This window comes from Algibacter sp. L1A34 (assembly GCF_009796805.1).
In the GTDB taxonomy this organism is placed as follows: domain Bacteria; phylum Bacteroidota; class Bacteroidia; order Flavobacteriales; family Flavobacteriaceae; genus Algibacter.
Genome location: NZ_CP047029.1, coordinates 692,059 through 749,729, shown reverse-complemented (window position 1 = coordinate 749,729; position 57,671 = coordinate 692,059). Strand labels below are relative to the sequence as shown.

At 33.5% G+C, this 57,671-nt stretch carries 51 protein-coding genes and 1 tRNA gene (2 of these 52 only partly in view); 37 read left to right on the top strand and 15 right to left on the bottom strand.

Annotation, left to right across the window (positions count from 1 at the left end; genetic code table 11):
- On the top strand, positions 1 to 112 hold the 3' end of the coding sequence (locus tag GQR97_RS03290) for a hypothetical protein (protein ID WP_158845279.1). The gene continues 140 nt to the left of window position 1, outside the view; the window shows 112 of its 252 coding nt (coding positions 141-252); its start codon lies beyond the left edge, outside the window; its stop codon occupies positions 110 to 112.
- 55 nt (positions 113 to 167) lie between these two features.
- Here the strand turns inward: GQR97_RS03290 and rluF are convergent, their stop codons facing one another.
- The 3 genes from rluF to GQR97_RS03275 are packed head-to-tail and all read right to left on the bottom strand — an operon-like array spanning position 168 to position 2,145.
- Positions 168 to 923: a 23S rRNA pseudouridine(2604) synthase RluF gene (rluF, locus tag GQR97_RS03285; RefSeq protein ID WP_158845276.1), complete on the bottom strand. Its 756-nt coding sequence runs from the start codon at positions 921 to 923 to the stop codon at positions 168 to 170.
- A gap of 18 nt (positions 924 to 941) precedes the next feature.
- Positions 942 to 1,769, bottom strand: a complete 828-nt coding sequence (locus GQR97_RS03280; protein ID WP_158845273.1) for an alpha/beta fold hydrolase — start codon at positions 1,767 to 1,769, stop codon at positions 942 to 944.
- A 7-nt stretch (positions 1,770 to 1,776) separates the two neighbouring features.
- The gene (locus tag GQR97_RS03275; protein ID WP_158845270.1) at positions 1,777 to 2,145 is read right to left on the bottom strand and encodes a cupin domain-containing protein; all 369 of its coding nucleotides are present in this window, start codon (positions 2,143 to 2,145) and stop codon (positions 1,777 to 1,779) included.
- Between the two features lie 74 nt (positions 2,146 to 2,219).
- Here GQR97_RS03275 and lipB point away from each other — a divergent pair, with 74 nt between their 5' ends.
- Together lipB and dnaG are read left to right on the top strand one after the other, a co-directional pair.
- Positions 2,220 to 2,918, top strand: coding sequence for a lipoyl(octanoyl) transferase LipB (gene lipB / locus GQR97_RS03270; RefSeq protein WP_158845267.1), 699 nt, complete (start codon positions 2,220 to 2,222; stop codon positions 2,916 to 2,918).
- A 55-nt stretch (positions 2,919 to 2,973) separates the two neighbouring features.
- Positions 2,974 to 4,998, top strand: a complete 2,025-nt coding sequence (dnaG, locus tag GQR97_RS03265) for a DNA primase (protein WP_158845264.1) — start codon at positions 2,974 to 2,976, stop codon at positions 4,996 to 4,998.
- Here dnaG and GQR97_RS03260 read toward each other — a convergent pair.
- Both GQR97_RS03260 and nadE read right to left on the bottom strand, forming a co-directional pair.
- Entirely contained in the window at positions 4,993 to 5,625 is a 633-nt protein-coding gene (locus GQR97_RS03260) for a response regulator transcription factor (protein ID WP_158845262.1), read from the bottom strand. The two genes, dnaG and GQR97_RS03260, sit on opposite strands and share 6 nt — an antisense overlap.
- A 99-nt stretch (positions 5,626 to 5,724) precedes the next feature.
- The gene (gene nadE / locus GQR97_RS03255) at positions 5,725 to 6,513 is read right to left on the bottom strand and encodes an NAD(+) synthase (RefSeq protein ID WP_158845259.1); all 789 of its coding nucleotides are present in this window, start codon (positions 6,511 to 6,513) and stop codon (positions 5,725 to 5,727) included.
- 93 nt (positions 6,514 to 6,606) lie between these two features.
- On the opposite strand from nadE, the gene gldB reads away from it, so the two are divergent.
- The 11 genes from gldB (at position 6,607) to GQR97_RS03200 (ending at position 19,819) form a co-directional block, all read left to right on the top strand.
- Positions 6,607 to 7,578: a gliding motility lipoprotein GldB gene (gldB, locus tag GQR97_RS03250; RefSeq protein ID WP_158845257.1), complete on the top strand. Its 972-nt coding sequence runs from the start codon at positions 6,607 to 6,609 to the stop codon at positions 7,576 to 7,578.
- Complete coding sequence (gldC, locus tag GQR97_RS03245; protein WP_158845254.1) at positions 7,571 to 7,903, top strand: gliding motility protein GldC; 333 nt, start codon at positions 7,571 to 7,573, stop codon at positions 7,901 to 7,903. The genes gldB and gldC overlap by 8 nt, the downstream gene beginning before the upstream one ends.
- A 189-nt stretch (positions 7,904 to 8,092) precedes the next feature.
- Positions 8,093 to 8,575, top strand: a complete 483-nt coding sequence (gene cdd / locus GQR97_RS03240; protein WP_158845252.1) for a cytidine deaminase — start codon at positions 8,093 to 8,095, stop codon at positions 8,573 to 8,575.
- 169 nt (positions 8,576 to 8,744) lie between these two features.
- Entirely contained in the window at positions 8,745 to 9,743 is a 999-nt protein-coding gene (gene pdhA / locus GQR97_RS03235) for a pyruvate dehydrogenase (acetyl-transferring) E1 component subunit alpha (RefSeq protein ID WP_158845249.1), read from the top strand.
- 3 nt (positions 9,744 to 9,746) lie between these two features.
- Positions 9,747 to 11,372 carry a pyruvate dehydrogenase complex dihydrolipoamide acetyltransferase gene (locus GQR97_RS03230; RefSeq protein ID WP_158845246.1) on the top strand — a complete coding sequence of 542 codons (1,626 nt, stop codon included), beginning with the start codon at positions 9,747 to 9,749 and terminating at the stop codon, positions 11,370 to 11,372.
- A gap of 85 nt (positions 11,373 to 11,457) precedes the next feature.
- Positions 11,458 to 12,387 carry a M28 family metallopeptidase gene (locus GQR97_RS03225; protein ID WP_158845243.1) on the top strand — a complete coding sequence of 310 codons (930 nt, stop codon included), beginning with the start codon at positions 11,458 to 11,460 and terminating at the stop codon, positions 12,385 to 12,387.
- Entirely contained in the window at positions 12,380 to 13,063 is a 684-nt protein-coding gene (locus tag GQR97_RS03220; protein WP_158845240.1) for an SDR family NAD(P)-dependent oxidoreductase, read from the top strand. The genes GQR97_RS03225 and GQR97_RS03220 overlap by 8 nt, the downstream gene beginning before the upstream one ends.
- Positions 13,064 to 13,589: 526 nt before the next feature.
- Entirely contained in the window at positions 13,590 to 16,220 is a 2,631-nt protein-coding gene (locus GQR97_RS03215) for a gliding motility-associated C-terminal domain-containing protein (protein WP_158845237.1), read from the top strand.
- 4 nt (positions 16,221 to 16,224) lie between these two features.
- Positions 16,225 to 17,136, top strand: a complete 912-nt coding sequence (locus GQR97_RS03210; protein WP_158845234.1) for a type IX secretion system membrane protein PorP/SprF — start codon at positions 16,225 to 16,227, stop codon at positions 17,134 to 17,136.
- A gap of 1 nt (position 17,137) precedes the next feature.
- Positions 17,138 to 19,174, top strand: a complete 2,037-nt coding sequence (locus GQR97_RS03205) for an OmpA family protein (protein WP_158845231.1) — start codon at positions 17,138 to 17,140, stop codon at positions 19,172 to 19,174.
- A gap of 9 nt (positions 19,175 to 19,183) precedes the next feature.
- The gene (locus GQR97_RS03200; RefSeq protein WP_158845228.1) at positions 19,184 to 19,819 is read left to right on the top strand and encodes an HAD family hydrolase; all 636 of its coding nucleotides are present in this window, start codon (positions 19,184 to 19,186) and stop codon (positions 19,817 to 19,819) included.
- A gap of 14 nt (positions 19,820 to 19,833) precedes the next feature.
- On the opposite strand, the gene GQR97_RS03195 is transcribed toward GQR97_RS03200, so the two are convergent.
- A complete protein-coding gene (locus GQR97_RS03195; RefSeq protein WP_158845225.1) occupies positions 19,834 to 21,150 on the bottom strand; it encodes a hydroxymethylglutaryl-CoA reductase, degradative in 1,317 nt (438 codons plus the stop codon).
- 151 nt (positions 21,151 to 21,301) lie between these two features.
- Here GQR97_RS03195 and GQR97_RS03190 point away from each other — a divergent pair, with 151 nt between their 5' ends.
- From GQR97_RS03190 to GQR97_RS03175, 4 genes are all read left to right on the top strand, one after another.
- Positions 21,302 to 23,488, top strand: coding sequence for a S9 family peptidase (locus tag GQR97_RS03190; protein ID WP_158845222.1), 2,187 nt, complete (start codon positions 21,302 to 21,304; stop codon positions 23,486 to 23,488).
- Positions 23,489 to 23,520: 32 nt separating this feature from the next.
- On the top strand, positions 23,521 to 25,077 hold the full coding sequence (locus GQR97_RS03185) for a peptide MFS transporter (RefSeq protein ID WP_158845219.1): 1,557 nt from the start codon (positions 23,521 to 23,523) through the stop codon (positions 25,075 to 25,077).
- A gap of 55 nt (positions 25,078 to 25,132) precedes the next feature.
- A complete protein-coding gene (locus tag GQR97_RS03180) occupies positions 25,133 to 26,917 on the top strand; it encodes a peptide MFS transporter (protein WP_158845216.1) in 1,785 nt (594 codons plus the stop codon).
- A 140-nt stretch (positions 26,918 to 27,057) separates the two neighbouring features.
- Complete coding sequence (locus GQR97_RS03175; protein ID WP_158845213.1) at positions 27,058 to 27,606, top strand: thioredoxin family protein; 549 nt, start codon at positions 27,058 to 27,060, stop codon at positions 27,604 to 27,606.
- Between the two features lie 18 nt (positions 27,607 to 27,624).
- Here GQR97_RS03175 and GQR97_RS03170 read toward each other — a convergent pair whose 3' ends face one another.
- From GQR97_RS03170 to surE, 5 genes are all read right to left on the bottom strand, one after another.
- Positions 27,625 to 29,667, bottom strand: a complete 2,043-nt coding sequence (locus tag GQR97_RS03170; RefSeq protein ID WP_158845210.1) for a ComEC/Rec2 family competence protein — start codon at positions 29,665 to 29,667, stop codon at positions 27,625 to 27,627.
- 24 nt (positions 29,668 to 29,691) lie between these two features.
- Positions 29,692 to 30,264 (bottom strand): C40 family peptidase, encoded by a 573-nt coding sequence (locus tag GQR97_RS03165; protein ID WP_158845207.1) that lies wholly within the window; start codon positions 30,262 to 30,264, stop codon positions 29,692 to 29,694.
- Positions 30,265 to 30,271: 7 nt separating this feature from the next.
- Positions 30,272 to 31,384, bottom strand: coding sequence for a lipid-A-disaccharide synthase (gene lpxB, locus GQR97_RS03160; RefSeq protein ID WP_158845204.1), 1,113 nt, complete (start codon positions 31,382 to 31,384; stop codon positions 30,272 to 30,274).
- A gap of 62 nt (positions 31,385 to 31,446) precedes the next feature.
- Entirely contained in the window at positions 31,447 to 31,728 is a 282-nt protein-coding gene (locus tag GQR97_RS03155; protein ID WP_158845202.1) for a hypothetical protein, read from the bottom strand.
- Complete coding sequence (gene surE, locus GQR97_RS03150) at positions 31,729 to 32,502, bottom strand: 5'/3'-nucleotidase SurE (protein ID WP_158845199.1); 774 nt, start codon at positions 32,500 to 32,502, stop codon at positions 31,729 to 31,731.
- Positions 32,503 to 32,680: 178 nt separating this feature from the next.
- Between surE and GQR97_RS03145 the strand changes: the two genes are divergently transcribed.
- Positions 32,681 to 34,825, top strand: a complete 2,145-nt coding sequence (locus GQR97_RS03145; protein WP_158851566.1) for a carboxy terminal-processing peptidase — start codon at positions 32,681 to 32,683, stop codon at positions 34,823 to 34,825.
- Positions 34,826 to 34,839: 14 nt separating this feature from the next.
- Positions 34,840 to 35,934 carry an ABC transporter permease gene (locus GQR97_RS03140; RefSeq protein ID WP_158845197.1) on the top strand — a complete coding sequence of 365 codons (1,095 nt, stop codon included), beginning with the start codon at positions 34,840 to 34,842 and terminating at the stop codon, positions 35,932 to 35,934.
- Positions 35,935 to 35,972: 38 nt separating this feature from the next.
- Here the strand turns inward: GQR97_RS03140 and GQR97_RS03135 are convergent, their stop codons facing one another.
- A complete protein-coding gene (locus GQR97_RS03135) occupies positions 35,973 to 36,824 on the bottom strand; it encodes a TlpA family protein disulfide reductase (protein WP_158845195.1) in 852 nt (283 codons plus the stop codon).
- Positions 36,825 to 36,857: 33 nt separating this feature from the next.
- On the bottom strand, positions 36,858 to 37,157 hold the full coding sequence (locus tag GQR97_RS03130) for a hypothetical protein (protein ID WP_158845192.1): 300 nt from the start codon (positions 37,155 to 37,157) through the stop codon (positions 36,858 to 36,860).
- A gap of 439 nt (positions 37,158 to 37,596) precedes the next feature.
- Between GQR97_RS03130 and GQR97_RS03125 the strand changes: the two genes are divergently transcribed.
- Positions 37,597 to 38,445 (top strand): hypothetical protein, encoded by an 849-nt coding sequence (locus GQR97_RS03125; protein ID WP_158845190.1) that lies wholly within the window; start codon positions 37,597 to 37,599, stop codon positions 38,443 to 38,445.
- Between the two features lie 311 nt (positions 38,446 to 38,756).
- Here the strand turns inward: GQR97_RS03125 and yihA are convergent, their stop codons facing one another.
- Together yihA and GQR97_RS03115 are read right to left on the bottom strand one after the other, a co-directional pair.
- Complete coding sequence (gene yihA, locus GQR97_RS03120) at positions 38,757 to 39,368, bottom strand: ribosome biogenesis GTP-binding protein YihA/YsxC (RefSeq protein WP_158845187.1); 612 nt, start codon at positions 39,366 to 39,368, stop codon at positions 38,757 to 38,759.
- 46 nt (positions 39,369 to 39,414) lie between these two features.
- Positions 39,415 to 40,179, bottom strand: a complete 765-nt coding sequence (locus GQR97_RS03115) for an alpha/beta fold hydrolase (RefSeq protein WP_158845184.1) — start codon at positions 40,177 to 40,179, stop codon at positions 39,415 to 39,417.
- Between the two features lie 294 nt (positions 40,180 to 40,473).
- On the opposite strand from GQR97_RS03115, the gene mraZ reads away from it, so the two are divergent.
- The 16 genes from mraZ to GQR97_RS03035 all read left to right on the top strand — a co-directional run.
- Positions 40,474 to 40,944 (top strand): division/cell wall cluster transcriptional repressor MraZ, encoded by a 471-nt coding sequence (gene mraZ / locus GQR97_RS03110; protein ID WP_158845182.1) that lies wholly within the window; start codon positions 40,474 to 40,476, stop codon positions 40,942 to 40,944.
- Positions 40,931 to 41,827 carry a 16S rRNA (cytosine(1402)-N(4))-methyltransferase RsmH gene (gene rsmH, locus GQR97_RS03105; RefSeq protein ID WP_158845179.1) on the top strand — a complete coding sequence of 299 codons (897 nt, stop codon included), beginning with the start codon at positions 40,931 to 40,933 and terminating at the stop codon, positions 41,825 to 41,827. The genes mraZ and rsmH overlap by 14 nt, the downstream gene beginning before the upstream one ends.
- A gap of 122 nt (positions 41,828 to 41,949) precedes the next feature.
- Complete coding sequence (locus GQR97_RS03100) at positions 41,950 to 42,270, top strand: FtsL-like putative cell division protein (protein ID WP_042497085.1); 321 nt, start codon at positions 41,950 to 41,952, stop codon at positions 42,268 to 42,270.
- A 60-nt stretch (positions 42,271 to 42,330) separates the two neighbouring features.
- Positions 42,331 to 44,289, top strand: a complete 1,959-nt coding sequence (locus GQR97_RS03095) for a penicillin-binding protein (protein WP_158851564.1) — start codon at positions 42,331 to 42,333, stop codon at positions 44,287 to 44,289.
- Positions 44,286 to 45,749 (top strand): UDP-N-acetylmuramoyl-L-alanyl-D-glutamate--2,6-diaminopimelate ligase, encoded by a 1,464-nt coding sequence (locus GQR97_RS03090; RefSeq protein WP_158845176.1) that lies wholly within the window; start codon positions 44,286 to 44,288, stop codon positions 45,747 to 45,749. Before GQR97_RS03095 ends, GQR97_RS03090 begins: the two co-directional genes overlap by 4 nt.
- A gap of 16 nt (positions 45,750 to 45,765) precedes the next feature.
- Positions 45,766 to 47,007 carry a phospho-N-acetylmuramoyl-pentapeptide-transferase gene (mraY, locus tag GQR97_RS03085; RefSeq protein ID WP_158845173.1) on the top strand — a complete coding sequence of 414 codons (1,242 nt, stop codon included), beginning with the start codon at positions 45,766 to 45,768 and terminating at the stop codon, positions 47,005 to 47,007.
- A gap of 49 nt (positions 47,008 to 47,056) precedes the next feature.
- Entirely contained in the window at positions 47,057 to 48,394 is a 1,338-nt protein-coding gene (murD, locus tag GQR97_RS03080) for a UDP-N-acetylmuramoyl-L-alanine--D-glutamate ligase (protein ID WP_158845170.1), read from the top strand.
- A gap of 59 nt (positions 48,395 to 48,453) precedes the next feature.
- Positions 48,454 to 49,647 (top strand): FtsW/RodA/SpoVE family cell cycle protein, encoded by a 1,194-nt coding sequence (locus GQR97_RS03075; protein WP_158845167.1) that lies wholly within the window; start codon positions 48,454 to 48,456, stop codon positions 49,645 to 49,647.
- A 54-nt stretch (positions 49,648 to 49,701) separates the two neighbouring features.
- Positions 49,702 to 50,796: an undecaprenyldiphospho-muramoylpentapeptide beta-N-acetylglucosaminyltransferase gene (gene murG / locus GQR97_RS03070; protein ID WP_158845164.1), complete on the top strand. Its 1,095-nt coding sequence runs from the start codon at positions 49,702 to 49,704 to the stop codon at positions 50,794 to 50,796.
- A complete protein-coding gene (gene murC, locus GQR97_RS03065; protein ID WP_158845161.1) occupies positions 50,797 to 52,149 on the top strand; it encodes a UDP-N-acetylmuramate--L-alanine ligase in 1,353 nt (450 codons plus the stop codon).
- A gap of 16 nt (positions 52,150 to 52,165) precedes the next feature.
- The gene (locus GQR97_RS03060; protein ID WP_262922301.1) at positions 52,166 to 52,858 is read left to right on the top strand and encodes a cell division protein FtsQ/DivIB; all 693 of its coding nucleotides are present in this window, start codon (positions 52,166 to 52,168) and stop codon (positions 52,856 to 52,858) included.
- Between the two features lie 3 nt (positions 52,859 to 52,861).
- The gene (gene ftsA / locus GQR97_RS03055; protein ID WP_158845156.1) at positions 52,862 to 54,187 is read left to right on the top strand and encodes a cell division protein FtsA; all 1,326 of its coding nucleotides are present in this window, start codon (positions 52,862 to 52,864) and stop codon (positions 54,185 to 54,187) included.
- A gap of 65 nt (positions 54,188 to 54,252) precedes the next feature.
- Positions 54,253 to 56,259 (top strand): cell division protein FtsZ, encoded by a 2,007-nt coding sequence (gene ftsZ, locus GQR97_RS03050; RefSeq protein WP_158845153.1) that lies wholly within the window; start codon positions 54,253 to 54,255, stop codon positions 56,257 to 56,259.
- A 162-nt stretch (positions 56,260 to 56,421) separates the two neighbouring features.
- Positions 56,422 to 56,871 carry a GatB/YqeY domain-containing protein gene (locus GQR97_RS03045; RefSeq protein ID WP_158845150.1) on the top strand — a complete coding sequence of 150 codons (450 nt, stop codon included), beginning with the start codon at positions 56,422 to 56,424 and terminating at the stop codon, positions 56,869 to 56,871.
- A 27-nt stretch (positions 56,872 to 56,898) separates the two neighbouring features.
- Positions 56,899 to 56,972, top strand: a tRNA-Arg gene (locus tag GQR97_RS03040).
- 543 nt (positions 56,973 to 57,515) lie between these two features.
- Positions 57,516 to 57,671, top strand: partial view of an HPP family protein gene (locus GQR97_RS03035; protein ID WP_158845147.1) — the beginning only. The gene runs 264 nt beyond the window's last position; 156 of the gene's 420 nt are visible here — the first part of the coding sequence; its start codon is at positions 57,516 to 57,518; its stop codon lies off the right edge, out of view.

Below are 57,671 nucleotides of genomic sequence, written 5' to 3'. Positions count from 1 at the left end.
TTTTTTTATAGGGATGGTTATTATCGCTCTAGTTTGGGCTGGTGTATGTTTGTTACTTTGGAAAAAGCCAAAGGAAAATAAGAATTTAGAAGCTACGGAAACTGAAAGTTAGAGCATAGAAATAAGAAAAAGTAAAAAAGCCCCAAATTTAAATTTGAGGCTTTTTTTTATGCTTTTCGTTTTTTATTGTCTTCATAAGTTTTTGTGGAATCTTCCAAAAGCTTATTTAAATCAATAAATTCATCCTTGCTTAACTCACGATATTCACCAAGAGGCATATCGAGTTTAATATTCATAATTCGAACACGTTTTAAAGTCTCTACCTCGTAGTTTAGGTAATCGCACATACGACGAATTTGGCGATTTAAACCCTGTGTTAAAATAATTTTGAATGTGTATGTATTAATTTTTTGAATTTCACATTTCTTTGTGGTTTTGTTTAACTCTGCTAAAGGAATTCCACCAGCCATGCGCTCAAGAAACGTTTGCGAGATTGGCTTATCTACAGTTACCAAATATTCTTTTTCGTGATTGTTACTGGCACGCAAAATCTTGTTTACAATATCTCCATCGTCAGTTAATAGAATTAAACCTTCACTAGGTTTATCAAGCCTTCCAATTGGGAAAATACGTTTTGGGTAATTTATAAAATCAATGATGTTGTCTTTTTCCACGGAAGTGTCCGTAGTACAAACAATACCAACAGGTTTATTAAAAGCTAAATAAACAAACGATGTTTTTGTGTTTGTAATTTCTTTGCCATCGACACAAACTACATCATTAGGCGCTATTTTTGTTCCCATTTCAGGGATGCTTCCATTGATTGTTACTCTTCCGGCATCTATTAGTTTGTCGGCTTCTCTACGCGAGCAATATCCAACTTCACTTAAAAATTTATTAATACGTTTTAATTGTACTTCCATGTTGCAAAAATACGTTAATTAAGTGTTTAAAAAGTCTAAAATATGAGTGTAAACTAATTCCGATTTTAATCCATGGCCAAAACCTTTAGTAGAAAGAAACTCAGCATTTGTATAGTTCTGTTTAAATTTTAGTCCATCCTTGTAAGGGATAATCCTATCTTTTTTGTCATGAACGATAAGTCCTTTAGCTTTAAAATTAGTGGTGAATTTAGCGGCGTCGAAATATTCTGGTAAGTGATTAAAACGCGCTAATACATATTTCCCCATAGCTTTGGAAATACGATTATTATACCCCATCATGTCTATATATCTAGAAAAAACACCGGTAAAATCGGCGGGAGCTCCCAAAAGAACAAGTTTTTTTACCTGTGTTAATGGAAAATTGTAATTACCAAAAGCTGTTGCCATGCCGCCTACAGAATGCCCAATGATTGCAGAGGTGTTAAATTTTTTTGCGACAGCATGTATGCATTCTGAATAAATTAAAGCATTAAAAAGTTTTCCGCTAGAGCTTCCGTGTGCTGGTGCATCTAGGGCGATTACGTTATAGTCTTCTGCTTTTAAAAGTTCAATTAAATCCTTCCATCTATATGTATTGCTTTCCCAACCATGTGCTAATAAAACAGTGTCTTTTTTACCAGACCATTGGTATGTTTTAATAGTAATACCGTTACAGATAACTTCGTCTTGCTTGGCTTCTTTTAAGTAGTTTGCTTGTTTCTCGTTTGTTTTTCCTTTTTTAGGAGAAGAAAACAAAGTCATTGATAAATGAGCAGCGTATTTTGGAGACAATATTCCAACGCTATTTATACCGAAACCAACAATTTTAGGGATATATTTTTTCATGATTAATTTAATCTTCTCTGTTTACTAAATCTATTGAAAAGGCAGGGGTGCAAATGGCAATGTATTCGCAAACCTCGGTAAATGGATTAGAGTATTGAACACGGGTATTTCGTTCAATTTTAATAGATTGTCCAGCTTCTAGAATAATAGCTTCGTTGTCGATAATAAATTGTTTTTTACCACTAATAATAAAGGTGAATTCGTCGAATTCTGGAGTTTGAAACGGTTCACTCCAGCCTGCAGGAGCTTTCATATGTGCAATACTAATGTCTTTATTGCCATCGGTAGTATTTCCAAAATGTTCTTTAATCACTTTGCCGTCGGTAGTTGGTACAACAAAGGGGTTGTTTTGAATGGTGTATTTTTTTTTAGACATAATTTTAATTTTGCTTTTGTCTTATGTTATTTTACTTCAATTTATCTCCTTAAAAAATTGTAATTTTGTAGTCTATGAATAAGCAAATTGAACTGCAAGATTTAGGCTATAAAGATTACAAAGAAACTTGGGATTACCAAGAGGCTTTGTTTAAGGAAGTTGTTGATGCAAAAATAAAGAATAGGAGAGAGGAAACCGCTCTAAAAACCAAAAACTATTTTTTGTTTGTTACGCATCCGCATGTATATACTTTGGGTAAAAGTGGTCACATGTCGAATTTACTTTTAAATGAAACACAGCTTGCTGAAAAAGGAGCAACGTTTTATAAAATAAATCGAGGTGGTGATATTACGTATCATGGGCCAGGACAAATTGTGGGTTATCCTATTTTAGATTTAGAAAATTTCTTTACAGACATTCATAAGTATTTACGTTTTTTAGAGGAAGTAATTATTTTAACCTTGGAAGAATATGGTTTAAAAGCAGAAAGGAGCCCAGGAGAAACAGGAGTTTGGCTTGGTGTAGGGACGCCTTTTGCTCGAAAAATTTGCGCTATGGGTGTGCGTGCAAGTCGTTGGGTTACTATGCATGGTTTTGCGCTTAATGTAAATGCTAATTTAGGATATTTTGATAATATTATTCCCTGCGGAATACGTGGCAAAGCAGTAACATCGCTTAATGTAGAATTGGCGCAGAAAACGGTTGATGAAGCAGAGGTTAAAGAAAAGTTGTTAAAACATTTTGCAACGCTTTTTGAAGCCGAATTTTCATAGGTTTTAAGACATTCAGAAAAATATAGTATTTTCAGTTTTAAAAAGAACATTAAATTTGATATCACCAGCATCCATAGATTTAGTCTTTGAAACCGCCCGTGTAGAGGAGGTTATCGGCGATTTTGTAAACTTAAAAAAAGCAGGAAGTAACTTTAAGGGATTAAGCCCTTTTAGTGATGAGCGTTCGCCAAGCTTTGTAGTGTCTCCAGTAAAGCAGATTTGGAAAGATTTTTCTACAGGAAAAGGTGGTACGGCTGTTTCTTTTTTAATGGAACACGAGCATTTTACGTATCCAGAAGCTATAAAATATCTAGCTAAAAAGTACAATATTGAAATAGAAGAAACCGAACAATCTAACGAACAAAAAGAACAGGCTAACGAGCGTGAAAGTTTGTATTTAGTTAGTGAATTCGCAAATACCTACTTTCAGAAAATTCTTCATAAAACCGATCAGGGAAAATCTATTGGTTTAAGTTATTTTAAACAGCGTGGTTTTACAGAGGAAACTATAAAAAAATTCGATTTAGGTTATTCTTTAAACGAATGGCAGGGTTTTACAGATGAAGCTTTAAAGCAAGGTTATAATATTGATTACCTTGCTAAAACAGGGCTTACTATTGTTAAACAGGACAAGCGTTTCGATCGTTTTAAAGGTCGTGTTTTGTTTCCTATAAAGAGTATGAGTGGCCGTGTTTTAGGTTTTGGTGGACGTATTTTAGTGCTTGATAAAAAGGCGGCTAAATATATGAACTCGCCAGAAAGTGATATTTACCACAAAAGTAAAGTTTTGTACGGTATTTATCATGCGAAACAAAGTATTGCCAAAGAAGATAATTGCTATTTGGTAGAAGGTTATACCGATGTTATTCAGTTTCATCAAAGAGGAATTACAAATGTTGTAGCGTCTTCTGGTACTGCATTAACACCAGATCAAATTAGATTAATAAACAGGCTTACAAAAAATATCACCGTACTTTTTGATGGTGATGCAGCGGGTATGCGTGCATCATTGCGTGGTATCGATTTAATTCTGGAACAAGGCATGAACGTTAAGGTTTGTACTTTTCCAGAAGGAGAAGATCCTGATAGTTTCGCGAAACAAAACTCTTTAGAGGAGGTTACAACTTATTTATCGGAAAACGCTAAAGATTTTATTCAATTTAAAGCTTCTATTTTATTTGAAGAATCTAAAAATGATCCTATTAAAAAAGCGGAAACTGTTAGAGATATTGTAAATAGTATTGCTAAAATTCCTGATAATATAAAAAAAGAGATATACATTCAGGAATGTGCGCGCATCATGGATATTAGTGAAGAAGTTCTGTTTAGTACTCTGGCGCAAATTAATAGTCAAACAGCATCAAAACAAGATTCTAGGCAAGCTCCTAGGCAAAGCTTTAATCAGGATCCTAATATGGACCCTAATCAAGATCCTAGAGAAGGGCCTCCAGATAATTATCCTTTTGAAGTTGTTAAGAGTAAAGATGAGCCTGTAAAAAAAGTAGATGTTCAATATCTTTTAGAACGAAAAATTATAGAAGTTTTATTACTTTATGGGAATGAAGTGGAGGAGTTTGAAGATTTAGTTTTAAAAGAAAATGAAAAGGGCGATTTAGATTTAGAGCCAGTAATTCATAAGGCAAAAGTGTTTGAGAAAGTGTTTTTAGATTTGCAGGATGATGAAATGCAGTTTACAAATGCGCATTTTAAAGACTTGTATTATACTATAATCGATAGATTAAATCAAGACACAAAGTTTGAGTTAAGAACTTTTATTAATTCGGTTAGCACCGATATGTCTAGTGAAATTACGACTATTTTAATGGACGACGAGCGTTATGCGTTAGATAACTGGAATAGAATGAATATTTTTCCGAAGGAGAAAAAAACGAGTATAGCTCAGTTGGTAAGTGAAACTATATTGAATTTACGCTGTTTTTTAATCGATCAGAAAGTTAAGGAATTTCAGAAGGAAACGATGGAAAACAAAAAAGACTCGAATAGAAACATACTTGAAGAAGTAAGAGATTATTCGGGTCTTAAAATGTTGTTATCTCGTAAGTTAAACCGTGTACTATAAGTGTTCGGCTAATTTTGCTTGATTAACTAAATCAATCAAGTTCGTTACTTTAAGTTTGCGCATTAAGCGTGCTTTGTAAGTACTAACTGTTTTTTCGTTAATGTCTAACTCTTTAGAGATTTCTTTGTTTTTTCTACCAATAGTTAAAAGCTTTAAAACTTCTGCTTCTCTAGTAGATAATTTTTTGTAGAACGTTCCAGAACCTTTATTTACTCTGTTTCCAAACGCTAGTTGTTGCGTTAAATCGTTACTTAAATAAATACCGCCATCATGTACTTTTAAAATAGCTTCGTTTATTGTAATAACATTTACAGATTTGTGAATAAATCCAGAAGCACCTGCTTTAATAGCGTTTATTGCATAAACTTCTTCGGGTTCACCGCTAAAAATAACGGTTTTAATGTCAGGGAAATCATTTTTTAAATAACGTAAAAGTGTTAATCCATTTAGCTTAGGAAAATCAGCTTCAGTTAAAATGATGTCTACTTCGTTTTTTCTGATGAAATCTAAGATGTCATTTCCATCTTGTAAACTTCCAACAATTTCGATGTTTGATGAGGCGGAAAAAAGCACCTCTAATCCTTTCCTAGTAATAGGATGGTTGTCTGCTATTAATAATTTTATCATAATTTTCCGAGCTTTCTTTGTTGAGGGTTGAGAGAATATACTACTTGAAAGAAAAAAGCTCGGGGCTAAAGTATGAGTTTTTTAGGTATTTTGCAAAAATTACATCAAATTATCAGGAATATCACATATTGGGATTGGAATCATCTTGTGTTTGTTACTAGAATTGTATCTTTTATAAATATTAAATACATCACGTTCACGATCAGAAAAATCGGATTCTGTCTTGCCCTTTTCATCCATCGTCATAGCCCATTCTAACTCGGGATATGAGGCGCCAATTTGATCTTCGTCGCTTCTTGTGTCTCCAAATAAGCCATCGCTAGGAGCGGCCTTCATAATGGATTCTGGAACCTCTAAAAATTCACCTAATTTATAAACTTCCGATTTTAATAAATCTGCAATCGGACTCAAATCTACACCACCATCTCCGTATTTTGTGTAAAATCCAACTCCAAAATCTTCAACTTTATTACCTGTTCCGGCAACCAAAAGTTTGTAAAGACCAGCATAATAATATAAGGTTGTCATTCTTAAACGCGCTCTAGTATTCGCTAATGCCATGTCTACGGTTGCTTGGTCGCTATCAAAGAACACTTCCGTTTTAAAAGCTTCAAAAACAGGTGTTAAATCTGTTCTAGTATCGCTCACATTATCAAAACGTTTAGAAAGTTGTGCAATGTGTTCGTTTGCCCGTGTTACATGGCTTGCTGCTTGATGTATTGGCATTTCAATACATAAAACGTTTAATCCTGTTTTCGCACATAATGTAGATGCTACAGCAGAATCAATTCCGCCAGAAACACCTATCACAAAACCGTTAACTCCGGCTTTTGTTGCATAATCTTTTAACCAATTTACAATGTAATCTACTACTTTTTCTGTTTGCATTTTAGAAGAGTTTTGATATAAGAATACTACCTTTGTCAACAAAAATAGCGTAATCACTCAATTAATAAAAATTTAAAGCGTTTAACTTTTACTATGAAACAGCTGTCATTAATTATTCTTATTACAATTTGTTTTTTTTCTTGTAAAAAGAAAAGTGATGCAGATCTTGCTTTGGAAAACAATAAGATAGATATTTCTATTGAGCGGTTTGATAGGTTTTTTGCAAAAACTAATTTACAAGAATTGCCTAAATTAAAGAAAGCTTATCCGTTTATGTTTCCAAAAGCGATTAGGGATTCTGTATGGATTGATAAAGTGAACGATACGCTGCAACAAGAATTAAGTGCAGAGGTTGATAAAGTGTTTGCGGATTACTCCAATACTGAAGATGAAATAGAATCGTTACTAAGTTATATTCAATATTATTTCCCAACATTTAAAACGCCAAGAGTTATAACGACAACGAGTAATGTAGATTATAGAAATAGGGTGATTGTTACCGATACGATTGTTTTGGTCGCTCTAGACTCTTATCTCGGGGAGGATCATTATTTTTATCAAGGTATTCCGAAATATATTTCTGAGCATTTAAATAAAGAGCAAATTGTTGTAGATCTCGCCGAAGAATATGCTGAGAAATATATTTTTCAACCTGAAAGAAAAACACTTTTAGATGAAATGATTTATTTTGGAAAAGCTCTATATTTTAAGGATAAAGTTATTCCTTTTAAGTTAGAAAACGAAAGAATAAGCTATTCTCAAGAACAGTTAAATTGGGTTCAGCAAAATGAAAGTTCGGTTTGGCAATACTTTGTAGAGCGTGAATTATTATTTAGCACAAACTCTAAATTGCCCAACCGATTTATAAATCCAGCTCCTTTTTCTAAATTTTATTTGGAGGGTATAGATGGAGAGTCGCCAGGTAAAATAGGGCAATACATAGGTTGGCAAATTGTGAAAGCTTATATGGAGCATAACGACACATCATTAAACGATATGTTAATTATGAATGCTGAAGATATTTTTAATAAATCAAAATTTAAACCAAGAAAAAATAATGGCTAATATTAAATCGAAAATCGAATTAAATATAGAGTTAGATGAAAATCGCGTTCCCGAAAAAATTAATTGGACAGCCAAAGATGGTGGGATATCAAATGCAGAGGCTAAAGCCATGATGCTTGCTGTTTGGGATTCTAAAACTCAAGAAAGTTTACGTATAGATTTGTGGACTAAAGATATGCCTGTAGACGAAATGAAAGTGTTTTTTCATCAAACACTTGTTGCTATGAGTAGCACTTTTAACCGTGCAACACAGGATGAAAAAATGACGGCAACCATGAAAGATTTTTGTGATTATTTTGCCGAAAAATTAGAGATTAAAAAGTAGGTAATTTGTATTCCTTTGTTTTTGATGATTGAAAATTTAAAAAAAAATAATCGTTTTTGTTATAAATATCAACTTTTAGCTTAAATTGTTACGTTCAAAACTTGTGATTTTTCAATAAGTGATTCTCGTTTTTTAAAAAAATAGAATTTCTGAAATTTAAAATTCACAATTATTTCAACAGAAAAATATATGAAAGAAGTAAAAATAGAGTCCACATTATACGTTTATGATAATTTAAGTGAACTTCCTGAAAATGTTATAACGTTAATGGAAAAAGCCGTTGAAGCTCGCGAAAAGGCTTATGCACCATATTCTAAATTCCATGTGGGAACTGCGCTGCTTTTAGATAATAACGAAATAATTACAGGGAGCAATCAAGAAAACGCTTCTTATCCATCTGGGTTGTGTGCAGAGCGCACGGCCATTTATTATGCAGGATCTCAATATCCAGATGCTAAAGTTGTGCGTATGGCTATAACAGCGGGTTCTAAGCTTAAAACTACTATAGCGCCTATCCCTCCATGTGGAGCTTGCCGACAAGCAATTGCCGAATATGAGGTAAAACAAGACAGTCCAATCGAGATCTATTTTATGGGAGAAACAGGTAAAGTAGCTAAATCTAATTCTCTAGCTAATTTATTGCCTTTAGGCTTTGATAAAACCTCCTTGTAAATTTTCTAAAAAATCAGTAATCTTTAAAAAATATTTAAAGATTATTTAAAACGCTTCTAAAATTAAGTTTTTTTAATATTTTTTTCACTTTAAGCACGTTGAGTTTTTGCAATTACTTTCAATGTGTTACTTTTGTCCTTCGTGACAATACTAACATTAATTCTAGTCGATGCAAAAAATCACAAAAGAGGTTTACCTCAAATGGTACGAAGACATGTTATTCTGGAGAAAGTTTGAAGACAAACTAGCTGCCGTTTACATTCAACAAAAAGTAAGAGGATTTCTTCACTTATATAATGGTCAAGAAGCTGTTTTAGCGGGTGCTTTGCACGCTATGGATTTGACTAAAGATAAAATGATAACTGCTTACAGAAATCACGTTCAACCAATTGGTATGGGAGTAGATCCTAAGCGTGTTATGGCAGAATTGTATGGAAAAGTAACAGGAACATCTCATGGTATGGGAGGTTCTATGCATATTTTTTCTAAAGAATTTCGTTTTTACGGTGGTCACGGTATTGTTGGTGGTCAAATTCCTTTAGGAGCAGGTATTGCATTTGGTGATAAGTATCACGGTAGTGATGCTGTAACTTTATGCTGTTTTGGTGATGGAGCTGCAAGACAAGGTTCTCTTCATGAGGCATTCAATTTAGCAATGCTTTGGAAATTACCAGTAGTATTTGTTTGTGAAAACAACGGATATGCAATGGGAACTTCTGTAGAAAGAACTGCAAACCATACCGATATTTGGAAATTAGGTTTAGGTTATGATATGCCTTGCGGACCTGTTGATGGAATGAACCCGATAAAAGTTGCTGAAGCTTTTGATGAAGCCATTCAAAGAGGACGTCGTGGTGATGGACCAACTTTCTTAGAGTTGAAAACTTACCGTTATAGAGGGCATTCAATGAGTGATGCTCAACATTACAGAACTAAAGACGAAGTTAAAGAATACAAGAAAATCGATCCAATTACACAAGTGAAAGATGTTATTCTTGAAAATAAATATGCTTCGGAAGACGATATTAAAGTAATTGATAAGCGTGTTAAAGATCGTGTTGCAGAATGTGAAAAATTTGCAGACGAGTCTCCATACCCAGAAAAGCAACAACTTTATGATATGGTTTACGAACAAGAAGATTATCCATTTATACAACACAAAATATAAGCTATGGCAATAGTAGTAAATATGCCTCGTTTAAGCGATACCATGGAAGAAGGTACCGTTGCAGCTTGGTTGAAAAAAGTAGGAGATAAAATTGAAGAAGGCGATATTTTAGCCGAAATTGAAACTGATAAAGCCACTATGGAGTTTGAGTCTTTCAATGAAGGGACTTTGCTTTATATTGGTATTCAAGAAGGTGAAACTACTAAGGTAGATGAGCTTTTAGCTATTATTGGTGAAGAAGGTGAAGATATTTCTGCACTTATAAGTGGAGGTGGTAACGCTTCCGCGGAAGCGACTGAAGAAAAAACAGAAGAGGCTCCTGCAGCAGTAGAGGTAGCTCCTGAAGCAACAAGTGCTGCAGCAGAATTACCAGAAGGTGTAATTGTTGTAACCATGCCACGTTTAAGTGATACCATGGAAGAAGGTACTGTTGCAACTTGGTTGAAAAAAGTTGGTGATAAGGTTGATGAAGGCGATATTTTAGCTGAAATTGAAACGGATAAAGCAACTATGGAATTTGAATCATTCCAATCTGGTACTTTATTATATATAGGATTACAAGAAGGCGATTCTGCAAAGGTAGATGAGCTTTTAGCTATAATAGGCCCTGCCGGAACAGATGTTTCTGGTGTTGCCTCTAGTTTTAGTACAGCTGCACCAGTAGCAGAAGCTCCAAAGGCTGAAGCTAAAAAAGAAGCTCCAAAAAGTGCGCCTGCACCAGCAGCTCCTTCTAAACCAAAAACAAGTGCACCTGCTCCAACGCCAGTAACGGCAGACGGACGTGTACATGTATCTCCATTAGCAAAAAAGTTAGCGGAAGATAAAGGTATTAACTTAACAAGAATTCAAGGTTCTGGTGAAAACGGACGTATTGTAAAACGAGATATTGAAAATTACGAGCCAGCAGCATCTGCGGCATCCGCTGGTAAATTTGTAGCATCTGGTCAAGAAGATTTCGATGATATAGATAATTCTCAAATGCGTAAAGCAATTGCGAAGGCGTTAACAAATTCTAAGTTTTCTGCACCACATTATTATTTAAGTGTGGAGTTCGATATGGAAAATGCGATGTCTTTCCGTACGCAGTTTAACTCAATTCCAGATACTAAAATATCATATAACGATATTGTTGTTAAAGCTTGTGCTTTAGCGTTAAAGCAACATCCACAAGTAAACTCTCAGTGGTTTGCCGATAAAATGAGATTAAACAATCATGTACATATTGGTGTTGCAGTAGCTGTTCCAGATGGTTTAGTTGTGCCAGTTGTTAAGTTTGCTAATGAGCAAACGTTACCACAAATTGGTGGTGCAGTTCGTGAGCTTGCAGGTAAAGCTAAAAATAAAAAATTAACTCCAGATGAAATGCAGGGTAGCACATTTACTGTGTCTAACTTAGGTATGTTTGGTATCGATACATTTACATCGATTATCAATCAACCAAATTCCGCTATTCTTTCTGTTGGAAATATTGTTGAAAAACCAGTCGTTAAAAACGGACAAATTGTTGTTGGTAATACGATGAAGTTATCATTAGCATGCGATCACAGAACGGTTGACGGTGCTACAGGTGCATTATTCCTTCAAACTTTAAAAGGATATATTGAAAACCCGGTAACTATGTTAGTGTAACCAGATTTTTCAAAATCTAAATATTAAAGACCTGTTTCATATTATTGAAGCAGGTTTTTTTTATCTTTAATTTTTAAAATAAAATATGAAAAATATATTTAGGCTTAGTTTAGTACTGTTTGTTTTTAACTGTGCTGCTCAAAATAAAATAGAAGAAAAATCGATTATAGCAAGTTTAGAGTATTTAGCTTCCGACGCATTAGAAGGTAGGAATACAGGAAGTGAAGGTATCGAGAAAGCTGCTGTTTTTATAGAGAATTTTTTTAAAGAAAACAATGTAAAACCTTATTTTGAAACCTATAGAGATACTTTTAATGTAAAGGAAGTTGTAGGGTATAATGTGGTTGGCTATATAGAAGGAAACGATCCGGAATTAAAAAATGAATTTGTAATTCTAGGAGCACATTATGATCATATTGGTACAGCAAAAGAAGTGAATGGCGATGTTATTGCAAACGGAGCTAACGATGATGCTTCGGGGACGGTAGCCGTTATGGAATGGGCAAAATATTTTGCTGAAACTAAAAACAATAAGCGTAGTGTTTTGTTTACTTTATATGCTGCCGAAGAAATGGGTTTAAAAGGATCTGGACATTTAGCAAAGCGTTTAAAAGATGAAAACTTAAATGTTTATACCATGATTAATTTTGAAATGATTGGTGTGCCAAGAGCAGGTGGTGAAACTATGGCTTACGTTACAGGTTACAAAGAATCGAATATGGCCGAAAAGTTAAATGGTTATGCTAATTCTGAAATTGTTGGATTTTTACCAAAAGCTAAAGAGATTAGATTATTTATGCGTTCGGATAACTATCCATTCTACAATGCATTTAATGTTCCGGCGCAAGCCATTTCAACTTTCGACTTTACAAATTTCGATTATTACCATCATGTGGATGACGAAACCGAAAATATGAATTTTGAACACATGGCTAATTTTATAAATAAAATGATTCCGGCTTTAGAAGGAATGATAAATGCTCCAACTAAAGAAATAAAATTGAATAATGAGTAAAAATATAATTATAACAGGAACAAGTAGAGGCATTGGTTTCGAGTTGGTTCAACTATACGCAAAAGCTGGACATCATGTATTGGCGCTTTCGCGGAATGAAAAGCCTATCCTGAATTTAAACTTAGAAAACGTAACGTGTTTTTCGTTCGATTTAAATGATGAAAAGGCTTATGAAAAAGTTGAAAATTTTATTTCTGAAAATTGGAAACAAGTAGATGTTTTAATCAATAACGCTGGCGCTTTGCTAAACAAGCCGTTTGCCGAAATAACAATGGCAGATTTTGAAGCTGTTTATAAAACAAATGTTTTTGGTGTAGCCGAAATAACTCGTAAAACACTTCCTTTTATGAAAGCTAATAGCCATGTAGTTACTATTAGTTCTATGGGCGGTGTTCAGGGCAGCATGAAATTTCCAGGTTTAGCGGCTTATAGTTCAAGTAAAGCGGCCGTAATTACGCTTACCGAATTATTAGCAGAAGAATATAAAGAATCTGGTATTGCTTTCAATGTTCTAGCTTTAGGAGCTGTACAAACCGAAATGTTGGAAGAAGCTTTCCCTGGTTATCAAGCACCAACTACAGCTCTAGAAATGGCACAATATATTTTCGATTTTTCACTTAACGGAAATAAATATTATAACGGTAAAATGTTACAAGTTTCTAATTCTACGCCTTAATACAAATATTTCTGCAGTGGTAAGTTATTCAGTATATTTTATGATAAATTGTGGTTTATGTTAATAATATATGTTGGATAAAAAGAACTTCTAAATATTCGAATACAAAGAAATATGATAGATGCGTTAAACTGTTAAGAGGCTTGATGCGAATAAATTAGGACGGAATGATGTTTTTCTAAGAGAAAAAACTAAAAATCCGATTATCCGTTTGATGAATTTTTAGATTATAAAAGTGAATTCTGGGGAGATTTTATGTTAAAATACTAACTGTTTCCAATAATTTTATAGATGAAATGCATAAAAAAAGGATATTATACATGAAATATTAACTTTTTCCTTCATTTTTTAGTTGTAAGTTTTTATTTTCCACACCTTTGCCCTTGCACAGTAAATAATACCTTGCATTGAATCTAATTTAACTATATTGAAAAAAGGCCTCTTTTTGACTCTTGCAGTTCTTATAACTTGTTTTGCAAAAGTACAAGCGCAATGCGATGAAGTAGTAACTTATAATGTTTGTGATATGACAATCATTGATAACGATGCTAACGGAACGCCCGATGGAATAATTAATTTGTACGATGTTTATAATAACGTCCCAGGTGTTGATGCTCCAATTTCATTAACCTCTGGTTCTTGGTTTGATCCTAATTATAATTTTTCTTTAGATGTGTCTACGGGGGATTTGTATTTATGGGATTTAAAAGATGCATCTGTTAATATAGATTCGTACCAATTTATGTTAATAGATACATCTAGTACTTGTCCTGATGGAATAAAACTTCGATTAAATATTGTTTTAGGCCCATTTGAAGGTAAGCCTTTACCTCCAGCAGGAGCTAACGATGCTAATATAACGATCTGTCAAGCAGTTTTAGCTGATTTCGATTTATTTCAGGTTTTCGAGTCTCAACCATCACCTCATAAAAATGGTGTATGGGAATTTGTGGGGAATGTAGGAGATTCTGATAATTTTGAAAGCCTAAGTCCTGAAGGTAAATTTAATGCAGAAATTCCTTATGAACCTTATGGAAGTTTAGTAGAATTTGATGTTTTCGAATTCACTTATACCGTTTCTGGAGTGTCACCATGTGCTTCGGAAAAAGTGTCTCGTTTTAAAGTTGAAGTTATTCGTGATGTAATTTCGGGCGAAGCTTCAGAATATGATATTTGTGAAGCCGATATATTATCTGGAATATGGGATGCTGATATTGATTTAACAAATGATGCTTTTTTAGAGGGAGAGGATGTTGAAGGTACTTGGAGTGCAATTTCCGATGCAGCAAATCAAATTGATAGTCCTGTTGATTCTACTATAAATATTAGAGAAATTTATGATAATTTAAAAAATAATAATTCTAATTTTGGTTGTCGAGAATTTAAATACAAGTATTCTGTAGAAGCTCGATCTTCGTTAACGGATTGCCCAAGTAAGGAGTCCGAAGTTGTGTTTAGAATTTACGAAACTATAAAACCTTTTTATCAAGAAGAACCTTTAGAGGTTTGTCTAGATGATAATCAACCTTCAAGTATAAATTTATATAATGAATTAACATTTACAACAGAAAATGGGGTGTTGTATAATTACCTTCCAAATTTGAGTTGTAATACTTGGAGTTTTGTTTCTGGACCTTCGGATATTAGAAGGGATGTCGATTCTGGAATTATAGATTTTGCATCACTCACACAAGCCAATGCTGGCACCTATATATTTAGGTATTTAGTTTCAGGTTTATGTAATACTTGTGGAGTTAGTGGAACTTCTCCATGCGATCCCAAGTTTACAAACGTTACTGTTGTTTTATTACCTAATAATTATGCTGGTGAAGATACGGTTGGTTTAGAGTTTTGTGAAAACGACGCGTTAATAGCAAATCCTTTAAATCTGTTTTCTCTTTTAACAACAAATAGTATTGACGATCCCATATATCAAGGTTCATTAGGAACTTGGGTTAATAATATTTCGGGAGATCCTGTTGCTAACCCTACAGCTTATGTATTACCAGAAATTAAAGGTGATGAGCTTTTCGATTTTACATATTCTACTCTAACGGACAAAGGTTGTATAAACTCAGCTAATTTATCATTTACGGTTTATGAAGAATATTCGGCTGGAATAGATACATTATTAGATGTTTGCGATAATACAGACATTATCAATTTGTTTGATGAATTGGATGGTACACCAAATACAACAGGAACATGGACAGGTCCAAACGGATTTACAACAACAGACTATACTGCAGATTTTGATCCTAGATCATCAGATGCTGGGGTTTATACTTATACTGTTCCAGATAATACTACACCATCAGGAACAACCATGTGTACAGGAAGCCAAGCAACAATTATAGTAACTGTTTATAAAAGTCCAAGTGCAGGTGAAGATGGTGCTTTTAATGTATGCCGATCAGATTTAGAAATCGATTTGGCAGACTATTTAGATGATACAGCTACTAGTGCGGGAATTTTTACAGACTTAGATAATACAAGTTTTTTAACAGGAAGCTTGTTAGATGTTTCGCAATTAGTTGCTGGAGTTTATAATTTTAGCTACGAAATTCAAGGTCATGTTACATGTAGTTTGGTTATTTCATTTATAGAAATTACTATTCTTGAGGTAGATGTTGCAACAACTTCTAATCAAACATTTTGTGCGGTAGATGGAGCGACAGTAAATAGTTTAGAGGCAGATAATGGCTATGGTTTTAATTGGTATGATTCGGAAATAGCAACCACGCCATTACCAATGGGAACTATTTTAGTTAATGGAGAAGATTATTTCGTTACAGCGGTAGATGAGAACGATTGCGAGTCATCAAAAACAGTAATGATGGTTACTCTTTTACCTTTTGGAGATGAGAATTGTGAGAGTTGTATAAAAGACGGAATTTCGGTTAATGGAGATAATATAAATGATGAGTTCGATTTGTGTAATCTGTCAGATACATATCCTAATTTCGAATTAAACATTCATAATCGCTATGGAGTAACCGTTTATAAAGGTACAAAAGACACACCTCTCTTTGGGGGTGAGTCTAACGTATCGGCAACACTAGGAAAACAATTGTCATCAGGAGTGTATTTTTATGTTTTTGATCCAAAAGATGGGATAACTAAACCTTTTCAAGGTAATTTTTATTTAAGCAGATAAATTGATGAAAATAAAATTATATATACTATTTATAGTCTGTAACCTGTCTGTTTTTGCTCAGCAAGAACCACAGTATACACAATATATGTACAATATGAGTATGGTTAACCCTGCTTATATGATTAACGAACCAAGTCTTGTAGAAGTTGGTGCTTTGTATCGAACACAGTGGGTTGGCATTGATGGCGCACCTAAAACAGCAAATGTTTTTGCGAACATTCCTTTAAATGAAAAAATAGAATTAAGCATAAATTATTTAAATGATAATATTGGAGGAAATATAAATACAAGTGAAAATGTATTTAACATTGATGCGGCTTATAAGATTAATTTAAATAAAGAGTTGAATCTATCTTTTGGATTAAAAATGGGATTCGATCATTTAAACTTTAGTTCTATAGGAAGTAATGTCTCAACCGATCCTTCTTTTGGAAATACGAATAAAACAGTTCTTAATATTGGAGCTGGAGCATTTCTATTTCATAAAAATTATTATATTGGTTTATCTGCACCAAATCTAATTCCTGCGGATTTAAATATTAATGACGACGTTGTCTATGATAACAGTATTCATGGGTTTTTAATCGCGGGTTATATCTATGAGTTAAACGATTTGTTTAAAATAAAACCATCTACAGTCATGAAATTTGTTGGAGGTGCACCATTATCATTCGATGTTTCAGCAAATGTTTTGTACGATAATAAGTTTGAGTTAGGCGTATCTTACCGTTATCAAGATGCGATATCTGGACTGGCTGTTATCAATATAACCCCAGATTTACGTATCGGTTATGCTCACGATTTTAACACAAGTCAATTAAAAAGCTTTAACAACGGCAGTCATGAATTTGTTTTACTTTACAGGTTTGATGTGTTAGGTTTAAGTAAAAAATATTCATCTCCAAGATTCTATTAATATGATTAAGAAAATAACTTTAATTTTTGCAATCTGTTTTATGTCTCAGTTGGCCATAGGTCAAAAATCTAGAGGCGATCGTTTTTTCGAAAAAGGAGATTATATTAACGCAGCTAAATATTACGAAATTGCGTTAGAAAAAGAACGCCATAAAAAAGATTTAGAAAATCTTGCCGAGTGTTTTTATAACACGTTTCAGTATAGGTTGGCTTCTCGTAATTTAAAACAATTAGTCCAAGGTCGCTTTGGCGAAAAGGATAAAAATTATAACAATCAATATAATTTTAAACTTTATCAAATGCTTTCTGCTTTGGGTGATTATGAAGCTGCTTTGGAGTATTTAAAGCTGTATAAAGAAAATAATTCGGCATCCTTAGATATTGCGGAATCTATTGAAACGATTGAAACTTTTAAGTTGAAAAGCCCAGATTATAAAGTTGAAAAAGTTCAGTTTAATTCTGAAGCTTCAGAGTTTGGAGCTGTAAAATTTGGGGATAGCGTATATTTTACTTCAGATAGGGGTGTTAATCAATTATTCGGAAAAACTTATAAATGGACACATCAACCCTTTTTGGACCTTTATGTTACTGCTGTAGATGAAAAAAATGATACTATTGGCCAAGTAAAAGCATTGCCAAAAACTATTAATTCTAAATATCATGAAGGGAATTTTTGTTTTAGTAAAGATGGCAACACATTGTATATTTCAAAAAGCAATATAGTAGAAGGTAAACGCGAGTTTAACGAAGCCAAGACGAATAATATTCATCTTTATAAATCGATAAAGGAAAACGGTAAATGGTCTACTCCAGAGAAATTAGCGTTTAATAAAAATGGATTCTCCTATCAACATCCTGCTTTAAACCCCAAAGGGGATAAGCTATATTTTTCATCTAACATAGAGGGAGGTTGTGGTAGTTTCGATTTGTATTATGTTGCTTTAAATGAAGATGAAATTGGAGAACCTGTAAATTTAGGAACAACAATAAATACCGAAAATCGCGAGCATTTCCCTTTTATATCCGAAGAAGGACATTTGTTTTTTGCATCAAACGGCCATTTAGGTTTAGGGATGTTAGATAATTTTGTTTCAGAATTAGTTGATGGTTCATTTACAACTCCAACAAATTTAGGCGTGCCTATTAATTCTCAATATGACGATTTTAGTATTACGTATTATAATGAAAACGAAGGTTTCTTTGCTTCAAATAGAAACAAAAAAGACGATAATATTTTTCAGTTTAAACAATCTGGAGAAATTTTTATTCGTGAATACATTAATACATTCGAAATCCGAGATGCTGTTACAAAAGAATATATACCGAATGCAAAAGTTGTTTTAAATGATAGAAGAAAAGCTGAATTATATAGTAATATATTAGATGAGACTTCTTTTTTTAATATGAATCTCCTTGCTGATAATTATGAACTTAAAGCGGAAAGTGAAGGTTATTATCCAAAAGCCTTACAGGTTGAGGTTTTAGAAAAACAAGACCAGAAACACGTTTTGTATCTGAAACAGATTCCGCCACCACCGCCACTACCGATAGTAGTTATCGACCCGGTTGAAGCTATTATTGCTGAAAAGAAAATCGATAAGAAGTTAAAAGAAGAGGATCCAACTCGATTTGCTTTACTTACAGATGTTGATGGGCCACCTGTAGTAGAAAAAGAAGGGAAGTTGTATTTTCAGTTAGAGCCTATTTATTTCGATTTCGGTACGTGGAATATTAGAGCAGATTCTAAAAAAATATTAGATGCTTTGTCTGCTAAATTGGAACGTTATCCTAATATCTATTTAAAAATAAGTGCACATACCGATAGTAGAGGTACGGCGAAATACAATCAAATTTTATCGGAACGAAGAGCGGAATCCACAAGAAATTACATAGCTTTGGAAGGTTTTATAAATGCACGTCGATTATCGTTTAAAGGTTTTGGTGAATTAGTTCCCATTGTACCTTGCCCAATGTTAAATTGTACCGAAGAGGAACATCAATTAAATCGACGATCCGAATTTGAAATTATTAAATACTAGAGCGAATTTATGAAAAAGTATAAATGTGTTATTTTTGATTGCGATGGTGTTCTTGTAGATAGCGAACCCGTAAGCATTCAGGTATTAGTTGATATAGCAAATGAATATGGCGCTGGTATTGATTTTGACTATGGAATGAAGCATTTTAAAGGTAGCTTTTTTACGGCTTGTAAACGTATGATTTCTGAGCTTGCCCAAAAGGAACTTCCAGACTCTATAGAGGATGAATATAGACAACGCAGTTTTCAGGCTTTTAAAAAAGATATGAAACCTGTTGAAGACGTCAAAGAGGTGCTTAAAAATTTAGACAGACCTTTTTGTGTAGCTTCAAGTGGGCCAGAAGATAAAATAGAACTTAATTTAGGTCTTACTGGATTACTTCCTTTTTTTAAGAATAAAATATTTAGTTGTTATAAAATACAAAAATGGAAACCAGATCCAGCCGTGTTTTTATGGGCAGCAGAAACTATGGGTTTTAAGCCCGAGGAATGTGTTGTAATAGAAGATAGTTTATCAGGTGTACGTGCGGCAAAAGCTGGCGGATTTGATGTTTTTGGTTATGTAGCTCACGATTATAATAATGAACTAAAAGGTGTGGCTACAGAAACTTTTGATAGTATGAGTAAATTATTAAAAATGATTTAGGTTTTTAACTATTTTTAATTCCTCAAGTTAGCAATGGCTTCTACCACTGCACTATGAGTTACGGGGTTATTAGCAAAATGTTCAATTAATATCACTTTTTCTGCATCGTTAGCTTCAAATTGATTCAAGATATTCATAAGATGCATTTTCATATGTCCTTTCTGAATCCCCGTTGTTGTAAGCGAACGTAAAGCCGCAAAGTTTTGGGCTAACCCAGCCACAGCCACAATAGACATTAACTCTTTTGCCGAAGGTTTGTGTAATAATTCTAAGGCCAATTTCACTAAAGGGTGTAAACCTGTTAATCCGCCAACGGTTCCTAAAGCCAAGGGTATTTCCATCCAAAAAGTAAAAATACCATTTTCAATTTTAGCATGAGATAAACTACTGTATTCTCCATTCCTTGCGGCGTATGCATGTACACCAGCTTCCACGGCTCTAAAGTCGTTTCCGGTAGCAAGTACAACAGCGTCAATACCATTCATGATACCTTTGTTGTGTGTTACTGCTCTGTAAGGTTCAACTTCTGCAATTTTTATAGCCTTCACAAATTTTTCAGCGAAAGCTTCACCAGAAATGGTTTTTTTTTCGCTTAAATCTTCAACTTTACAACTTACTTCGGCACGCACTAAACAGTCGGGAACATAGTTGGAAAGTATACTCATTACAATTTCTATTTGCTTTTCTTCTTCAGAAAAACCTTTAAATTTTGTCGCTTCGGTTTTAAAAGTCTTTGCAAACTGCTCTAAGCATGAATTTATAAAATTGGCTCCCATGGCGTCCAACGTTTCAAAAGAAACGTGTAGTTGGTAATAACCATCAATCTTGGCTGTTTTATCGCGCAATTCAATATCTAAGACACCGCCGCCTCGGGCTTCCATATTTTTGGTTAATGGTTTAGCATCTGCAATTAGTTTTGGCTTAACAGTATCAAAAAAGGATTTCAAGTTTTTAAAATCGCCGTGAAACATAAAGTGAACCTGCCCAATTTTTGTAGTTGAAATTATAGAGGTTTTAAATCCTCCACGATCTAGCCAGAATTTAGCAGCTTTACTTGCTGCAGCTACTACCGAGCTTTCTTCAATAGCCATTGGTAAGGCATAGAGTTTATTGTTTATTAAAAAATTAGGAGCAACACCAAGCGGTAAATAGTAATTGCTAATGGTGTTTTCGATAAACTCGTCGTGTAATTGCTGTAGTTTTTCGTTATCGTTCCAGTACTGTTTTAAAACAGCTTTGGTGTTTTCTGCATTAGCAAAATAAGTGTTTGCAATCCAGTCAATTTTTTTAGATTTAGATAATTTTGAAAATCCAGCAATGGTTTTACTCATAATTTGTACATTTATTGGTGTAAAGATAATACTCTTCTTATAATTAATCATGAACTTGCATCTTACTCGTTATTTATGTGTTAATATTATGGTTTTTTTGAAGTATTTTTATTAAACTTGCCGTTCTCATGAGAAATAAACATCAATTTTAATGAAATACCTAAAATTTAGCTTTCAGATTTGTCTTTTTTTTACAGCTGTTTTATCTGCTCAAACTAAAGAAGTTACCCTAGAAGAAATATGGAATGGCACGTTTAGAACGGAAAGGCTGGATGCTTTGCATTCTATGGCAAATGGTCAGCAATATTCTGTTTTAAACTTTAATCGTGAAGAAAGAAGTACGTCCATCGATATTTATGATTATAAAACCTTAGAAAAGGTAAATACATTGGTGAATTCGAGTGATCTCGAAGCTATGGATTACTTTACCGATTATACGTTTAGTAAAGATGAAAGTCAAATTATTTTAGCAACAAATGAAGAATCTGTCTTCCGTCATTCTGTGTTAGGTAATTATTATATTTATAATGTAAAAGATGGTAAGCTAACTTTGATTTCCGAAGAAAAAATACAAGAACCTACGTTGTCTCCCAACGGAAATAAAGTAGCATTTGCTAAAAATAATAATCTATTTATAAAGGATTTAATTTCAGGTGAAACTTTTCAAATCACTTTCGATGGTGAAAAAAATAAGATAATTAATGGTATTACCGATTGGGTTTACGAAGAAGAATTTGCCTTTGTTCGTGCCTTTGATTGGAATGCAGATGGTTCTCAAATTGCTTACATAAGGTTTGATGAAACTGAGGTTCCGGAATTTTCAATGGATATTTATGGAACAGCACTTTACCAAACGCAGGAGGTGTTTAAATACCCTAAGGCTGGTGAGGCAAACTCTAAAGTGTCGCTTCATATTTATAATTTGAAAGCAACAAAAACAGATGAGGTAAACCTTGGGCCACATGTGGATTATATTGCAAGAATTCAATGGACAAAAAATAACGATATATTAAGTGCTCAAATTTTAAATCGTCATCAAAACAATTTAGATTTAATAGCCTATAATTCTGCCACTGCCAAAACTAATGTGCTTTTAAAAGAGGTTGACGAGGCTTATGTTGATGTTACAGATAACTTAACGTTTTTAAAAGACAATAGTTTTATTTGGACAAGTGAAAAAGACGGTTACAATCATATCTATCATTACAGTAAGGATGGAAAGCTTATAAACCAAATTACAAAAGGTAATTGGGAAGTAACAAATTACTATGGCTTCAATGAAAAAACGAAAACTATTTTTTATCAATCGGTTGAAAATGGCTCAATCAATCGTGATGTATATTCTATTAAATTAAACGGTAGAAACAAGACGAGGTTAACCGAAGAAGAAGGAACTAATGGTGCCGATTTTAGTGCCGATTTCTCATATTTTATAAATACGTTTTCTAATGCTGCTACACCACCAAGATATACTTTAAACAGTGCGTCTACTGGTAAAGTTATCAAGTTAATTAAGGATAATAAAGGATTGGCAGAACAACTTTCTCAATATGGGATTTCTAAAAAGGAGTTTAGTACGATTGAAATAAACGGATATAATTTAAATATGTGGATGGTTAAACCTGCAGATTTTGATGCTTCTAAAGAATATCCATTATTAATGTTTCAATATTCAGGGCCAGGTTCTCAACAAGTTGCAAATAGTTGGATAAGTTCTAACGATTATTGGTATCAATTATTGGCGCAAAAAGGCTATATTGTAGCCTGTGTTGACGGACGGGGAACCGGGTTTAAAGGTGCTGCTTTTAAAAAGGTGACTCAAAACGAATTAGGTAAATATGAGGTTGAAGATCAGATAGCTGTAGCTAAAGAATTTGGCGCTTTACCTTATATTGATTCTGAACGTATTGGTATTTGGGGATGGAGTTTTGGAGGTTTTATGAGTAGTAATTGCTTGTTTAAAGGTAATGATGTGTTTAAAATGGCTATTGCAGTGGCACCAGTTAGTAGCTGGCGTTTTTACGATTCTATTTATACAGAGCGTTATATGTCAACTCCACAAGAAAATGCAAGTGGTTATGATGAAAATTCGCCAATTAATCATGTTGATAAATTAAAAGGTAATTTTCTGTTAATTCATGGTTCGGGAGATGATAATGTGCATGTGCAAAACACGATGCGTTTGGTTGAAGCTCTAGTGCAAGCTAATAAGCAGTTTGATTGGGGGATTTATCCTGATAAAAATCATGGTATTTACGGAGGAAACACAAGATTACATTTATACACTAAAATGACTGATTTTTTAGATGAAAATCTAGGTGATAAAATAAGCAAGTAATAATAAAAGCATAATTAACTAACAACAAATTTATGGCAGCTAAGGCATTGCAACCGCATCAAAAAGAACTATTTGGACAACCAATAGGATTGTATATTTTATTCTTAACAGAAATGTGGGAGCGTTTTTCTTATTATGGTATGCGTGCTTTGTTGGTTTTATATATGACGACTTCTACTTTAGGAGATGATGCTAGAGGAGCTGGACTTGGGTGGACTAGCCAAGAAGCTTTGGCGCTTTATGGTTGGTATACCATGCTGGTTTATGTGATGTCTATACCAGGCGGTATGATTGCCGATAAATTAATTGGCCAGAAAAAGGCAGTTTTATATGGTGCCATTATTTTATGTTTAGGACATGCTGTTTTAGTTATGAAAGATATTTGGGCATTCTATACCGGTTTAGGTTTAGTAATTCTAGGTGTTGGTTTGCTAAAACCGAATATATCAACAATGGTTGGGGGTTTGTATAAAGCTGGTGATATTAGGCGTGATAAAGGATTTAGTATTTTTTATATAGGTATTAATTTAGGTTCACTTTTAGCGACTATGGTTGTTGGTGGCGTTATTGTAAAATGGGGTTGGCATGCTGGCTTCGGACTTGCCGGTGTTGTTATGCTATTGGGGTTAATAAATTATATTGGAGGTCAAAAATATTTGACTCAAGTTGGGAATTTTGTTCCTAGTACCAATGATGAACATGAGGTCTCTTACACTAAATTATATGGTAGACTGTTTAGTTCGCCTACGCAGCTCATGTTTACTGGTGTATTATTAGCTGGTTCATTAATAGGCTGGTATTTTCTAGGCTGGCCTTATGGTTTGCTTTTCTTGTTTTTAACAGCAATTGCGGCCTTATTAATGATGATTTATAAAGACCTAGATACGCAAGTTTATAAAGATCGTTTTGTGGTGTTATTATTATCATTCATTATGGTAATTATTTTCTGGGGAGCCTTTGAGCAAGCTGGTGGATTAATGAATTTATATACGGATACTAATACCGATCGCATGTTATTTGGTTGGGAAGTTCCAACAGTTATGTTTCAAAGTTTAAATGCTGCATTTATAATTCTTTTTGCAACTTTTATAGCTGGTGTTTGGGCAAAACGAAAACTTAAAGGAGGAGAAGCGTCTTCAATATTCAAAATGGCATCTGGTATTATAATTATGGGATTAGGTTTTGTTTTTATGGTTTTTGCAGCTTTAGAATTTGAGGAATCTGGAACTTCTAGTATGATTTGGTTAGTTTTAGCTTATCTGTTTCATACAATTGGAGAACTTTGTTTATCTCCTGTAGCACTTTCTTTTATAACTAAATTAGCTCCTGTTAAATATGCGTCTTTAATGATGGGTGTTTATTTTGCAGCATCTGGTTTAGGAAATAAAGTGGCCGGTATTATTGGTGAGTCTGCAAGTAAATTTGGGGAATTATATATCTTCTCCGGAATTGTACTTTTTACAGTGGTTATCGGAGTGTTATTTATTATTATTTTAAAACCATTAAAGCGATTAACCCACGGTGCAGAAGAAAGTGAGCGCATTTTGAAAAACGAAGAAGCAGAAGGTTTTGAATTAGCCGAAGATTAAAATATCAACCCTCTTTGCGAGGGTTTTCTTTATTACAACCATTAAATATTCTTTTATGAATACAGACATTGAAAATCTATTTAAAGACAAGGTAATTGGGCATCCGGCAGGGTTGTTTATTATTTTCTTTACCGAAATGTGGGAGCGTTTTTCATTCTACGGAATGCGTATTCTTTTGGTATTGTTTTTAACAGCACCTATGCTTGGTACAAACCCTGGTTGGGAGTGGCCTCGCGAACATGCGTTAGCTTTAATTGGAACTTATGGTTCTATGCTTTACTTAACGCCTATTGTTGGTGGTTGGGTTGCCGATAAAATTACAGGTTATAAATGGGCTGTGGTTATTGGTTGTTTTTTTATGATGCTTGGGCATTTATCTATGGTTTTCGAAACGCCTTGGTCGTTGTATTTAGGGTTAGCTTTATTAATTATAGGTACAGGGTTTTTTAAGCCTAACATGACTTCGATGATTTCTGAAATGTACAAAGGCAAAGAATCTAAAAAAGATGGCGCTTACACTATTTATTATATGGGTGTTAATGCTGGTGCTTTCTTCGGAATGATGCTTTGCGGTTATTTGGCAGAAAACATTGGGTGGAGTTATGGTTTTGGATTGGCAGGTATCTTTATGTTGCTTGGGTTAATTCAGTTTTGGTTGGCAAAAGACTTTTTTGGACAAATTGGCGAAAAACCATCTAAAGTTCACGAAGTTGAATTGCCTCAAAATATAAATGAAAGAAATCCAAAAGAACAGGATAATGCCGAACATATTGAAAAGCTAAACCTATTTACTGTAATCGATAAAATTTTAATTACTTTATCGGCTTTAGGAGGTTTTTTATATCTTATAAATGATCCGCTTTCTAAAGCAGGAAACATAAATCTTTTAAACTTTAACTTAGGTGGTTTAGATGGTTCTCATGTTACTGTTTTAACAGCATTGGCTTTGTTTTTGTATTTAATCATTACTCGTATTTCTAGATATTCTAGAATTGTACGTGATAAAATTATAGCAGTTTCAGTCTTTGCTGTCTTTACCGTTATATTCTTTGCAGCTTTCGAGCAAGCTTTAGGTTCTATGACGTTGTTTGCTCGTGATTATACAGAAAGAGCTCTTACCGGAAATTCCGCTATTATATTTAAAATCGTCGATTTAATATTAACCGTTGGTCCATTAGCAATTATTACTTGGGTGTTACTTTTGTTATTCAAAAAAACCTATTCGAAAATCCCATATTCTAATATTACATTAAGTATTTCATTTATATTTCTTTGGTATATTGTTTACTATAAAATTAATAATGAATTTAGTAAAGATACTACCGAAGTACCTGCTACTTGGTTCGGGATTTTAAATTCGTTTTTTATAATAACACTTGCACCATTATTTTCTAGATGGTGGGAAAGTAAATATAACCCAAGTGCAGCCATGAAATATGGTATTGGCTTATTGCTTTTAGGCTTAGGTTTTGGTGTTTTAGTTTTTGGTACTTTAGGTATTCCTCAAGGTGCAAAAACAGCATCGGTAAGTATGGTGTTTTTAATATTAGCTTACTTGTTGCATACTATGGGCGAGTTATGTATTTCGCCAGTAGGCTTATCATATTTAAGTAAACTAGTTCCAGGTAGAATGATAGGGTTTATGTTCGGGATTTGGTACTTAGCCATCGCTATCGGTCAAAAAGCAGCAGGCTCTATGGGAGGCATGATTGATAAGATTACGGCAGAGTATTCATTAAGTAGTTTTTTCTTGATATTTACTATAGTTCCGGCGATATTTGCATTAATTTCTTTAGTGTTAAACCCAATGCTTAAAAGACTTATGCACGGCGTACGTTAACAAAATAAAATGTTAAATTATATAAGAACGCTCCTTTTTTAGGGGCGTTTTTTGTAAGTTCGGTACGGCTTTTGCTACTTTTGTATTAAGTTGAAGGTTTCAAATAATAAAAAGAAGCTTAATAAATTAAAAAAATTGCAATGAAAAAAATAACAATGGCGTTTTTATTGACGCTTATATCATCGGTTTACGTAAGCGCTCAAGAGATTAATTGGTTAACTCTTGAAGAGGCCGTTAAGCTTCAAAAGCAAACACCAAAAAAAATTATGATGGATGTTTATACTAACTGGTGCGGACCATGTAAAATGTTGGATAAAAACACGTTTCAAAATAAAGAAGTTGCCGAGTATGTAAACGAAAATTACTATGCTGTGAAACTTAATGGAGAAGGAAATGATATTGTAAATTATAAAGGCAAATCATATGGAAATCCTAATTACGATCCCGCGAAAGCTAATAGACGTAATTCAGCACACGAATTAGCGCACTATTTTCAAATAAGTGCATATCCAACTGTTTTGTTTTTTGATGAAACGGCTGAGGTAATCACACCGCTTAGAGGATATCAAACACCAATTCAATTAGAGTTGTATTTAAAAATGTTTAAAAACGACGATCATAAAAAGATTAAAACACAAGATGAATTTAATGCATATTATAATGCATTTCAATCGGAATTTAAAGGATAGAGAAAACCTTATATATTCTCAATATTTAATTACAAAAGCTCCCTTTTCGTGTGTGTCATGAAAAGGGAGTTTTCGTTTTTTACAAATATTTTTCCATTGTAATACATACGACTTATAGTTGCTACCATCTGCAATAATATATTTTGGATGAATGGAATCTATTAATCTATTTATATTTATTTTTGGAGATTGTCGAAGCAATAGATAATCTGGTTCAAAAGATTTTATATTGTAAGTGTTTAAGCTGTCTACTACTAATAATATTTTTTTGTTTTTCAGCACATAAACCGATTGTAATTCGGCATTTTCAATGGTGTTAATAAAATTTCCAACTGTGTAATTTTTTATAGTTGAATTTTTTAAGATAGAAAGGCTATCCAAATCATGTGTAATTTTTAATGTGTTTTTATTTGTATTACCAATCATGCTAAAACGACTTTTATGAAACACGATAAGTTCATTAGAAGATTTGCTGTAATTCGTGTAAATAAATGCACATTGAATGCTAATAATAGCAAATAGAATCCATTTTAAATTGGCATAGTTCCATTTTTTAAAGGTTTTTATTAATGAAATAATTAAAAGATATGAAGCTAGAACATACCAAATATTAAAAGGAATATCATTGAAAATAAAAACTTCTTGTTTTGAAATGTAGTTCATAACATAATTCATGCTACTAATAATAAGTCCAAGAATATCGGCTAAAAATTGAGGTAATAAGTTTAGAGATGCCATTAAAATGATGACTATTCCAAAACCTAAAATAATTGCTAACAAAGGGATTATTATTATGTTCGATAGCAAAAACAGTCCCGCGAATTGATGGAAGTAGTAGAGCAGAAGCGGCGCTATGCCGAATTGGGCAGCAATACTCACTGTAATTGTATGCCAATAAATATCTACTAATTTATTTTGTGGTTGCCATAATTTATAAAGTATTGGGTCGATAGTAACAATAGCAAAAACCGCCATATAACTTAATTGAAACCCAACATCGAAGATAAATAAAGGTTTAAATAATAAAATAAGGAAAACCGAAATAGCTAAAGTGTTGTAGATATTCGTGGGGCGTTTAAGGTTGGCTGCAATAGTAACAATGCTGAACATAGTTACTGCGCGAGTTACAGATGCCGAAAGCCCTGCGATAACCGCAAAGTTCCATAAAAGAAAAAGAAGTAAAATAGTTTTTAATAATTTACCATGCTTCAAGCGTTCTATTGGCTTAAAAACCCAACTTAAGAGTATTAATATGATACCGATATGAAGTCCTGAGATAGCTAAAATATGAATAGCTCCGGCATTTTTGTAATCGTTGTATACTTCTTTACTCAAGTCTTGTCGCTGCCCAAGGAATAAGGCATTGATTACAGCAAGTTCATCGGGTTTAAAATGATAACGTTTCAATTTTAAATTGATGGATTCTCGAATAGAATTAGCATATCCAAATAGGGTATGTGTATCGTTGCTAATTGGAAATAATTCTGATTGTTTTAAACTTAATTGATGGTAAATATATTTCTTTTCTAAATAGTTTTGGTAATCAAATTGATATGGGTTTAAGGGATAACCTAAATCTTCAAAAGAGCTTTTAGTTGAAAAAACAGCATCAACTCTTAAGGCTAATTGTAAACTATCTTTCTTAATATTTAAAAGAGATTTTCCTATGGTTTGTTGCGCGTTAACCTGTAAAATGTCAATTACGTATTTATCATAATATGCATTTGGTTTTAAAACTTCGCGAATTCTAAAAGTAATGGTGTTTGTCGTTTCCTTTTCATTTAAAATATGCTGTGTATAGTGTTTGTCGAAACTCTTTTCATTATGAATATTTACAGTTAAAACACCCACTATAGTCATTAACATAAAAGCAAGAAGCCCAAACCAAATAGTTTTAAAAAATTGCTTTCGAGCAACAAAATATGCTATAACTAATAAAAGTAATACGGCTAATAAAAAACACAACACCGTAGGTAATGGAATAAAGAAAAAATACCCAATTAGAATACCTAAAACGAGGCAAATGGTTAGTTTAATTATGGTGAAATTGAATATTTTCATAATTAAACCAAGATATAAAATATCTTATAGAATTCGGCGTGCTTCGAAAAATGCTTTATTCCAGTAGTTTTCGTTAAGCCAAGATGTCATAACGCCTTTACTACTCGTGGCATGTATAAACTCAATATTGTTATTTTTAATGGCAACAATAAGCCCGACATGGTTAATTGCATTCCGACGGTTTTGGGTTTTAAAAAATAGTAAGTCTCCTTTATGGACTTCTTTTAATGATATTTTATCTCCGCGTTTTGCCATATCTCGCGATATTCTTGGTAAATTAACATCATGGGCTCTAAACGATTCGTAAATTAAACCTGAACAATCCATACCTGATTTTGTGGTGCCACCCCATTTGTAACGTACGCCTTTAAACTCTTCAGCATAATCAATGATATTTTGAGCTTTCGATTTTGAAGTTGTATTTGTTGTTGGAATATTTTTTCTATTGGAAGAAATAATGACTTCGTCTCTCTTGCTGTTTTTTGGTTTTTTAGTAATGATTTTTGTAGTAGTGTTAGGCTTTCGTTTTGCTCGTTTTGAAGACTTGCAACTGCTAAAACTAATGATGAGAACAAGAATAAAAATTATTTTTTTCATGTAAAACTTAATTTTTTATGGAGTTGTAAATTAATTTTGCTGTTTTCTCGCTAGCGCCTTTTCCGCCTAGAGCTTTTTCTAATTCGTAATAATCTAAAAAGAGTTTTTTACGAGCGTCTTTATTTAAAATATGTGTTAATTCTTTTTTAAGGCGTTTTTTATTAAAATCACTTTGAATAAGTTCGGTAACTACTTCACGGTCCATTACTAAATTTACTAACGAAATATACTTTAATGTAATAATGCGTTTTGCAATTTGGTATGATATAGCACTGCCTTTGTAGCACACTACTTGTGGTACTTTAAATAATGCGGTTTCTAGAGTTGCAGTTCCCGAAGTTACTAAGGCAGCCATAGAAATACTTAGTAAATCGTAAGTTTTATTGTCTATGAATTTTACGTTGGCAGATTTTATAAAAGTTTGGTAAAAACTATAATCTTGACTTGGAGCACCAGCAATCACAAATTGATAATCTTTAAAATCGTCAACCAAACTAAGCATAACCGATAACATTTTTGTTATTTCTTGTTTCCGGCTTCCTGGCAATAAAGCAATAATGGGTTTGTCTCCAAGTTGGTGCGTTTTTCTAAAGGTCTTTTCGCTTACTTGCTCACGGTTAGCAATGGCATCGATAAGCGGATGCCCTACAAAGTTGACTTTATAATCGTGTTTTTTATAGAAATCTTCAACAAACGGAAGGATAACATACATAGCATCTATGTCGTGTTTAATATTTTTAACTCGACTTGCTCTGGATGCCCAAACTTGAGGCGAAATATAATAATGTGTTTTAAAATTGGCAGCTTTTGCCCATTTTGCAATTCGTAAATTAAAGCCCGAATTATCGATAAAAATAATAACATCTGGTTTAAAATCAGCAATATCTTCTTTACAAAAAGTTATTAATTTCGATATTTTACGCAGGTTCATTATCACTTCAATAAACCCCATAAAAGCACGCTCTTTATAATGGGTAACTAAAGTCCCGCCAACCGATTGCATAAGGTCTCCGCCCCAAAACCTAATATCTGCGTTTGGATCCTCTTTCAACAATGCTTTCATAAGGTTCGAGCCGTGTAAATCACCAGATGCTTCGCCTGCTATTATGTAATATTTCATTTGTTGTATGTTGTTTTTCGGTGATTGATTGCTTCTTGTCGATTTGCGTTTCAGTATATTAATTAAAGCATATTAAAAACAAAAGTAAACACAGCAATAAGGACGGTAATTAGCAATACGCCTCTAGCGCGATAGTCTTCCTTTCTTTTAATAAAAATAAAAAAGCTGATAAGGTTTAAAACGGCTCCCAAACTAATAAGTTTTCCTAGAAAGCCTTCATTCGCGGCCGCTGCAATAACTGTCGTAAAATCATCTCCCTTACCAAGTAGCGTTGCGGTTAAAATTAAACCAATAGCATTTGCAATTAGACCGACGAATACGCCTATAAATATTTCTTTCTTCATCTATTTTAAATTCCAAGTATTTAATTGTTGTATAAAGTGGTGTGCAGTTAAGTCAAATTGTACGGGAACCACAGAGACGTAATGGTTTTCTAAGGCCCATTCATCTGTATCTTCTCCATTATCTAGGTTTACAAATTTTCCCGAAAGCCAATAATAATTTTTCCCTTGTGGATTTTTACGCTTGTCAAAGGATTCTACCCAATTTGATTTAGCTTGTCGGCAAATTTTTATGCCTTTTATAGTGTTGTTTTGTACATTTGGGATGTTCACATTTAGAACAACACCATTCGGTAAGCCTGATTTTATTACATTTTGAGCAATAATTTTTACGTACGGCTTAGAGGCTTCAAAATTAGCATTCCAACTGTAATCGAGCAATGAGAACCCTATAGAAGGGATGCCTTCAATTCCAGCTTCAATAGCAGCGCTCATTGTTCCTGAGTAGATTACGTTTATTGCTGAATTTGATCCGTGATTAATTCCTGAAACGCATAAATCTGGTGTTCTTGGTAATAATTCACGAATAGCAATTTTTACACAATCGGCAGGTGTGCCAGAGCAACTAAATTCTTTTTGTGGTCCGTCACTAATTTTTACATTTTGAGCAAAAAGCATGGCGTCTAGAGTAATAGCGTGTCCCATGCCGCTTTGTGGCTTGTCGGGAGCTACTACAAAAACATCGCCTAAGTCAACCATAACTTCAATTAGAGCTCGAATACCAGGAGCCGTTATGCCATCGTCGTTCGTAATTAAAATAAGAGGTTTTTTTGTCATAAATCTGTTATTAAATCATACTGCTAAAATACATAATTTCGATTGTATACTTCGTATTTCTTCTGTTTAACAAAAAATTAGTAGCTAAAACAGATTGTTGGCATAGTTTTTTCTCTATTTTAGTGGAATGATATAAAATTCCCTTAAGAATTTTTAAATACAGAAGATGAAGAATATTATGAAAAAGAATTTTAAAGTATTATCGTTGTTAATGGTTTTGGCTTTTGCGTCCTGCAGTTTTACGACCAAGAAGTTCGATAATCCAGATAAAGATAAAAAATTAATTGAACTTATTACCTTTGTTATAGAGCGTGGTCACTTTGATCCTATTGATTTTGATGATACCTTTTCAGAAGAATTGTTTTCTGATTATTTAGAAATTGTTGATCCTGTAAAACGGTATTTTTATGCTTCGGATTATAAAGATTTTGAAAAATATAGAACGAGTTTAGACGATCAATTAAAAGATGTAGACATTTCGTTTTTCAATTTAGTTCACGAACGTGTGTTAGAACGTATAAGTGAAGTTAAAATAATATATCGAGAAATATTATCAGAACCTTTTGATTACACAATTGATGAAGATTTTGATATGGATTATGAGAATACCGATTTTGTGAAAAATAAAAGAGAAATGAAAGAGCGTTGGAGACAACAGCTAAAGTTTTCTACACTTTCTAATTATGATGATATTTATGAAGAAGAGAAGCGTGCTAAAGAAAAAGACCCAGAGCACGTTATGAAAACTGATGAAGCTATTGAAAAAGAAGCTCGTGAAGCTACGTTAAAATCTATCGATATTTATTTTAACGACAATGTTGATGATTTGCAACGAGACGATTGGTTTGCTGTTTATGTAAATACTATTGTAGAAGAGTTTGATCCTCATACTTATTATTTAGCACCAAGAGGGAAAGAGGATTTCGATCAGCGCATGTCTGGTAAACTTGAAGGTATTGGAGCAAGATTGCAAAAACGAATGGATTACATTAAAATTGTAGAGTTAATTTCTGGGGGACCTGCTTGGAGAAGTAAGCTTTTAGAGGTAGAAGATATAATTTTAAAAGTAAAACAGGAAAATGAAAATGTAGCTGTAGATATTGTTGGTATGAGAATCAGCGATGCCATTAAATACATAAAAGGCCCAAAAGGAACGAAAGTAACCTTAACCATTAAGAGTATGGATGGTACGGTTAAAGATGTTACTATAATTAGAGATGTGGTTGAGTTGGTAGAAACTTATGCAAAATCATCTGTAGTTGAAAAAGATGGAACCCGTTTTGGAGTGATTGATTTACCTGCATTTTATGCCGATTTTCAAGATTATAAAAATATAAATGCATCTAAAGATGTAAAGAACGAAATTTTACGTCTTAAAAAAGAAGGTATTCAAGGTTTAGTTCTAGATTTACGTAATAATGGTGGAGGATCTTTGCCAACAGTTGTTGATATGGCCGGATTGTTTATTAAAGAAGGACCAGTTGTTCAAGTGCGCTCAACAGGACAAGCTAAAGAAGTTTTAAGCGATATAGATAAGTCTATTGTGTGGGATGGTCCAATGGTAGTTTTGGTTAATGAGATATCGGCTTCAGCATCAGAGATTATGGCTGCTGCAATGCAAGATTATAAACGTGCTATTATAATAGGTGGTAAGCAAACTTATGGTAAAGGTACGGTGCAAAATGTTATAGATCTTAATAATGTTTTACGCAGTAATACAGGAGGAGATCTTGGAGCTATCGCGCTTACTACTAAAAAGTATTACCGTATAAATGGTGGTTCAGTTCAATTGGAAGGCGTTAAGAGTGATGTGGAGGTTCCTGGTAGATTTAGTTATATTGATGTAGGTGAAAAAGATAAAGATAACCCATTACCTTATGATGAGATTGATGCCGCCGATTATACACCATGGAAAGGCTATTTCGATTATAGTTATATTGTAGCTAAGAGTAAGTTGCGTATGGCGAACAACGCTCAATTAAAACTTATTGATGAAAACGCAAAATGGGTGAAAAGTAAAATTGATGATACTAGATTTTCTTTAAACTTTGAGAAATACAAAGCAGAACTTGATAATAATGAAGAAGAGGCCAAACAGTTTGATGCTATTTCGGATTATAAAACCAATTTAACATTCAATTCAACAAGATATGAAAAGGCTCTTTTTGAAAAAGATACTACCGATTTAAAAGAAAAACGTGTACGTTGGCACGAGAGCTTAAGTCAAGATGTTTATGTGGAAGAAGCTTTAAACGTTTTAGAAGATTTAAAAAATTACCCAATTGAAAAGGTGGCGGCAACAAAACCACGGGCTAAAAAATAGAATAAATAAAATATATGAGTTCAAAATCTAGCTCACTAAAGCAATTAGCACTCCAAAAGTTTAAAAAGAACTTTTGGGGTGTTTTTAGTTTGTGCTTTATTGGTTTTGTGGGTTTAATTTCGGTTTTCGCTTATGTGTTTGCACCCGATAATTCACAGTACGCCAATCAAATGCATTTATCAATCCACTCTAAGAGGCCTGGTTATTCTACAACCATGTTAACTATACCGTCTGGATTGGAAGTAAATCAAAATATGTTTGATCAAGTTTTTTTTGGGAGAAAAAATACAGATACTGAAATTCCTATTTCGGAATATCATATAGATGAAAAGACTTTAAATTATACTGAATATGCTTCCGATGGATTGGAAGGTGTTAAAAAAACATTGCTTTTAAGTCGGTTTCCAAACAGTGATGCCTCTCAGTTTATAAAAGAAAAAGTGTTTGTTTTTGGAACTGATAAATATGGACGAGATTTACTAAGTCGGGTGTTGGTTGGAGCACGAATATCTTTTTTTATTGGGTTTGTTGCTGTTTTTATATCATTAGTTATTGGCATTTTTATGGGAAGCATCGCAGGTTATTTTGGCGGAAAAGTAGATGCTGTTATCATGTGGATTATAAATGTAACTTGGTCTATTCCAACACTATTATTAGTAATAGCAATTACTTTGGCTTTAGGTAAAGGCTTTTGGCAAGTGTTTATTGCTGTAGGTTTAACCATGTGGGTCGAAGTGGCGAGAGTTGTGCGCGGGCAAATAATTAGCACTAAAGAAATGCAATACGTAACAGCAGCTAGAGCCTTAGGTTTTAACGATTATAGAATAATAACAAAACATATATTGCCAAATATTATGGCACCTGTAATCGTGATATCTGCAGCCAATTTTGCCGCAGCTATTTTAATAGAAAGTGGCTTGAGTTTTTTAGGTATTGGGGCACAACCACCAATGGCAAGTTGGGGCGCCATGATTAAAGATCACTACAATTATATTATTTTAGGAAAGCCTTATTTGGCATTAATCCCGGGACTTTGTATTATGAGTTTAGTAATGGCGTTTATGCTTATTGGGAATGCCTTACGTGATGCTTTAGATGTGAAAGGGTGATAATTTTAATTTACCGTTAGGGTTCTTTTTATAATATGTTACTTCATATAATTCTCTACCCAATCTGTTAAAGCTTTTCTATGAATGTTTTTTGCGATTACCACACCATTTTCATCAAGAATGAAGTTCGCAGGAATGGTTTGTACTCGTATTTTTTTTAAAAAAAGAGCATCGTCTCCTTTTAAGTCGGATGCTTGAAACCAACGATTTGCTCCATCGTGGTCCGTAGCCGCTTTCCAAGCAGATGCATCACTTTCTAGAGCATAAGCAATAATTTGTAACCCTTTGTTGTGGTATTGATCCCATATAGGAACTAAAACTTCTCGATTTTCCTTTCGGCAGGGTGCACACCAAGATGCCCACAAGTCTATAATAGTGAGTTTACTTCCAAGTTCGTTTTTAATAGAAAGTGTGTCTTTTGTTATTAAAGGTAGTTTTATATTAGGAAATACATCACCTATTAAAACTGGTAAATTAGAAGGCTCACTTTGTTTGCAAAGTTCTTTTATCCAAGGGTTATTAGGTTTTTGTTCCTTCCATTTATTGCATTGATTTACCAAAAACTCGGGTATACGTTCGTAATCATTTGCAGTGTTTACCCATCTTAGGGCTACTAGGGCAGGTATGAGATATGGTGTGTTATCTGCAAATTTTATTAACTCCGTTTGATATTGTAAAATAGCATGTTCCTTGTTCATTAATTGATCGCCATCTTTTACGTCCCAATGCTTCCCTAAAAGGTTTATTTGGTAAGCTTTATGGTTAATATTTCTTAACTCCAATAAAACTTTATTTATTTTTGAAGGATTTTCAATAGAAAAATCTTTTTGGAAGTTATTCGATGTTGATCTGATTTTTAGAGGTTTCCCTGTTTCCCATAGAATCGGCATATAGTTAGATTTAATGGGATTATCAGTTTGTAATTAATTAGGATACTTTCCAGATAGTTGTAACGCTAATTCTAATAATATAGGTTCTTTTGTTTTTGGCACGTTTAAAAATTCAAACGTACCATTGGGTTTTACTATTGTGGAGTCTATTACTTTTCCGAAATATGAAGCTGCTACATCTCGCAGATTTTCAGGTTGAATAAGGTAAATTTTAGCACCTTCTTTTTGAGTCCCCTCTAATATTCCTGATATATCGCTTGAAGTATGACAAGCTATTAGTGTAAAACTAGTTAGTATGAGGCTGATGATTTTTTTTATTAGGCTAGTTCTCATTTTATTAAATGTTTGGCAGTGTTGTACTTTGTAGAAAGTTACCTGTAAATTTACTATAATTTTCTATTTAACTCAGGGTTATAGTATAAAAACACTTAGTTTATAGCTACCGTTTTTTTTTTTTTTTTTGAAAGTGGTTTCTTTTTTGTTACATTCATTGTTCTTATCAAAAATAGATATTAAATTTTAGGTTTTACTTTTTATCAATGGAAGTGCAACTAATTTTTATTAGATTAAAAATAATAATTTTCTAGAAACTAAATTTGACCGTGTTTTTTTACCATTAATAAAAGAAGAAACAGAAAAACTATTCTTGTTAATATCAATTGCAATATAATAAGCTGGCATGGTTTGTGCCTAAGTTGTTTTAATTAGAAACTCTACTTAAATAACAATGTGAGTTTATTTGTATCTATAACTATAAATATATTTTTATAAAATGAAATACTTCAAAAAAAATCTAACTTTTAGTTTTGTAATATTTACTTTGGTTTTATTGTCTGGATGTAGTTCTGATGATAATAATGAAAGTGCTGTTGAAGGTGTAATTCCAGGGGAAGAACTATCAATCATTAGTTTTGATATATTATCAAAAGATCATTCCTTTTCTGTAATAAAATCAAATACTCAACCAGTAGATTCTCTGGTTATTTGTTTATTTCCATCGTCTATAGATTATTCTAATCTAATCCCAAAAATAAAATTTAAAGGAACTAGTATTGAATATAGAATAAACAACGACTCGTTTAATGCATATCCTCTTAGCATAGGAGATAATATTGATTTTAGTTATCCAAATACTGTAGATTTTAGGATAACGAACTCTGACGATTCAGAATCTAGAATTTATAGAATAATTATAGATACAGAGCAACCAATTTTATTTAATAATCCTGAGATTATAATACCAGACTCACAAGTTAATGCTAATTATCATGGTTTAGAAATAGATACTTGGTTAAATGTTGGGAATTACCCTATTAGGCTTACTCTAAGGACTACAGAATATATTGATATTATTACACCTGAAACGGGTATAAGCAATATTTTCAGTACAACTTTAACGAATGATTCCGATTTTGTAAAACCTAATGAAGAAGGTAACATCAATGTGTTTGAATCTAATATTACTGCCGTAATAGGAGCGTACAAGGCTACAGCTTTATTCAATCTTTATTTTAATGAAAACTTAGGATATATTGTTTATGACGATATTACTAATGATTATGTTAAAAATATTGGCTACAAACAAGCTGAATTAAAGTTGAAAGGGAATTTAATAGATTAATGACGATTATAATTTAGTGTCAAATATTTTTCTCTAACACTACGTTATTTGTAGAAATTTTTATATGAAATTACTGGTTTTTAGACTAAGTAACAAGTTAGGTGGGTTTTGGAAAAGTCTTTATTAAATATGCTTTATGGGGCATTGATTTCTTTTGAAGAACTTATTGAAAAAATAGCTTTTAATACTTTAAATTTCTCTATAAACCTAAATATTGAATGTTGCTAGTAAGTATAAAGCCGTGGAGCTAAAAAAGTAAAACAAAATACTTTTCAGCAAACCAAATAGTGGCTGAACTTAAAAGAAAATAATTAACGAGCGCCCAACTCCATATTCTCATTCAACTCATTAATATAACCTAAAACTTCATCTTTTCCGATGTCTTTAGATGATGAAGTAATGAAATAATTAGGCATCTCTGCCCAAGTTTCAAGTAGAATATTTTTATAGGCTTCCACGTGGTTTTCAATAGCTTTGGGTCTTAACTTATCGGCTTTAGTGAAAATTATTGAAAAAGGAATGCCGTTTTCGCCTAACCATTTCATGAAATCTGAATCTACAGGTTGTGGTGTGTGGCGAATATCAACTAAAACAAAAGCAGTGACAAGTTGTTCACGTTGTCCAAAATAATTGGTAATAAATTTTTGAAATACTTTTTTAGAACTTTTAGAAACACGGGCGTAACCATATCCAGGTAAGTCGACTAAGTGCCAGTTTGAATTAATTAAAAAGTGATTAATAAGTTGTGTTTTTCCAGGTCGTCCCGAAGTTTTAGCTAAGCTTTTTCTACTAGTTAGCATGTTAATTAACGAAGATTTCCCGACGTTACTTCTACCAATAAAGGCATATTCTGGCAATCTGCTTTTTGGGCATTTTTCAACTTCGGAATTGCTCATTACAAATTCGGCCGATTTAATATGCATCTATTTTATGGTATTTAAAGTTGGGAGTTTATATGTAGAAATACTTCTAGAATTGTCTTTTTGTTAGCCAAGCATCCAAGATTTGGTTGAATTCATCTGGGTGCTCCATCATGGCTGCGTGGCCACATTTGTCAATCCAATGTAATTCGGAATCTGGTAAAAGTTCGTTAAATTCTTCTGCAACTTCTGGAGGTGTAACACTATCGTTTTTACCCCAGATTATACAGGTTGGCGTTTCCATTTTAGGTAAATCTTTCGCCATATTATGCCTAATAGCACTTTTTGCAATTGCTAAAGTTTTTATTAGTTTGCTACGGTTGTTTACGGTTTCGTAAACTTCATCTACAATTTCTTTTGTGGCAACTGCGGGATCGTAAAACACATCTTGTGCTTTCTTTTTAATCACTTCGTAGTCGCTACGTTTTGGGTATCCGCCTCCCATTGCGCTTTCGTAAAGACCAGAGCTACCTGTTATAATCAAAGCTTTTACGGTGTCGGGAAACATTTTTGTATGGTATAATCCAATATGGCCGCCAAGCGAATTTCCTAATAAAATTACTTCATCATAACCTTTAAAAATTATAAATTCGTGTAGGTATTTAGCGAAGCTTTTTACATTGGTTTTAAGCAGCGACATGGTATAAATAGGAAGCTCAGGAATAATAACTTTATACCCTTTTTGGCTAAAAAAATTAGTTACGCCGTCAAAATTACTCAACCCACCCATTAATCCGTGTAGTACAATAATTGGCGTGCCTTCTCCGACTTCCATGTATTTGTAATTACCTTCTTTTTTTAAACTATGCGTCATTAATCAGTATTCATTGCATGAAGAACAAATATAGTTATTTCATTGATATTTCAAAGGTTTAATTCCTTCTCAAAAAGAATAATTTTTATCTATCGAGATTAACATTTAAAGTTAAGGTTTTTCTTATAAAATTAATTAAAAACTAATCAGAATTACTTACAGCCTTTGTTAATCTCGTCGTTACTCGAGCGCATTTCATCAAAAACTTGTTAACAAAGTGGGGTAAAGTGGTAAAATGTGGTAAAATTTTCAATATATTTGAATCTTAAACGTTTAAACCATAGCGAAATACTATTGGACTTAATAACAGGAACATACGATTGTAAAGTTGATGCCAAAGGCAGACTTATGATGCCTGCTGCGATAAAAAAGCAGCTTGCGTCGGTGCTAGACGATGGTTTTGTTTTGCGAAGATCGGTTTTTCAGAAGTGTTTGGAGTTATATCCAATGCAAGAATGGCAAACGTTAATGCAGAAAATGAATAAGCTTAATAAGTTCAAGAAAAAGAACAACGATTTTATTCGAAGATTTACTGCTGGGGCAAAAATTATTGAAGTTGATGTTAATGGGCGCTTGTTAGTGCCGAAAGATTTAACGGTTTTTGCTAACATTTCGAAAAATATTGTAGTGGCTTCGGCAATCAATATTATTGAAATTTGGGATAAAGATTTATATGAACAAGCCATTGATGATGCGGCAATCGATTTTGCAGATTTAGCCGAAGAAGTTATGGGGCAAGATGATGAAGACTATGGAATATCATAATCCGGTATTATTAAAAGAAACGGTAGATGGTTTAGATATTAAACCCGACGGCGTTTATGTTGATGTTACTTTTGGTGGTGGCGGACACAGTAAAGAGATTTTAAAGCGACTTGGTGAAAACGGGAAATTATTTGCGTTCGATCAAGATTTGGATGCTCTTGAAAATACAATTGACGATTCTCGATTTACATTAATAAATGAGAATTTTAGATTTATAAAACGTTTTTTACGATTTCATGGTGTGAAAAAAGTAGATGGTGTTTTGGCAGATTTTGGTGTATCGTCACATCAATTTGATGTTGCAGAGCGCGGTTTTTCTACTCGGTTTGAGGCTGATTTAGATATGCGGATGAATCAAGAAAAAACATTGTCGGCATTTCATGTAATTAATGAATACGAAGAAGAACAATTGAAAGATGTGTTCTTGCAATATGGTGAATTGCGTGCGGCTCCTGCTATGGCTAGTTTAATTGTTGCACACCGTGAAAGTGAAGCTATTGTTACAAGTGAACAGTTGAAGTCTGTTTTACGAAAATTTTTACCACCAAGACACGAGAATAAAGTTTTAGCTCAAATATATCAGGCTATTAGGATTGAGGTGAATCAAGAAATTGAAGCTCTAAAAGAGTTTTTATCTCAAACACCTGAGATTTTGAACGAAAACGGAAGGTTAAGTTTTATATCATACCATTCTTTAGAAGATAGGTTAGTAAAAAGATTTATTAGAAACGGTCTGTTTGAGGGGGAGCCAGAGCGTGATATGTTTGGCAATTTTGAAGTGCCGCTTAAAAAAGTTGGTGGTTTAGTGGTGCCTACTGCTGCAGAGATTAAAATAAATAACAGAGCGCGAAGTGCAAAGTTAAGGATTGCTACTAAGGCTTAATTTCAAATAAATAAAAAGAGAGTTCTAGATCCAATACCGAATTGAAAAAGGAGGATTTTGTGTCTTTAATAATAAGAGTGGTTTTTCCGCTTTTTTGAAAATATCATATTTTAATAATTAAAGTGAAAAATAATATATACGACATATTAAAAGGAACATTTTTAGTTAGCGATGATTCGTTTAAGAATTGGCGTATGATTTTGTTTGTTTCCGCTTTAGCGATAGTTATGATAGCGAGCTCGCATAGTGCAGATAAAAAAGTTTACGAAATATCTAAACTTAATAATGAAGTAAAAGAGATGCGTTCGGCATTTGTGGACGGTCGTTCTAAATTGCAGCGATTAAAAATGGAATCGACTGTATTAGCAAAAATGAAAGAAAAAGGTTTGGCAACCTCCACAACGCCAGCAAAAAAGATAAAAGTAAAATCTCAAAATAATTAGAACACCTTGGCTGTAAACGATAAGGGCATATTAAATAGACTATATTTTGTAGCGGGATGCATGTTTGTGTTCGGGCTTGCTGTGCTGTTTAAATTGTTCAGTATTCAGTATTTGCAAGGTGATAAGTATAGAGAACTTGTTGAAAAACGGGATATTCAAAATATTACTATTCCTGCAAATCGTGGTAATGTGTATTCTGATAATGGAGGTTTATTGGCAACATCAATTCCGAAGTATAATATTGCTATAGATGCGGTAGTGTCTCCAACTAAAAAGTTCGAAGAATTTATTGGGCCATTGTCCGATTCACTTTCTAAATATTCAGGAAAATCATCATCGTATTACGAGAAGTCTATTAGGAAAGCACGTGCTAATAAAAATCAGTATTTGCTATTAGCAAAAAATATTAATTACACCGATTATGTGCGTTTTAGAGGGTTTCCGCTTTTAAAATTAGGCGCAATTCCGGGAGGACTTATTGTGAGTCAGAAAACAAAACGTGAATTTCCAATGGGTGCTATTGCACAACGTTCTATTGGTTACGAACGATTTGATGACGAAGGAAATGTAACGCGTGCCGGGATCGATGGTGCTTTTGGAGTAAAGTATTTGCGTGGTACCGATGGTAAGCGTTTAAAACAAAAAATAGGGAAAAACAAATGGAAACCACTTACCGATTATAACCAAGTGGAGCCAAAAGATGGTTATGATGTCTACACAACTATCGATGTAAATATTCAAGATATCGCGCATCATTCGTTGTTGGGGCAGTTAGAGTATTACGAGGCAGAGCATGGCTGTGTTGTGGTTATGGATGTTAAAACTGGCGAAATTAAAGCGATTTCAAATTTAGCAAAAACCAAGAGCGGCGAATATTACGAAAAACGAAATTATGCCGTTTGGGAGTCGCACGAGCCAGGGTCTACTTTTAAAGTTATGGCGCTTATGGCTGCTTTGGAAGATAAAGTAATTGATACATCAACGGTTGTAGATACTAAAAAAGGAGCTAAGCGTTTTTATGGAAGAACAATTTACGATTCTCACCATGGTGGTTTTGGTAAAATTTCGGCAGCAAGAGCTTTAGAGGTGTCTTCAAATATTGGTTTAGCTACGATTATAGATGAAAATTATTCTAAAAATCCTAAGAAATTTATAGATCATATCAAGGATTGGAATCTTGACAAGCCTTTAGGGGTTTCAATAAAAGGAGAAGGAGAGCCAGATATTCCAGAGCCTGGTGATAAAAAGTGGAGTAGAAACGCCTTGCCATCTATGGCTTATGGTTATAATTTAAGCTTAACACCTTTGCAAACACTTGCTTTTTATAATGCTATTGCGAATGACGGTGAAATGGTAAAACCTAGATTTATAAAAGCAGTTAAGGAGTTTGATGAGGAAATTGAGGTTTTTGAAAAAGAAGTTATTAATAAAAAGATTTGTTCCGATAAGACCTTAGGTGAAATTAGAGAAATATTAAAAAATATTGTAGTTAGAGGGACGGCAAGCAAGTTGTATTCTCCAAATTTTTCCATGGCAGGAAAAACAGGAACGGCACAAACCGAATATTGGATGGCTGATTGGAAAAAGAATAAAAGATACGTCTCGTCTTTTGCAGGTTATTTTCCAGCGGAAAACCCAAAATATTCTTGCATTGTAGTTATTCATAAGCCAAGTACGAAAAAAGGATATTATGGTGCCGATGTTACAGGGCCTGTTTTTAAACGTATTGCGCAAAAAATATTTACAGACACGCCTTTAATAGATGAAGTAAAATCTTTAGATGTAAAAGTTGCGGCTGTGGAAGATGAGTATAATAAGTTTTACGAAACCACAAAAACATATAAAACCATTATGCCAAATGTTGTAGGCTTGCCTGCCATGGACGCATTAGCACTTTTAGAAAACATGGATGTGAAGGTTAAGGTAAAGCTTAACGGAAACGGCATTGTGAAAGAACAGTCAATAAATAAAAGTACCAAGTTGAAAAATAATCAAACGGTTACATTAAAAGCATCATGAGTGTATTAAAAGACATATTATATAAGGTTACTTTAAATGCTGTTGTTGGAAACACGAGCATGGATGTAAATAACATTCATTTCGATTCGCGCAACATTGTTAAAGGTGATGTGTTTGTGGCTATCCGTGGCAGTGTTGTGGATGGGCATAAATATATAGATGTGGCTATTAAAAATGGTGCTACTGCAATAGTTTGTGAGGCGACTCCGGAAGTGGTTGTTGATGGTATAACTTATGTAGAAGTTGATAATTCTAGTAAAGCTATGGCTATTATGGCATCCAATTTTTACGGTGTGCCATCCGAGAATTTAAAACTTGTTGGTGTTACTGGTACTAATGGAAAAACAACAGTTGCTAGTTTGTTATTTCAGTTGTTTAAAAACGCTGGTTTTAAAGTTAGTTTGCTTTCTACAGTAAAAATAATGGTAGATACTGTAGAGTATAAAGCAACTCATACTACGCCAGATTCTTTAACTATTAATAAGTATTTAAAGGAAATGAATGCGGCAGGTGTCGAGTTTTGTTTTATGGAAGTAAGCTCGCATGGTATTCATCAATTTAGAACAGAAGGTTTGCATTTTGAAGGTGGGATATTTACCAATTTATCACACGATCATTTAGATTATCATAACACTTTTGCAGAGTATCGCGATGTTAAAAAACGTTTTTTCGACGGTTTACCATCAACAGCTTTTGCGTTAGTGAATACCGATGATAAAAATGGAGCAATTATGCTTCAAAATACAAAAGCTAAGAAACTGACATATGCTTTAAAAGGCTATGCTGATTATAGAGCGCAGATTTTAGAAAACAGATTAAGCGGTTTGCTGCTTAAAGTTAATGATAGTGAAGTTTGGACACGATTAATCGGAAATTTCAATGCTTATAATGTTCTAGCAATTTACGCTACGGCGGAATTGCTAGGGCTAGAAAAAGTAGAAATCCTTCGTTTAATTAGTGATTTGGAAAGTGTAAGCGGGCGTTTTCAATATTTTATTTCAGATGAAAAAATAACGGCTATTGTCGATTATGCACATACACCGGATGCATTGAAAAATGTATTAGAAACAATAAATAGTATCCGAACTAAAAATGAAGAACTGATTACGGTTGTTGGTTGTGGTGGAGACAGAGATAAAACCAAGCGTCCAAAAATGGGGCATATTGCTACGGCGTTAAGTACAAAAGTGATTTTTACTAGTGATAACCCACGAAGTGAAGAACCACAAGCCATTTTAGATGATATTGAAAAAGGCGTAGAGCCTCAGAATTTTAAAAAGACCTTAACAATTTCAGATAGAAAACAAGCCATTAAAGCGGCTTGCCAAATGGCACAACCTAATGATATTATTTTAATCGCAGGAAAAGGTCATGAAGATTATCAGGAAATTAAAGGCGAGCGTTTTCATTTTGATGATTATGAAACCGTGCAAGAGATATTAAAGCAATTACAGAAGTAATTAAAATAGAGAAAGAATGCTGTATTACTTATTCGAATATTTAGAAAAACAGTTCCAGTTTCCTGGGGCATCACTCTTTGGGTTTTTAACCTTTAGAGCAGCATTGGCTATGATTTTTGCTTTGCTTTTTTCAACAATTTACGGTAAAAAAATAATTAGCTTTTTATCTAGAAAGCAAATGGGAGAAACCATTCGTGATTTAGGTTTAGACGGTCAAAAAGAAAAGGCGGGCACACCTACAATGGGTGGAATTATTATTATTCTAGCCACATTAATTCCTGTTTTGTTATTAGCAAAGCTTTCAAATATTTACATTATTTTATTAATAGTAACCACCATTTGGATGGGGATTATTGGCTTTATAGATGATTATTTAAAGAAGTTTAAAAATGATAAAGATGGATTAAAAGGACGTTTTAAAATTTTAGGTCAAGTTGGTTTAGGTATTATAGTGGGTAGTACATTGTTTTTTCATCAAGATGTTACCATGAAGGAGAAATTACCAATAGAGCAGCAACGTGTTTTATTGGCAGAAAACCCGGATATAGCGCCATCGAAGTTATTTTCGACCGAAATGAAATCGACTAAAACAACTATTCCTTTTGTAAAGGGAAATGAGATTGAATACGCAAAGTTAATCACATGGATTAGCCCAGATTTAGAAAAGTATGCTTGGATAATTTTTATTCTAGTTACCATTTTTATAATCGCAGCCGTTTCAAACGGTGCTAATTTAACCGATGGTATCGACGGTTTAGCTGCAGGAACATCGGCAATTATTGTCCTTACGCTGGGCATATTTGCATGGGTTTCTGGTAATATTATTTTCTCGGAATATCTCAATATTATGTATATCCCACGTGTTGAGGAAATCACTATTTATATAGCTGCCTTTGTTGGTGCGTTAATTGGTTTTCTTTGGTATAATACCTATCCGGCGCAAGTCTTTATGGGAGATACAGGGAGCTTAACTATTGGTGGGATTATAGCGGTAATAGCTATAGCTGTTAGAAAAGAATGGTTAATACCAGTGCTTTGCGGAATCTTTTTAGCTGAAAATTTATCGGTAGTAATGCAGGTGAGTTGGTTTAAGTATACAAGGAAGAAATATGGTGAAGGTCGACGCATTTTTAAAATGTCGCCGTTGCATCATCATTATCAAAAATCGGGATATCACGAAAGTAAAATTGTAACACGATTTTGGATTGTTGGCATTTTGTTAGCTATTCTTTCAATTGTAACATTAAAAATTAGATAGTGAATGTATGGTTTCCGCGAAAGCGGAGATGGTATAAAATAATAAAGAAATGACCAAACAAAGACTAGTCATATTAGGTGGAGGAGAAAGTGGTGTAGGAACTGCGCTTTTGGCTAAAACTAAAGGCTTCGATGTTTTTGTTTCTGATAAGGGAAAAATAAAAGAAAATTATAAACAAGTTCTTGTACAAAATGATATTGAATGGGAAGATGAAAAACATTCGGAAGAGAAAATTCTGAATGCTAACATCATCATGAAAAGTCCTGGTATTCCTGATAAAGTGCCTTTGGTAAAACAAATTCGTGAAAAGGGAATTAAGGTGGTTTCGGAAATTGAATTTGCATCCAAATATACCAATGCAACAGTAATTGGTATTACAGGGAGTAATGGTAAAACAACAACGGCAACGCTGGCGCATCACATTTTAAAAGAAGAATTAAATGTAGGGTTAGCAGGTAATATTGGCGATAGTTTTGCTAAGCAGGTTTTGGAAGAAAATTTTGATAATTACGTGCTTGAAATTAGCAGTTTTCAGTTAGATGATATCATCGACTTTAAGCCTAAAATTGCTGTAATAACCAATATTACTCCAGATCATTTAGATCGATACGATTATAAATTTGAAAATTATATTGCGTCTAAATTTCGAATTGCCAAGAACCAAAGTAAGGACGATTATTTAATTTATGATGCCGATGACGAGGTGATTGTAGATTATCTAAAAAAGAATCCGGTTCAATCAATATTATTGCCGTTTTCGTTAGTGAAAACTATAGAGAATGGTGCGTATTTAGACAAAGAAAATATTAAAATAACAATAGATAACACCCAAATAATTATGCCAACAAATAAAATAGCATTAGAAGGAAAACACAACGTAAAGAACGCTATGGCGGCTTCTACTGTTGCGCATTTACTAAAAATAAGAAAACAAACCATTCGCGAAAGTTTAGAGAATTTTCAAGGTGTAGAGCATAGGTTAGAGCATGTTTTAAAAATAAATAAAGTACAGTATATAAACGATTCTAAAGCAACAAATGTCAATGCAACTTATTTTGCTTTAGAAAGCATGAGTGCACCAACGGTTTGGATTGTTGGAGGTGTAGATAAGGGTAACGATTATCAAGAATTGTTTCGATTTGTAAACGAGAAGGTTAAAGCTATTATTTGTTTAGGTGCAGAAAACGAAAAGTTAATGAGCACTTTTGGCAACATGGTTGATGTAATTATTGAAACTCAATTTATGAGTGAAGCTGTAAAAATCGCTTATAAAATAGCAGAATCTGGAGATAATGTATTGTTATCGCCAGCTTGTGCAAGTTTCGATTTATTCGAAAATTACGAAGATAGAGGGCGTCAGTTTAAAAACGCTGTTAGAAATTTATAGAAAATGAGTTCTGTATAAAGTGCGGAACAAATAATAAAAAGAGGTAAGGTAAAAATTAAATGCAAGCGTTATTTAAAAACATAAAAGGAGATCGATTAATTTGGGCAATTGTAGCGCTGCTAGCTATATTGTCTTTCTTGCCTGTGTATAGTGCGGCGAGCGATTTGGCGTACAGTAAATACGACGGAAACACATTTATTTCTTTCGTAAAACACTTTATGCACTTGTTTTTAGGTTTTGCTATTATGTATGGTGTTCATAAAATACCATACCGTTATTTTAAAGGCTTGTCTTTAGTTATGATTCCTGTGGTTTTGGTGTTGTTGGTAATTACTATGATGCAAGGAACGGTAATGGGAGGGGCAAGTGCGAGCCGATGGATTAAGATACCTGTTGTTGGGTTATCTTTTCAGACATCTACGCTGGCGTTTGTTGTGTTAATGGTTTATGTGGCGCGATATATGTCGAAGATAAAAGATGTAGTTGTGTCTTTTAAAGCATCAATTTTACCGCTTTGGGTACCTGTATTTTTTATTTTGGCTTTAATTTTGCCGTCTAACTTTTCTACAGCGGCCATTATGTTTTTAATGGTCATGATTTTAGTTTTTTTAGGAGGCTATCCAATTCGTTATTTAGCTGTGATTTTAGGTTCAGGCTTAGTTGCTTTGGTGTTCTTTATTATGGTTGCTAAGTTAACTACAGGGCCACTTCATGTAAAAGTAACAACCTGGGAAAATAGGATTAAAAACTATTCGAACAACGAAGATACCGATGCCGATTATCAAATTGAAAAAGCTAAAATAGCAATTGCTTCAGGAGGAATTAGTGGTGTTGGTCCAGGGAAAAGTATTCAAAAACATGCTTTGCCGCAATCATCATCCGATTTTATTTTTGCGATTATAATTGAAGAATACGGGTTAATAGGTGGTTTCTCAATCATGATTTTATACATGTGGTTATTGTTTAGAATAGTAATTGTATCTCAAAAAGCAGATACTATTTTCGGTAAATTATTAGTGCTAGGTGTGGGGTTGCCTATTGTTTTTCAAGCCTTAATAAATATGGCGGTTGCAGTGGAGTTGTTTCCGGTAACAGGACAAACATTGCCATTAATAAGTAGTGGAGGAACATCTATTTGGATGACGTGTTTAGCTGTTGGTATTATCTTAAGTGTAAGTGCTAGGCGAGAAGAAATCAAGGAAAAAGAAATAAATGAAGATAATCCGTTAGAAATTCTTTCGGAAGCTATATAATTATTGAATTTAAAAAGAGTGAATTATTCCCTTTCGGGGAAATGACTATAAGGTATGAAACCATATAAAATTATATTATCGGGAGGCGGAACAGGCGGACATATTTATCCGGCTATCGCTATTGCGAACGAGTTAAAGCTACGTTTTCCTGATGCTGAGTTTTTGTTTGTTGGCGCAAGTGATCGTATGGAAATGGAAAAAGTGCCTCAAGCAGGTTATGATATAAAAGGACTTTGGATTTCGGGTATTCAGCGTAAGCTAACCTTTAAAAATTTAATGTTTCCATTTAAGTTAATCAGTAGTTTGTGGAAAGCGAATGGAATTGTAAGATCTTTTAAGCCGGATATTGCCATTGGTACCGGTGGATTTGCGAGCGGGCCGTTATTGCAAGTTGCAAACTTTAAAGGTGTGCCAACTTTAATTCAGGAGCAAAATTCATACCCAGGAATCACTAATAAATTTTTATCTAAAAAGGCTAAAAAAATATGTGTGGCTTATGATAATCTAGAACGATTTTTTCCAGTAGAAAAAATTATAAAAACGGGTAACCCAGTGCGTCAAGGTTTATTGGACATTGATACAAAAAGAGAAGCGGGAATAGAGTACTTCGATTTAAAAAAAGGAAAAGTTACGCTTTTGGTTATTGGAGGAAGTTTAGGGGCTCGACGAATAAATCAATTAATTGAGAAGAAATTAGATTTTCTGGATACGCAGAATGTTCAAATTATTTGGCAATGCGGGAAATTATATTATCAACAATATAAAATTTATGGAAACACCAAAAATGTGCAGGTTCATGAGTTTTTAAACAACATGGATTTGGCCTATGCTGCTGCAGATGTGGTGATTTCGAGAGCGGGAGCGAGTTCTGTATCCGAGCTTTGTATCGTTGGAAAACCGGTGATTTTTATTCCATCGCCAAATGTTGCTGAAGACCATCAGACCAAAAACGCTATGGCTGTCGTAGATAAAGATGCCGCCATGATTATAAATGAGGAAGATTTGGATGCCGATTTTCAAAATAAGTTCTCGCAACTTATTGCAGCGCCAGGTCGTCAAGCAGAATTAGGAAAAAATATTAAACAATTAGCATTGGTAAATGCTACGAAAGATATAGTAAATGAAGTTGAAAAGCTTCTAAAGAGATAAATGAATTTAAACAGCATACATAATATCTATTTTATTGGCATTGGCGGTATCGGCATGAGTGCTATAGCACGCTATTTTAATGCGAATAATAAGCTTGTGGCAGGTTATGATAAAACCCAAACGGCAATTACTGATAGTTTGGTGGAATTGGGTGTGCAAGTTCATTTTGATGATGATATAAAACAGATTGATTCGGTTTTTTTAAATTCAGAAAATACATTGGTGGTTTATACACCAGCGGTTCCTAAAGGACATTTAGAATTAAATTACTTTAGAAAAAATGATTTTAAGGTTTTAAAGCGTTCTGAGATTTTAGGATTAATTACGGAAAACACGGTGTGTTTAGCTGTTGCAGGAACCCATGGAAAAACGACAACAACAAGTATCCTTGGACATTTAATGCATGAATGTAATGTACCACTTACTGCCTTTTTAGGAGGTATAAGTGAAAATTATAATTCAAATTTAATTTTACAAGGGGCAGAGGTTTCAGTTGTAGAGGCTGATGAGTTCGATCGTTCGTTTATGACATTGTCTCCAGATTTTGCTGGAATCACGTCAATGGATGCCGATCATTTGGATATTTATGGAGATGCTTCAGAATTAAAAAAAACTTTTGAAGATTTTTCAAAACGAATAAAACCAAACGGTAAGTTGTTTATAAAAAACGGATTACCATTAAAGGGAATAACTTACGGTATTGAAGATGATTCTGATTATACTGTTCAAAATATAAAAATTATAAATGGCACTTATGTTTTTGATGTAAAAACACCAATAACAGTGCTAGAAAATTTGGAGTTTAACCTGCCAGGTAGACATAATTTGTCGAATGCATTATTGGCTTTGGCGATGGCTGTAGAATATGGTTGCCCGTACCAACAGCTCGCCAAGGCATTAGCATCTTACAAAGGTGTTAAACGCAGATTTACTTATCAAATTAAAACGGATGCCTTGGTGTATATTGATGATTATGCACATCATCCAGAGGAAATTAATGCTGTACATCAAGCGGTTCGTGAAATGTATCCAAATAAGAAAGTATTGGCTATTTTTCAGCCACATTTATTCAGCAGAACAAAAGATTTTATTGCTGATTTTGCAAAAAGCTTATCGCAGTTTGATGAGTTAATGTTATTGGATATTTATCCTGCTAGAGAATTACCTATTGAAGGCGTAACATCGGAATGGTTATTGGATAAGGTTACAATTGAAAATAAGCAGTTGGTGAATAAAGCCGAAATGCTTTCAGAAATTAAAAAAAGTAATGCTGATGTGATACTTACTATTGGTGCAGGTGATATTGGCGAACAAGTAAAATATATAAAAAAAACGTTGAGTTGTGAAAGTTAATTGGAATTACATAAAGATGATCGGTTTGCTCGGTTTGGTAGTTTTTCTATTTGCTTTTGCATCAGGAAGAAATAACACGAGGTTTGTAACAGATCCCGCTGTGAAATTTATTGGAGAGGATAACTTATTTATTACTAATGAGACTGTTAGTAAATTGTTAATACAAAATTACGGTAGTGTTAGAAACGTTGCTAAAGAAACTTTAGATTTGAATAAGTTGGAAAATACTCTCAAATCTAATCCAATGATTGAAAGTGCGGAAGTTTATATAGCAGTAAATGGTACGCTTAACGCCGAAATAGAACAAAAAACACCAATAGCACGAGTTAATACAAATGCCTCTTATTATATTGACGATCGCGGTTTTTATATGCCGTTGTCAACTAATTATTCGGCAAGAGTGCCACTTGTTACTGGTTTTGTTGAGAAAAATAACTTAGAAAACATATTTAAAATTGCAACAAAAATTAAAGATGATCATTTTTTAAAAACGAATGTCATTGAAATTCACCAAAGTGCTAATAATGTGTTATTTTTAAAATTAAGACAGTGTAAGTTTTTAGTGCAATTAGGTGATTTAGAATTAATAGACAAAAAAATAAATAATTTGAAAGCATTTTATCAAAAAAACATCAAAGAAAAGACGCTAGATAATTATAGCAAAGTAAATTTGCAATTCGATAACCAAGTAGTATGTACCAAAATATAAGCCATGGAGCATAACATATCAGTAGGATTAGATATAGGGACCACAAAAATTGTGGCTATGATTGGTCGTAAAAATGAATACGGCAAACTTGAAATTTTAGGCATAGGAAAGTCTAAAAGTTTAGGTGTGCACCGTGGTGTAGTAAATAATATTACACAAACTATTCAATCCATTCAGCAAGCAGTTCAAGAAGCAGAAGCAGCAGCCGAAATGAAAATTGATGGTGTTACGGTAGGTATTGCGGGACAGCATATTCGAAGTTTACAGCATAGCGATTATATAACGCGATCAAATTCGGAACTTGTCATTGATGAAGATGATATAGATCGATTAATAAACCAAGTGCATAAACTAGTAATGCTTCCAGGGGAAGAAATTATTCATGTATTACCACAAGAATATAAAGTTGATGGTCAAGCTGAAATAAAAGAGCCTATAGGAATGTATGGTGGCCGTTTAGAAGCAAATTTCCATGTGGTAGTTGGTCAAGTATCATCTATTCGAAATGTTGGACGTTGTATACAAAGCGCCGATTTAAATTTAGAAGGTATCACGTTAGAACCTTTAGCATCAGCTAATGCAGTTTTAAGCCAAGAGGAAAAAGAAGCCGGTGTCGCGTTAATTGATATAGGTGGAGGTACAACGGATTTAGCCATTTTTAGAGATGGTATTATTCGTCATACCGCAGTTATTCCTTTCGGAGGAAATGTAATTACAGAAGATATAAAGGAAGGCTGTTCTATTATTGAGAAACAAGCCGAATTATTAAAAATAAAGTTTGGTTCAGCATGGCCAGGCGAAAACAAAGACAACGAAATTGTTTCTATTCCAGGTTTACGAGGTCGTGAACCAAAAGAAATAACATTAAAAAATCTCTCAAAAATTATTCATGCACGTGTTGTGGAAATTATAGAACAAGTGTACGTTGAAATTAAAAATTACGGTCACGAAGAACAAAAGAAAAACCTTATTGCGGGTATTGTTTTAACAGGTGGAGGAAGCCAGTTAAAGCACTTAAAGCAATTGGTAGAATACATAACTGGTATGGATACCCGAATTGGTTACCCTAACGAACATTTGGCAGGCGATAGTAACGAGGATGTTACAAGTCCGCTTTTTGCAACTGCAGTTGGTTTAGTGTTAGACGGGTTAAAACGTCAAGAACGCAAAAAAATAGAGCAACAGGTTGAAGAAGAAGTTATAGAAGAAGAAGTAGAAATAGAAGACAGCCCTGCTGAAGAAATTAAAGTAGAACCGGTTAGAGAAAGACGTTCTTTTCTCGATAAATTAACCGAACGCGTTAAAGATTTTTTAGATAACGCAGAATAAAAATATTGATAAAGAAATCCATTGAATAAAAAATATTTAGTACAAAACCCCAGTAAAACAGAGTTATGAGCAGCAACAAAGAATTCGAAAACATTGCATTTGATTTACCTAAAAATCAATCAAATGTTATTAAAGTTATTGGCGTTGGTGGTGGCGGTAGTAACGCTATCAATCACATGTTCCAACAAGGTATAAAAGGTGTCGACTTTTACGTATGTAATACCGATGCACAAGCCTTGCAAAACAGTGGTGTTCCAAACAAAATACAATTAGGTCTAAACTTAACCGAAGGTCTTGGTGCAGGAGCAAATCCTGATATCGGAGAACAATCGGCAGTAGAAAGTTTTGAGGATATCTCTCAAATGTTAGATTCAAACACTAAAATGGTATTTATTACTGCCGGAATGGGTGGTGGTACTGGTACTGGTGCAGCCCCTATTATTGCTAAAATGGCCAAAGACATGGATATTTTAACTGTAGGCATTGTTACTATGCCTTTTCAGTTTGAAGGAAAAATGCGTATCGAACAATCTCAAAAAGGTATTGAGAAATTGCGAGGTATGGTCGATTCATTAATTGTAATTAACAACAATAAGCTTCGTGAGGTTTACGGAAATCTTGGTTTTAAAGCCGGGTTCTCGAAAGCAGACGAAGTACTATCTACCGCTGCTCGTGGTATAGCCGAAGTTATTACACATCACTATACACAAAATATTGATTTACGTGATGCTAAAACCGTATTAAGTAATAGTGGAACAGCTATTATGGGTTCTGCATTAGCGTCTGGTCAAAACCGTGCGCAAGATGCTATTCGTAAAGCATTAGATTCACCATTATTAAACGATAATAAAATTACAGGTGCTAAAAACGTACTGCTTTTAATCGTTTCTGGAGCTCAAGAAATTACTATAGACGAAATAGGAGAAATTAACGACCACATTCAAAATGAAGCTGGCCACGGCGCCAACATTATTATGGGTGTAGGTGAAGATGAATCTTTAGATGAATCTATTGCTGTAACTATAATAGCAACTGGTTTTAATATTGAACAACAAGACGAAATTTCTAATACTGAAACTAAAAAAGTAATTCATTCTTTAAGTGAGGAAAAAGAGATAGAAGCTAAAGAAGTTAAATCTGAGGTTATTGTGCCGCCAGTTGTTGTTGAAAAAAAGGAAGAGCCGAAAGTAGTAAAACATACGTTGGATTTAGATGAAGAGGAGGAATTCACTTTTTTGGAAAAAAGCGTGATAAGAAAGGATAAATTATCATCGCCGCCACAAAATATTGATTTAATTCCTACCTCGGAGATTTTAAGAAACATGAAAGTCGTTTATGATGAAGTTCGTGTGAATGTAGAAGATGAAGATGATTTTATTATTAACTCTGTAAATAAACAAATAGACGAATTTGAAAATAGTCGTGAAGTTGAAGTAATTGCCGAAGACTTTGAAGAAGAAAAACAAATAACCTTAACCTTCGATTTGCCAATTAGCCGTGAGACTAAAAAGGAAGAGAGAAAAGAAGAAGTTATCGAGAAGAAAGTTACTTTCAGTCTAGACGATGAGGATATTAAGGATATTGCTGTTAACGACCATGTAGAGGTTATTCCAGAAGTTAAACCGAATGCAAACGGAGATGTTAGGTATTCTTTAGATGATTTCTCGGAAGTAGAAGCGGCGTTAATTAGAAAACAAACTTCTGCTAAACAGATTATTGATGAAATAGGAGAAGATATTGTTTTCGAAAGAAAAGTGGTTAGGAAAGAAGAACCTGTTAAGAAAGATGTTGTAGAGGAAGAGATTGACCCGATGAACACGCCAATTTCAGAATTATTGAAAGAACGTGCAGCAGAACGCCGTCGTAAAATGAAGGATTTCAACTATAAATTCAATAATGCAAAAATTGATGATATAGAAAAAGTGCCAGCATACAAACGTCAAGGTGTTAATTTAGAGGATTCTAAACACTCATCAGATAACGATTTTTCTAGAACAAGCATTGGTTTAGATGATAATGATGATTTACAAGTGAGAAGTAATAATTCATTTTTACATGATAATGTAGATTAATGATATAACTAGTAAATTTATCTAAATAATAAGCCCGAAAAGTAAACAATACTTTTTGGGTTTTTTTATGGTTTTTTTAAAATTTACTACCGAAACTAATCATTGATTCGAGTAATTTAATACTAAGTTTTTTTTATCTTCGCATACTAAATAAATTGAAAAATGGCTCTTCAAGAAGAAATAATGACTGCGCTTAAAAGTGCAATGAAATCTAAAGATCAAACGGCACTTACGGCTTTGCGTGCTGTAAAATCGGCTATTTTGTTAGCTCAAACAGAAAGTGGAGCTAAAGAAGAGTTAAACGAAGATCAAGAGCTTAAAATACTTCAGAAACAAGTAAAGCAACGTAAAGATAGTGCTGCTATTTATTTAGAGCAAGGTAGAGAAGATTTGGCTACTCCGGAACTAGCAGAGGCAGAGGTTATTTCTCAGTTTTTACCAGAAGCGTTATCCGATGAGGAAATTGAAAAGGTAGTTGTTGCTGTTATAGAACAAACAGGAGCAGACGGTATGAAAGATATGGGTAAAGTTATGGGAATGGTTAGCAAAGAACTTGCAGGACAAGCCGATGGTAAAACTATTTCTTCTATAGTAAAACAAAAATTAATTTAATAAACAATATCGCTTAGGCGGAAAAATGGCTGCGTAGTTCAACTGGATAGAATATCAGATTTCGGCTCTGATGGTTGGGGGTTCGAATCCCTTCGCGGTCACAAATATAAAAGTGTGAAATGTTTGTTTAAAACGTTTCACATTTTTTTTTACCAATGAAATTATCTATAAGAGAAGACAATTAGCTATTTCAGAATTATTTATATCTTTCTAAGGAAAAATTTATAAAAATATGATTAAAAGAAATTTATCTAAAATAGTGCTTATAATTGCGATGCTTTTAAATATTCTAAGCTTTGACTTTGTTGATTTAAGTTTAGAATCTACAAGATTTCGTTTATTTCTATGTGCTACTGTAGTTTTTGTTATTTGTGTGATTTTAATTTTTGTTAATGAATCTAAACACAAAAAAAGAAACAGCTAGGTCTTATCAATATTAAAAAGTAATAGGTTGTGTCTTTAAACGAGTTTTGTGGGCAAAGTGTAATTTAGCCTCTTTTTTATAAATACTAGTAGTGAAAATTCTATGCGTTATTTTATGTCATTTTTCGAATAAAGAATTCTGAATAATTTCTTTAGTGATATTTGTCATAGAATAAGTTATCTTTCTTCAATAGATTTACGCTTGTAATAAAAAAAGAAAGATGAAAGCAAACACACCTATATCTACTATAATGACTAAAACAATTATAGGTTTAACTAGAGAAGATGATTTAAAAAGAGCAGAAATGCTTTTTAATAGACATAGAATTAAACATATACCCGTGGTTGAAGGAGAGAGTATTATTGGTATGATTAGT

Bases quoted from the DNA above. Each gene is read 5' to 3' on its own strand.
- rluF (WP_158845276.1), bottom strand. From the start codon at position 923: ATGGAAGTACAATTAAAACGTATTAATAAATTTTTAAGTGAAGTTGGA.
- GQR97_RS03280 (WP_158845273.1), bottom strand. From the start codon at position 1,769: ATGAAAAAATATATCCCTAAAATTGTTGGTTTCGGTATAAATAGCGTT.
- GQR97_RS03275 (WP_158845270.1), bottom strand. From the start codon at position 2,145: ATGTCTAAAAAAAAATACACCATTCAAAACAACCCCTTTGTTGTACCA.
- lipB (WP_158845267.1), top strand. From the start codon at position 2,220: ATGAATAAGCAAATTGAACTGCAAGATTTAGGCTATAAAGATTACAAA.
- GQR97_RS03260 (WP_158845262.1), bottom strand. From the start codon at position 5,625: ATGATAAAATTATTAATAGCAGACAACCATCCTATTACTAGGAAAGGA.
- nadE (WP_158845259.1), bottom strand. From the start codon at position 6,513: ATGCAAACAGAAAAAGTAGTAGATTACATTGTAAATTGGTTAAAAGAT.
- gldB (WP_158845257.1), top strand. From the start codon at position 6,607: ATGAAACAGCTGTCATTAATTATTCTTATTACAATTTGTTTTTTTTCT.
- gldC (WP_158845254.1), top strand. From the start codon at position 7,571: ATGGCTAATATTAAATCGAAAATCGAATTAAATATAGAGTTAGATGAA.
- cdd (WP_158845252.1), top strand. From the start codon at position 8,093: ATGAAAGAAGTAAAAATAGAGTCCACATTATACGTTTATGATAATTTA.
- pdhA (WP_158845249.1), top strand. From the start codon at position 8,745: ATGCAAAAAATCACAAAAGAGGTTTACCTCAAATGGTACGAAGACATG.
- GQR97_RS03230 (WP_158845246.1), top strand. From the start codon at position 9,747: ATGGCAATAGTAGTAAATATGCCTCGTTTAAGCGATACCATGGAAGAA.
- GQR97_RS03225 (WP_158845243.1), top strand. From the start codon at position 11,458: ATGAAAAATATATTTAGGCTTAGTTTAGTACTGTTTGTTTTTAACTGT.
- GQR97_RS03220 (WP_158845240.1), top strand. From the start codon at position 12,380: ATGAGTAAAAATATAATTATAACAGGAACAAGTAGAGGCATTGGTTTC.
- GQR97_RS03215 (WP_158845237.1), top strand. From the start codon at position 13,590: ATGACAATCATTGATAACGATGCTAACGGAACGCCCGATGGAATAATT.
- GQR97_RS03210 (WP_158845234.1), top strand. From the start codon at position 16,225: ATGAAAATAAAATTATATATACTATTTATAGTCTGTAACCTGTCTGTT.
- GQR97_RS03205 (WP_158845231.1), top strand. From the start codon at position 17,138: ATGATTAAGAAAATAACTTTAATTTTTGCAATCTGTTTTATGTCTCAG.
- GQR97_RS03200 (WP_158845228.1), top strand. From the start codon at position 19,184: ATGAAAAAGTATAAATGTGTTATTTTTGATTGCGATGGTGTTCTTGTA.
- GQR97_RS03195 (WP_158845225.1), bottom strand. From the start codon at position 21,150: ATGAGTAAAACCATTGCTGGATTTTCAAAATTATCTAAATCTAAAAAA.
- GQR97_RS03190 (WP_158845222.1), top strand. From the start codon at position 21,302: ATGAAATACCTAAAATTTAGCTTTCAGATTTGTCTTTTTTTTACAGCT.
- GQR97_RS03185 (WP_158845219.1), top strand. From the start codon at position 23,521: ATGGCAGCTAAGGCATTGCAACCGCATCAAAAAGAACTATTTGGACAA.
- GQR97_RS03180 (WP_158845216.1), top strand. From the start codon at position 25,133: ATGAATACAGACATTGAAAATCTATTTAAAGACAAGGTAATTGGGCAT.
- GQR97_RS03175 (WP_158845213.1), top strand. From the start codon at position 27,058: ATGAAAAAAATAACAATGGCGTTTTTATTGACGCTTATATCATCGGTT.
- GQR97_RS03170 (WP_158845210.1), bottom strand. From the start codon at position 29,667: ATGAAAATATTCAATTTCACCATAATTAAACTAACCATTTGCCTCGTT.
- GQR97_RS03165 (WP_158845207.1), bottom strand. From the start codon at position 30,264: ATGAAAAAAATAATTTTTATTCTTGTTCTCATCATTAGTTTTAGCAGT.
- lpxB (WP_158845204.1), bottom strand. From the start codon at position 31,384: ATGAAATATTACATAATAGCAGGCGAAGCATCTGGTGATTTACACGGC.
- GQR97_RS03155 (WP_158845202.1), bottom strand. From the start codon at position 31,728: ATGAAGAAAGAAATATTTATAGGCGTATTCGTCGGTCTAATTGCAAAT.
- surE (WP_158845199.1), bottom strand. From the start codon at position 32,502: ATGACAAAAAAACCTCTTATTTTAATTACGAACGACGATGGCATAACG.
- GQR97_RS03145 (WP_158851566.1), top strand. From the start codon at position 32,681: ATGAAAAAGAATTTTAAAGTATTATCGTTGTTAATGGTTTTGGCTTTT.
- GQR97_RS03140 (WP_158845197.1), top strand. From the start codon at position 34,840: ATGAGTTCAAAATCTAGCTCACTAAAGCAATTAGCACTCCAAAAGTTT.
- GQR97_RS03135 (WP_158845195.1), bottom strand. From the start codon at position 36,824: ATGCCGATTCTATGGGAAACAGGGAAACCTCTAAAAATCAGATCAACA.
- GQR97_RS03130 (WP_158845192.1), bottom strand. From the start codon at position 37,157: ATGAGAACTAGCCTAATAAAAAAAATCATCAGCCTCATACTAACTAGT.
- GQR97_RS03125 (WP_158845190.1), top strand. From the start codon at position 37,597: ATGAAATACTTCAAAAAAAATCTAACTTTTAGTTTTGTAATATTTACT.
- yihA (WP_158845187.1), bottom strand. From the start codon at position 39,368: ATGCATATTAAATCGGCCGAATTTGTAATGAGCAATTCCGAAGTTGAA.
- GQR97_RS03115 (WP_158845184.1), bottom strand. From the start codon at position 40,179: ATGACGCATAGTTTAAAAAAAGAAGGTAATTACAAATACATGGAAGTC.
- rsmH (WP_158845179.1), top strand. From the start codon at position 40,931: ATGGAATATCATAATCCGGTATTATTAAAAGAAACGGTAGATGGTTTA.
- GQR97_RS03095 (WP_158851564.1), top strand. From the start codon at position 42,331: ATGTTTGTGTTCGGGCTTGCTGTGCTGTTTAAATTGTTCAGTATTCAG.
- GQR97_RS03090 (WP_158845176.1), top strand. From the start codon at position 44,286: ATGAGTGTATTAAAAGACATATTATATAAGGTTACTTTAAATGCTGTT.
- mraY (WP_158845173.1), top strand. From the start codon at position 45,766: ATGCTGTATTACTTATTCGAATATTTAGAAAAACAGTTCCAGTTTCCT.
- murD (WP_158845170.1), top strand. From the start codon at position 47,057: ATGACCAAACAAAGACTAGTCATATTAGGTGGAGGAGAAAGTGGTGTA.
- GQR97_RS03075 (WP_158845167.1), top strand. From the start codon at position 48,454: ATGCAAGCGTTATTTAAAAACATAAAAGGAGATCGATTAATTTGGGCA.
- murG (WP_158845164.1), top strand. From the start codon at position 49,702: ATGAAACCATATAAAATTATATTATCGGGAGGCGGAACAGGCGGACAT.
- murC (WP_158845161.1), top strand. From the start codon at position 50,797: ATGAATTTAAACAGCATACATAATATCTATTTTATTGGCATTGGCGGT.
- GQR97_RS03060 (WP_262922301.1), top strand. From the start codon at position 52,166: ATGATCGGTTTGCTCGGTTTGGTAGTTTTTCTATTTGCTTTTGCATCA.
- ftsA (WP_158845156.1), top strand. From the start codon at position 52,862: ATGGAGCATAACATATCAGTAGGATTAGATATAGGGACCACAAAAATT.
- ftsZ (WP_158845153.1), top strand. From the start codon at position 54,253: ATGAGCAGCAACAAAGAATTCGAAAACATTGCATTTGATTTACCTAAA.
- GQR97_RS03045 (WP_158845150.1), top strand. From the start codon at position 56,422: ATGGCTCTTCAAGAAGAAATAATGACTGCGCTTAAAAGTGCAATGAAA.